The sequence below is a fragment of the Neorhizobium tunisiense genome (assembly GCF_039631515.1).
Classification (GTDB): domain Bacteria; phylum Pseudomonadota; class Alphaproteobacteria; order Rhizobiales; family Rhizobiaceae; genus Neorhizobium.
Genome location: NZ_JBDIUU010000004.1, coordinates 170,754 through 227,736 on the forward strand (window position 1 = coordinate 170,754; position 56,983 = coordinate 227,736).

The 56,983-nt window shown below is 61.9% G+C and carries 53 protein-coding genes (2 of these 53 only partly in view); 20 read left to right on the forward strand and 33 right to left on the reverse strand.

The features are described 5' to 3' along the window. From ABCW43_RS17115 to ABCW43_RS17135, 5 genes are all read right to left on the reverse strand, one after another. On the reverse strand, positions 1-723 hold the 5' portion of the coding sequence (locus ABCW43_RS17115; RefSeq protein WP_345926553.1) for an NAD-dependent succinate-semialdehyde dehydrogenase. 720 nt of this gene lie to the left of the window's left edge; 723 of the gene's 1,443 nt are visible here — the first part of the coding sequence; it begins with the start codon at positions 721-723; its stop codon lies beyond the left edge, outside the window. 180 nt (positions 724-903) lie between these two features. Then, positions 904-3,045 carry an acetate--CoA ligase family protein gene (locus tag ABCW43_RS17120; protein WP_345926555.1) on the reverse strand — a complete coding sequence of 714 codons (2,142 nt, stop codon included), beginning with the start codon at positions 3,043-3,045 and terminating at the stop codon, positions 904-906. Between the two features lie 12 nt (positions 3,046-3,057). Then, positions 3,058-3,921, reverse strand: a complete 864-nt coding sequence (locus ABCW43_RS17125; RefSeq protein WP_345926557.1) for a p-hydroxycinnamoyl CoA hydratase/lyase — start codon at positions 3,919-3,921, stop codon at positions 3,058-3,060. A 113-nt stretch (positions 3,922-4,034) separates the two neighbouring features. After that, the gene (locus ABCW43_RS17130; RefSeq protein ID WP_345926559.1) at positions 4,035-4,763 is read right to left on the reverse strand and encodes an SDR family oxidoreductase; all 729 of its coding nucleotides are present in this window, start codon (positions 4,761-4,763) and stop codon (positions 4,035-4,037) included. 26 nt (positions 4,764-4,789) lie between these two features. Continuing rightward, the gene (locus tag ABCW43_RS17135) at positions 4,790-5,581 is read right to left on the reverse strand and encodes a helix-turn-helix transcriptional regulator (RefSeq protein WP_345926561.1); all 792 of its coding nucleotides are present in this window, start codon (positions 5,579-5,581) and stop codon (positions 4,790-4,792) included. 124 nt (positions 5,582-5,705) lie between these two features. Between ABCW43_RS17135 and ABCW43_RS17140 the strand changes: the two genes are divergently transcribed. Next, positions 5,706-6,239, forward strand: coding sequence for a VOC family protein (locus ABCW43_RS17140; protein WP_345926563.1), 534 nt, complete (start codon positions 5,706-5,708; stop codon positions 6,237-6,239). Positions 6,240-6,410: 171 nt separating this feature from the next. On the opposite strand, the gene ABCW43_RS17145 is transcribed toward ABCW43_RS17140, so the two are convergent. Together ABCW43_RS17145 and ABCW43_RS17150 are read right to left on the reverse strand one after the other, a co-directional pair. Continuing rightward, a complete protein-coding gene (locus ABCW43_RS17145) occupies positions 6,411-7,589 on the reverse strand; it encodes an alpha/beta hydrolase family protein (RefSeq protein ID WP_345926565.1) in 1,179 nt (392 codons plus the stop codon). An 81-nt stretch (positions 7,590-7,670) separates the two neighbouring features. Then, the gene (locus tag ABCW43_RS17150; protein WP_345926567.1) at positions 7,671-8,891 is read right to left on the reverse strand and encodes an FAD-dependent monooxygenase; all 1,221 of its coding nucleotides are present in this window, start codon (positions 8,889-8,891) and stop codon (positions 7,671-7,673) included. Positions 8,892-9,360: 469 nt separating this feature from the next. Here ABCW43_RS17150 and ABCW43_RS17155 point away from each other — a divergent pair, with 469 nt between their 5' ends. The 5 genes from ABCW43_RS17155 to ABCW43_RS17175 all read left to right on the forward strand — a co-directional run bounded on the left by ABCW43_RS17155 (position 9,361) and on the right by ABCW43_RS17175 (position 14,450). Beyond that, positions 9,361-9,807, forward strand: coding sequence for a tripartite tricarboxylate transporter TctB family protein (locus ABCW43_RS17155; protein WP_345926569.1), 447 nt, complete (start codon positions 9,361-9,363; stop codon positions 9,805-9,807). 3 nt (positions 9,808-9,810) lie between these two features. After that, complete coding sequence (locus tag ABCW43_RS17160; RefSeq protein WP_345926570.1) at positions 9,811-11,316, forward strand: tripartite tricarboxylate transporter permease; 1,506 nt, start codon at positions 9,811-9,813, stop codon at positions 11,314-11,316. Between the two features lie 36 nt (positions 11,317-11,352). Continuing rightward, positions 11,353-12,336, forward strand: a complete 984-nt coding sequence (locus tag ABCW43_RS17165; RefSeq protein ID WP_345926572.1) for a Bug family tripartite tricarboxylate transporter substrate binding protein — start codon at positions 11,353-11,355, stop codon at positions 12,334-12,336. A gap of 72 nt (positions 12,337-12,408) precedes the next feature. Beyond that, the gene (locus ABCW43_RS17170; protein WP_345926574.1) at positions 12,409-13,383 is read left to right on the forward strand and encodes a Bug family tripartite tricarboxylate transporter substrate binding protein; all 975 of its coding nucleotides are present in this window, start codon (positions 12,409-12,411) and stop codon (positions 13,381-13,383) included. An 83-nt stretch (positions 13,384-13,466) separates the two neighbouring features. After that, entirely contained in the window at positions 13,467-14,450 is a 984-nt protein-coding gene (locus tag ABCW43_RS17175) for a Bug family tripartite tricarboxylate transporter substrate binding protein (protein WP_345926576.1), read from the forward strand. Positions 14,451-14,555: 105 nt separating this feature from the next. On the opposite strand, the gene ABCW43_RS17180 is transcribed toward ABCW43_RS17175, so the two are convergent. The 6 genes from ABCW43_RS17180 to ABCW43_RS17205 form a co-directional block, all read right to left on the reverse strand. Beyond that, positions 14,556-15,368, reverse strand: a complete 813-nt coding sequence (locus ABCW43_RS17180; protein ID WP_345926578.1) for a class II aldolase/adducin family protein — start codon at positions 15,366-15,368, stop codon at positions 14,556-14,558. Between the two features lie 12 nt (positions 15,369-15,380). Continuing rightward, positions 15,381-16,355: a 2-hydroxyacid dehydrogenase gene (locus ABCW43_RS17185; RefSeq protein ID WP_345926580.1), complete on the reverse strand. Its 975-nt coding sequence runs from the start codon at positions 16,353-16,355 to the stop codon at positions 15,381-15,383. A 108-nt stretch (positions 16,356-16,463) separates the two neighbouring features. Continuing rightward, the gene (locus ABCW43_RS17190; protein ID WP_345926582.1) at positions 16,464-18,062 is read right to left on the reverse strand and encodes a thiamine pyrophosphate-dependent enzyme; all 1,599 of its coding nucleotides are present in this window, start codon (positions 18,060-18,062) and stop codon (positions 16,464-16,466) included. 188 nt (positions 18,063-18,250) lie between these two features. Further along, positions 18,251-19,480 carry an amidohydrolase family protein gene (locus ABCW43_RS17195; RefSeq protein ID WP_345926584.1) on the reverse strand — a complete coding sequence of 410 codons (1,230 nt, stop codon included), beginning with the start codon at positions 19,478-19,480 and terminating at the stop codon, positions 18,251-18,253. Positions 19,481-19,522: 42 nt separating this feature from the next. Further along, a complete protein-coding gene (locus ABCW43_RS17200; protein ID WP_345926586.1) occupies positions 19,523-19,876 on the reverse strand; it encodes a hypothetical protein in 354 nt (117 codons plus the stop codon). Continuing rightward, a complete protein-coding gene (locus tag ABCW43_RS17205) occupies positions 19,863-20,228 on the reverse strand; it encodes a Rieske (2Fe-2S) protein (RefSeq protein WP_037084914.1) in 366 nt (121 codons plus the stop codon). Before ABCW43_RS17205 ends, ABCW43_RS17200 begins: the two co-directional genes overlap by 14 nt. A 94-nt stretch (positions 20,229-20,322) precedes the next feature. On the opposite strand from ABCW43_RS17205, the gene ABCW43_RS17210 reads away from it, so the two are divergent. Both ABCW43_RS17210 and ABCW43_RS17215 read left to right on the forward strand, forming a co-directional pair. After that, positions 20,323-21,129, forward strand: coding sequence for an IclR family transcriptional regulator (locus ABCW43_RS17210; protein ID WP_345926590.1), 807 nt, complete (start codon positions 20,323-20,325; stop codon positions 21,127-21,129). A 98-nt stretch (positions 21,130-21,227) separates the two neighbouring features. Next, positions 21,228-21,707 carry a MarR family winged helix-turn-helix transcriptional regulator gene (locus ABCW43_RS17215; protein WP_345926592.1) on the forward strand — a complete coding sequence of 160 codons (480 nt, stop codon included), beginning with the start codon at positions 21,228-21,230 and terminating at the stop codon, positions 21,705-21,707. Positions 21,708-21,894: 187 nt separating this feature from the next. Here the strand turns inward: ABCW43_RS17215 and ABCW43_RS17220 are convergent, their stop codons facing one another. The 6 genes from ABCW43_RS17220 to ABCW43_RS17245 form a co-directional block, all read right to left on the reverse strand. Next, positions 21,895-22,296 carry a response regulator gene (locus ABCW43_RS17220; RefSeq protein WP_040123958.1) on the reverse strand — a complete coding sequence of 134 codons (402 nt, stop codon included), beginning with the start codon at positions 22,294-22,296 and terminating at the stop codon, positions 21,895-21,897. An 11-nt stretch (positions 22,297-22,307) separates the two neighbouring features. Continuing rightward, a complete protein-coding gene (locus tag ABCW43_RS17225; protein WP_345926595.1) occupies positions 22,308-24,014 on the reverse strand; it encodes a sensor histidine kinase in 1,707 nt (568 codons plus the stop codon). Between the two features lie 180 nt (positions 24,015-24,194). Continuing rightward, complete coding sequence (locus ABCW43_RS17230) at positions 24,195-24,698, reverse strand: RES family NAD+ phosphorylase (protein WP_345926597.1); 504 nt, start codon at positions 24,696-24,698, stop codon at positions 24,195-24,197. Then, positions 24,691-25,059 carry an antitoxin Xre/MbcA/ParS toxin-binding domain-containing protein gene (locus ABCW43_RS17235; protein ID WP_345926599.1) on the reverse strand — a complete coding sequence of 123 codons (369 nt, stop codon included), beginning with the start codon at positions 25,057-25,059 and terminating at the stop codon, positions 24,691-24,693. Before ABCW43_RS17235 ends, ABCW43_RS17230 begins: the two co-directional genes overlap by 8 nt. Before the next feature lie 76 nt (positions 25,060-25,135). Beyond that, positions 25,136-25,780, reverse strand: a complete 645-nt coding sequence (scpB, locus tag ABCW43_RS17240; RefSeq protein ID WP_345926601.1) for an SMC-Scp complex subunit ScpB — start codon at positions 25,778-25,780, stop codon at positions 25,136-25,138. Positions 25,781-25,782: 2 nt separating this feature from the next. Further along, positions 25,783-26,691, reverse strand: a complete 909-nt coding sequence (locus ABCW43_RS17245) for a DUF1403 family protein (RefSeq protein WP_345926603.1) — start codon at positions 26,689-26,691, stop codon at positions 25,783-25,785. A 279-nt stretch (positions 26,692-26,970) separates the two neighbouring features. Here ABCW43_RS17245 and ABCW43_RS17250 point away from each other — a divergent pair, with 279 nt between their 5' ends. The 3 genes from ABCW43_RS17250 (at position 26,971) to recX (ending at position 29,989) form a co-directional block, all read left to right on the forward strand. After that, positions 26,971-28,485: a S10 family peptidase gene (locus ABCW43_RS17250; protein ID WP_345926929.1), complete on the forward strand. Its 1,515-nt coding sequence runs from the start codon at positions 26,971-26,973 to the stop codon at positions 28,483-28,485. 121 nt (positions 28,486-28,606) lie between these two features. Next, positions 28,607-29,329 carry a L,D-transpeptidase gene (locus ABCW43_RS17255; RefSeq protein WP_345926605.1) on the forward strand — a complete coding sequence of 241 codons (723 nt, stop codon included), beginning with the start codon at positions 28,607-28,609 and terminating at the stop codon, positions 29,327-29,329. A 105-nt stretch (positions 29,330-29,434) separates the two neighbouring features. Then, positions 29,435-29,989, forward strand: coding sequence for a recombination regulator RecX (gene recX, locus ABCW43_RS17260; RefSeq protein ID WP_345926606.1), 555 nt, complete (start codon positions 29,435-29,437; stop codon positions 29,987-29,989). A gap of 24 nt (positions 29,990-30,013) precedes the next feature. On the opposite strand, the gene ABCW43_RS17265 is transcribed toward recX, so the two are convergent. The 4 genes from ABCW43_RS17265 to ABCW43_RS17280 form a co-directional block, all read right to left on the reverse strand. Further along, positions 30,014-30,481 (reverse strand): group III truncated hemoglobin, encoded by a 468-nt coding sequence (locus ABCW43_RS17265; RefSeq protein WP_345926608.1) that lies wholly within the window; start codon positions 30,479-30,481, stop codon positions 30,014-30,016. 151 nt (positions 30,482-30,632) lie between these two features. After that, positions 30,633-31,838, reverse strand: coding sequence for a 3-oxoadipyl-CoA thiolase (gene pcaF, locus ABCW43_RS17270; protein WP_345926610.1), 1,206 nt, complete (start codon positions 31,836-31,838; stop codon positions 30,633-30,635). Between the two features lie 11 nt (positions 31,839-31,849). Next, positions 31,850-32,539 (reverse strand): CoA transferase subunit B, encoded by a 690-nt coding sequence (locus ABCW43_RS17275; RefSeq protein WP_345926612.1) that lies wholly within the window; start codon positions 32,537-32,539, stop codon positions 31,850-31,852. Then, positions 32,536-33,243, reverse strand: coding sequence for a 3-oxoacid CoA-transferase subunit A (locus tag ABCW43_RS17280; protein ID WP_345926614.1), 708 nt, complete (start codon positions 33,241-33,243; stop codon positions 32,536-32,538). Before ABCW43_RS17280 ends, ABCW43_RS17275 begins: the two co-directional genes overlap by 4 nt. A gap of 206 nt (positions 33,244-33,449) precedes the next feature. Between ABCW43_RS17280 and ABCW43_RS17285 the strand changes: the two genes are divergently transcribed. Together ABCW43_RS17285 and ABCW43_RS17290 are read left to right on the forward strand one after the other, a co-directional pair. After that, complete coding sequence (locus tag ABCW43_RS17285; RefSeq protein WP_345926616.1) at positions 33,450-34,205, forward strand: IclR family transcriptional regulator; 756 nt, start codon at positions 33,450-33,452, stop codon at positions 34,203-34,205. Between the two features lie 85 nt (positions 34,206-34,290). Beyond that, positions 34,291-34,539 (forward strand): WGR domain-containing protein, encoded by a 249-nt coding sequence (locus ABCW43_RS17290; RefSeq protein WP_345926618.1) that lies wholly within the window; start codon positions 34,291-34,293, stop codon positions 34,537-34,539. Positions 34,540-34,603: 64 nt separating this feature from the next. Here ABCW43_RS17290 and pobA read toward each other — a convergent pair whose 3' ends face one another. Continuing rightward, positions 34,604-35,776, reverse strand: coding sequence for a 4-hydroxybenzoate 3-monooxygenase (gene pobA / locus ABCW43_RS17295; RefSeq protein ID WP_345926620.1), 1,173 nt, complete (start codon positions 35,774-35,776; stop codon positions 34,604-34,606). Between the two features lie 115 nt (positions 35,777-35,891). On the opposite strand from pobA, the gene ABCW43_RS17300 reads away from it, so the two are divergent. Then, positions 35,892-36,788, forward strand: a complete 897-nt coding sequence (locus ABCW43_RS17300) for a helix-turn-helix domain-containing protein (protein ID WP_345926623.1) — start codon at positions 35,892-35,894, stop codon at positions 36,786-36,788. A gap of 131 nt (positions 36,789-36,919) precedes the next feature. On the opposite strand, the gene ABCW43_RS17305 is transcribed toward ABCW43_RS17300, so the two are convergent. Continuing rightward, entirely contained in the window at positions 36,920-37,462 is a 543-nt protein-coding gene (locus ABCW43_RS17305; protein ID WP_345926625.1) for a Pycsar system effector family protein, read from the reverse strand. Between the two features lie 113 nt (positions 37,463-37,575). Here ABCW43_RS17305 and ABCW43_RS17310 point away from each other — a divergent pair, with 113 nt between their 5' ends. The 6 genes from ABCW43_RS17310 to ABCW43_RS17335 all read left to right on the forward strand — a co-directional run bounded on the left by ABCW43_RS17310 (position 37,576) and on the right by ABCW43_RS17335 (position 47,529). Next, a complete protein-coding gene (locus ABCW43_RS17310; protein ID WP_445738959.1) occupies positions 37,576-41,277 on the forward strand; it encodes a FecR domain-containing protein in 3,702 nt (1,233 codons plus the stop codon). Further along, a complete protein-coding gene (locus tag ABCW43_RS17315) occupies positions 41,277-43,226 on the forward strand; it encodes a CHASE2 domain-containing protein (protein WP_345926629.1) in 1,950 nt (649 codons plus the stop codon). Before ABCW43_RS17310 ends, ABCW43_RS17315 begins: the two co-directional genes overlap by 1 nt. 187 nt (positions 43,227-43,413) lie before the next feature. Further along, complete coding sequence (locus tag ABCW43_RS17320) at positions 43,414-44,439, forward strand: ABC transporter substrate-binding protein (RefSeq protein ID WP_345926631.1); 1,026 nt, start codon at positions 43,414-43,416, stop codon at positions 44,437-44,439. A 33-nt stretch (positions 44,440-44,472) separates the two neighbouring features. Next, positions 44,473-45,354, forward strand: coding sequence for an ABC transporter permease (locus ABCW43_RS17325; protein ID WP_345926633.1), 882 nt, complete (start codon positions 44,473-44,475; stop codon positions 45,352-45,354). Then, positions 45,330-46,079, forward strand: a complete 750-nt coding sequence (locus ABCW43_RS17330) for an ABC transporter ATP-binding protein (protein WP_345926634.1) — start codon at positions 45,330-45,332, stop codon at positions 46,077-46,079. The genes ABCW43_RS17325 and ABCW43_RS17330 overlap by 25 nt, the downstream gene beginning before the upstream one ends. Positions 46,080-46,152: 73 nt before the next feature. Continuing rightward, complete coding sequence (locus tag ABCW43_RS17335) at positions 46,153-47,529, forward strand: LLM class flavin-dependent oxidoreductase (RefSeq protein ID WP_345926636.1); 1,377 nt, start codon at positions 46,153-46,155, stop codon at positions 47,527-47,529. Between the two features lie 96 nt (positions 47,530-47,625). On the opposite strand, the gene ABCW43_RS17340 is transcribed toward ABCW43_RS17335, so the two are convergent. The 8 genes from ABCW43_RS17340 to ABCW43_RS17375 form a co-directional block, all read right to left on the reverse strand. Then, positions 47,626-49,185, reverse strand: coding sequence for a putative bifunctional diguanylate cyclase/phosphodiesterase (locus tag ABCW43_RS17340; protein WP_345926638.1), 1,560 nt, complete (start codon positions 49,183-49,185; stop codon positions 47,626-47,628). Between the two features lie 116 nt (positions 49,186-49,301). After that, the gene (locus ABCW43_RS17345) at positions 49,302-50,990 is read right to left on the reverse strand and encodes an ATP-binding protein (RefSeq protein ID WP_345926640.1); all 1,689 of its coding nucleotides are present in this window, start codon (positions 50,988-50,990) and stop codon (positions 49,302-49,304) included. Continuing rightward, on the reverse strand, positions 50,977-52,497 hold the full coding sequence (locus ABCW43_RS17350; protein WP_345926642.1) for an ATPase domain-containing protein: 1,521 nt from the start codon (positions 52,495-52,497) through the stop codon (positions 50,977-50,979). Before ABCW43_RS17350 ends, ABCW43_RS17345 begins: the two co-directional genes overlap by 14 nt. Positions 52,498-52,618: 121 nt before the next feature. Beyond that, the gene (locus tag ABCW43_RS17355; RefSeq protein ID WP_345926644.1) at positions 52,619-53,683 is read right to left on the reverse strand and encodes a DUF2218 domain-containing protein; all 1,065 of its coding nucleotides are present in this window, start codon (positions 53,681-53,683) and stop codon (positions 52,619-52,621) included. Then, a complete protein-coding gene (locus tag ABCW43_RS17360) occupies positions 53,680-54,516 on the reverse strand; it encodes an ABC transporter ATP-binding protein (protein WP_345926646.1) in 837 nt (278 codons plus the stop codon). The genes ABCW43_RS17355 and ABCW43_RS17360 overlap by 4 nt, the downstream gene beginning before the upstream one ends. Then, positions 54,513-55,553 (reverse strand): FecCD family ABC transporter permease, encoded by a 1,041-nt coding sequence (locus tag ABCW43_RS17365; RefSeq protein ID WP_345926648.1) that lies wholly within the window; start codon positions 55,551-55,553, stop codon positions 54,513-54,515. Before ABCW43_RS17365 ends, ABCW43_RS17360 begins: the two co-directional genes overlap by 4 nt. Further along, a complete protein-coding gene (locus ABCW43_RS17370) occupies positions 55,550-56,593 on the reverse strand; it encodes a FecCD family ABC transporter permease (protein ID WP_345926650.1) in 1,044 nt (347 codons plus the stop codon). The genes ABCW43_RS17365 and ABCW43_RS17370 overlap by 4 nt, the downstream gene beginning before the upstream one ends. Further along, positions 56,590-56,983: the final stretch of an iron-siderophore ABC transporter substrate-binding protein gene (locus ABCW43_RS17375; protein ID WP_345926651.1), read on the reverse strand. 617 nt of this gene lie beyond the right edge of the window; 394 of the gene's 1,011 nt are visible here — the last part of the coding sequence; its start codon lies off the right edge, out of view; it ends in the stop codon at positions 56,590-56,592. The genes ABCW43_RS17370 and ABCW43_RS17375 overlap by 4 nt, the downstream gene beginning before the upstream one ends.

The following is a 56,983-nucleotide window of genomic DNA, read 5'->3' on the forward strand; positions in this document are numbered from 1 at the left end:
AACGGCCAGATGCTGGCCGACGGCGGTCGAGCCGGTGAAGGTGACCTTGCGGATGCCGTCCGAGGCGATCAGGTGTTCGGAGACGTCCGCCGGCTTGCCGTGGACTACGTTCAATACGCCGTTCGGCAGACCTGCATCCTGCAGCGCGCGGGCGATTTCGAGCACGGTCGAAGGCGTCTCTTCCGAGGGCTTGATGACCATGGTGCAGCCGGTCGCGAGTGCGGCCGAGATCTTGCGGGCCGGGATGACGCCGGGGAAATTCCAGGGCGTGAAGCCGGCGACGGGGCCGACCGGTTCCCGCGTGACCATCCAGCGGGCCCCGGGCACACGCGAAGGTACGATGCGGCCATAGGTGCGGCGGCCCTCGTCGGCAGTCCAATCGAGAATGTCCGCCGAGATATGGACTTCCGGGATCGCCTCGCCGAGCGGCTTGCCCTGATCGAGCACCATGCGCCGGCCGATCTCGTTCGCCCGTTCGCGCAGAATATCGGCAGCCTTGCGAATGATCTTGGCGCGGTCATAGGCGGTCGTCGCCTTCCACGCCTTGAATTCACGGGTGGCGGCCGCCACGGCCCGCTCGAGGTCTTCTGGGGCCGCATGCGGCAGGGCGCCGATCGGCTCGCCGGTCGCCGGATTGATGACGTCTTCCGTCACACGGCCTTCTGCGCCGAGCCACTCGCCATCCACAAAGAGCTTCAGTTCACCATAGGATTGGATCTGCATCACGGTTTCCTCCCTCGTGATAGACTGACAAAATAGTGGAGGCCCCCTCATCCGCTTGCCGGCACCTTCTCCCCGCTGGGGAGAAGAGGTATGCCGCGGCGTCTCAGTTCTTCCTCTCCCCAGCGGGGAGAAGGTGGCCGAGCAAAGCGGAGGCCGGGTGAGAGGGCCTCCTTCAGGTATTCATCGCACCACGAATAGCGCGTCGAGAGCCAGAACCCCGTCCCCCTCGCCATAGACAACGAGCGGGTTGATATCGACTTCGATGATCTCGGGCGTCGAGCGCATGAGCCCGCCGAGCTTCACGACCACGTCTGCAATCGCTTCGGCATCGCGTGCCGGCTGGCCACGGAAGGCCCCAAGCAGCTTCGATGCCTTCAGCTTGTGGATTTCGGTGATTGCCCGCTCGCGGCTGATATCGGCCGGCAGCAGGCGGGCGTCCGCCAGCGCCTCGATCCAGACGCCACCGAGACCGACGAGCACGATCGGACCCCATTGCGGATCGCGCTTGGCGCCCACCACCATTTCGAGGCCTGGGCGAGCCATGCCTTCGATCAGCACGCCATCGAGTTTCAGGCCCGGCTTGTGCGTGGCGATGCTGGCATACATCTTCTCATGAGCGGCGCGCAGCGCCGCCTCGTCGGCGATGTTGACGATCACGCCGCCGACATCGCTCTTGTGAGCCAGTTCGGCCGCCTGCGCCTTCATCACCACCGGATAACCGATCTCGGCAGCGATCTTTACCGCTTCATCGGCGGATTTCGCCAAAGCGCCCTTGGGGATCTGGATGCCGAGTTCGGAAAGAACCCGCTTGCCTTCGTATTCGACGACAAGGCCGGAGGCTGGTACCTGCTTCATCCGTTCGCCTTCCGGCGCCCGATCCCGAGTGGCAGCAAGCGCGGCGGCATAGTTCATAACCACCGCCATGGCGCGCAATGCGCGTTCCGGGGAGCGGAAGAACGGGATACCGCTGTCGCGTACCGCCTTCATGAAGGTCGGATCCAGCGGATAATCGTCGCCGATGATGTTGAGGATCACGGGCTTCTCGGCGGTCGCAGCGACCGGAATGATCGCGTCCGACTTCTTGATCTGCATCGGCGGCGAACCGCCGGCATGCGACAGGAAGACGATACCGACGCTCGGGTCCTTCAGCATGGAAGCCGTAGAGGTGCCGAAGATGCCGGGATTGGAAAAACCCGTGGTGCCGATGTCGAACGGGTTGTCGACATGGACGTAAGGCGGCACCTGCGTGGCGAGCTCAGCATGTACCTCTTCCGACAGCGTCGCAATCGGCAGGCCGACGCGTTCGCAGAAATCGAAGCAGAGGCCACGGATGGCGCCGGAATTGGTGACGATGCCCGCCTCGCCCGGTGGCGGCGACGGATAGCGCGCCAGGATCGTGGTGACGTCGAACAGTTCGTCGGTCGTCTCGACCAGCGCGACGGCCTCGTTACGCACGGCCGTTTGCATCAGCGCATGGTCGCCGGCGAGCGCGCCGGTATGCGACTGCGCCGCCTGCTTGCCGCGCTCGCTCGAGCCCGGATGCAGCATGACGATCGGCTTGCCGAGTTCGCGGGCGCGCCGTGCGACGGCGAGAAACTTTTGGGGGTTCTTGACCTGTTCGACATAGACCGCGACAACCGCGTTGTCCTTATCCTCGATCAGCCAGGCGATCAGGTCTTCAGCCGCGAGCACCGCTTCGTTACCGGTGGCGATGACATAGGAGACCGCAATTTCGCGGGAATGCATGGCGAAGCGGATGTTGGCGGCCGTCGCACCACTCTGGGCTACGATCGCGACGCGGGCGCGCTCGCCGACACCGCGCAGATCGACCGGCTCGAAGGTTAGCGGAATGCCGTCGACATAATTGGTATAGCCCATGCAGTTGGGGCCGAGCATGGCCATGCCCGCCTTGCGGCAGATCTCGGCAAGTTCGTCCTGCTGTCTGCGACCGTCTTCGCCGGCTTCGGCAAAGCCGGACGAGTAGACGACGACGCCCGCGACTTCGCGCTCGACGCAGGCAAGAACCGAGTCCTTGATCGCCACCTGAGGCACGATGAGGATCACCACGTCGACGCCCTTGGGCAGGTCGCCGATGGTCTTCACGCAGGGGCGGCCATTGATCTCGTCGCGCGAACGGCTGACGAGATGCAGGTCGCCGGCATATTTGAAGAGTTCGAGATTGGCGAGCACGCCGCCACCGATCGAAGCGGGGTCCGGCGACGCGCCCACGATCGCGATGGATCGTGGGCGCAGCAGACGGTCAAGATCGAACGGCTTGGCCGGATCGAGCGTCTTGGGAGCGGTGGTCATCGAATCAGCCATGGGAGCCACTTCTTAGTCGCGACGGTAGGCACCGAGGCCCGGGCGGAAGGATTTCTCGTCCAGGAACTGACTCATGCCGGTATTACGGCCGTTTTCCGGGTCGCGGAGTTCCGTCTGGTCGGACTTCGCCATCAGGTATTCGCCGGCTTGTTCCCAGGTGAGGTCGCGGGTGAAGCGGCAGGCGGTCTTGGCCTGGCGCAGCACGAAGGGGTTCTTGCCGATCAGCGTCATGGCGAGCTTGCGGGTCTCGGCCTTCAGCTCGTCCGGCGAAACGGCCTTGTTGACCAGCTTCATGTCGGCAGCCTGCTGCCCGGTGAAGGTTTCCCCGGTCATGATGTAATACATCGCGTCGCGGAAGCTCATCGTCTCCAGCACCGATTTGGTGACGATACCCGCCGGGATGATGCCCCAGTTGATTTCAGAAAGGCCGAAGATGGCGTCTTCCGAGGCGATGGCCAGGTCGCAGCCGACCAGGAACTGGAAGGCCCCGCCAAAACACCAGCCGTTGACCATGGAGATGGTCGGTTTCGGGAAATACATCATCCGGCGCCACTGCCATGCGGCGTTCGCCCGGAACAGTCGTTCGCGCTGGATCGGCGGCACCTTGTCGGTGGCGCGGAAATATTCCTTCAAATCCATGCCGGCAGAGAAGGATTCGCCGGCGCCGGTGACGACCATCACCTTGCAGCGGTCGTCTTCTTCCAGCGCGTCCATGATCGCGTTCATTTCCCAGACGATGCCGGGGTTGATGGCGTTGCGCTGCTTCGGACGATTGAGCGTCACCCAGGCGATGCCCTCGTCGAAATCCACGGTAACATATTCGCCCCACTTGCCATTGTTCTGGCTGGGGGCAGCCGATTCGGTCTGGTTTTCCATAGCAATTCTCCCTACTGGGAAAATGGATATCAGGGACCCGAATATACGTCAAGCGGCTTTCAATCTCGGGCCTTGGGAAAAGAAAGCAGTTTGACGTCGTGCTGAACCGATGCTTAACCGCGACCAAGGAATGGCATTTCGACCGGCAGGATGATGCTCTCGTAAAGGTTCACGTCATCCGGCAGCGTTGCCATCAGCACGACGATCCGCGCCACGTCCAGAGGCATCATCGTTGCGGGGCGGACCTTGTCGGTGACGCCGGGAACCAGCGAGCTGACCGTCGAGCCCGGATGCACCATGGAGACCGCGATGCCGTGCTCGCGGCCATCGACGGCGAGCGAACGGGTGAGGCCCTCGAGCGCGAACTTGCTCGCCGTATAGGCGGCGGTGTGACCGCGCGGCACCTTGGACGACAGGCTGCCCATGTTGATGATCCGGCCGCGCTTCTGTTCCTGCATGATGACGAAGGCGGCGCGGCTGCAATAGAAGACCGAGTGCAGATTCGCCCCGATCACCTCGTGCCAGCGCTCGTTGGTAAGCTTTTCGACCGGCGTATGGTCGGCGATGCCGGCATTGTTGATCAGGATGTCGAGCCGGCCGTATTTCTGCTTCACGGTGGCGAACAGCTTTTCGACCTGTGCATCGTCGGTGACATCGGTCGGCACGACGAACGCCTGGCCGCCTTTGGCCGCGATCTCGGCCGCCAGCTTTTCAAGCTTGTCGGCGCTGCGGGCGGCAAGCACGGTGACGGCGCCCTCGGCGGCAATCGCCTTGGCGATGCCCCAGCCGATGCCCGAGCTGGCGCCGGTGACGATGGCAATACGGTCCTTGATCGAAATCATCTGAAATCCCTCCTCGAATTGATAGGTTAGACGCGCGAAATTCCCTCATAAAGCGCTTCGAGCCCACGCCGGTCGCTGACGCCGAGCTTGCGATAGGCGCGCTGCCGGTAGGTGACGATGCTCGAAAGCGCGAGCCCGACCTTTTCGGAAATCTCCCGATGGGTGCGGCCGAGGAGCAGGCCCGCGGACACTTCCGCCTCACGGCCCGAAAGCGCAAATCCCGCCTGCAGCAGCCGTCCGGCGATCTCCTGCTGTGGTGGATGCAATGGCGCCGTCTGCTGCCGGCCCTGCAGGCGCACATGCTTGACGACCATGGCCATCAGGAGCGGCGCGAAGGCTTCCAGCCGTTCGACCGCCGAGAGCGGAAACGGGCCGCTTTCGCGGGTGCGATAGAGGCTGGCGAAGATCCGAGGCTCCTCCGAGTGATAGATGGTCAGGCGTTCGAGCACATGGGCGCGCTCGTAACAGTCACGGCGGTATTCGGGGTCGCGGATACCGTTCCAGGCCTGGCGAATGACCTGCACCTTGGCAAGTCCAAGTCCGCCGTTCAGCATCTGGCGGGTCACCCGATCGCGTAACCAGTAACGGCGGGCGTAATCGAGCGAGGCGCGCTCGGCAAAACCCGGAATGGTCGAGTGATAACCGCAGGCGAAGAGATAGGTGAGCGACCCGTCTTCCTCGGCCTGGAAGGCGGAACAGAAATCGGTGCCGGCAATGCCGCGCAGGGTTTGCAGGAATGTTTCGGGGAAGCCGGGCTCGCCGACCTCGTCCATGAGGGCAGCCATGACGGTCACGTTGTCTCCATCAAGCGCAGGCATTGACGCCTCCAGGGTTGAGAACGAATCTGTGGCGGGCATGTCCACCTGCAAGGTGGACATGGGAGGGTCGGCAAAGGCCTACCATCACGGCCAATGCAACAAGCCTGGATATGGAGGAACCACCATGGTTGACGCACCGAAGCTTCGTAAGCTCTATCACTTTTCCTACCCCTGCCGCGATGGCGAAGAGACCCGCAAGTTCTACGAGGACCTGCTTGGCCTGCCGCTGGTCAACTGCATGACCGCCGACAAGGTGCCGTCGACGGGCGAAGAAAAGCCCTACGCGCATTTCTTTTTCGAGATGGGCGACGGCTCCTACATGGCCTTCTTCGATCTCGGCGAAAACGTGATGCCGCTCCCCTCGCCGAATACGCCGGACTGGGTCCAGCACTTCGCCATGGAAGTCGATTCCGTCGAGGAGGTCCTGAAGTTCAAGAAGCGGCTGCAGGACGCGGGCGTGAAGACGACCGACGTCATCGACCACGAGTTCATCAACTCGATCTACTTCTTCGACCCGAACGGCCTGCGGCTGGAAATCACTGCGCGCACCGAAGAGCCGGGTTATCTGGAACAGGCGGCTTCGGAGGCCCATGACGCCATGAAAGCGTGGATTCAGAAGAAGGCCGGCATGATCGCGAGGAAATCGGCTGCGGCTTGAGGTAGCCAATTGGGGACCGGACGAATGGCCGGTCCCTGATCCCACCATGAAGGCGGAAGATGAAATTGGAGCACCACCGTTCCGGAATGGACGGTGGTGCTTTTCATTGAAGCTCACGGTCAAACCTCCCGATGGTCCGGCGCTCGCTCCCGACGAGCTCCAGCTTGTCTTTCAAGCCAGCAACCCCTGCCGCCTGCTCCAGTCGATCACCCGGTCGATGCAGGCTTTTAAGAGCTCCGGCTGGCCGAGGTAATAGTGGGTCGCATGGGGGATCGTCATGTATTCCTTGTTTTCGGTCGCGAGTGCCGCCCGGATCGTCGGATTGTGCGTCGCCGGAACCGCCTCGTCGGCATTGTTCTCGATCTGCAGCACCGGCGAGCGCTTGATCAGCGCCGCGTTCATCGGGCCCTTGGCATTCGACAGGTCGTAGCTCCACTGCGAAAGCCAGGAGCGCAGGGTCGTGAAGCGGGCAAGCCCGACTGGACCGACGTTCACCGTGCGCGGATCGCCCATATAGCTCTTGCCGATCGGCCGGTCGTTCGGGTCGATCGTGCCGTCGAACCAGCGAACGTCACACATGGTGCGGTGGACGACGAAGGCACGTTCCTGTTCGAACGATCCGCGACGCTTGAGTTCCGCCAGCATGTCGAGCGCCCAATACGTGATCTTGCGGTTGCGGGCGATCTGGGCGGAGCGGAACCGCTGGATGAATTCCGCCGAATAGGGAGGCTGATGCGGGCAGTCCGGCGAATAGATGTCGAATTCCGGATCGCGGAGATCCGGGTTCAGCTCGTCGAGGACCGACGGGTCCAGCCATTCGGTCAGCGTTTCGGCCCGCGAAAGATGGGCGGCGATGAAGATCACGCCGTCGGCGGGCTTCAGTCTCGCTTCAACGAGATTGACCTCGTCGCCGGCCGGTGTGTGGGTGATCGTCGGGTTCTCCGCCTGCGCCTGGTAAAACAGCGACAGCGAGCCGCCGCCGGACCAGCCGACCAGCACCACCTTCTCGTAGCCCAGTTCGCCACGGGCATAGTCGAGCCATTTGCCAAGGTCGATCGCCACCTTTTCCATGATGAGGGCGGTGTCGTTCTTCGGGTAGCGGCTGGCGGCGCACAGCACGTGCAGACCGGCATCGGCAAGCGCGGTGGGCATCGGCAGGAGCTGCAGCGTCGAGGTCGGGTGCATGAAGACGTAGACCGTTTTCGACGGCGCGTGGCCGCCGCGCAGAAGCTGGCCCTCCAGGTTAACCTTGCCGGAATTGCCGGCAAAGCCGTAGGTCTCGGTATATTTCGCGGTCTCCGGAAAGGAGACGATCAGCGGGATCCGCTGCCATTCCGCCTTGGTGGTCATGCTGTCCTACCCATTATGCTTCGCCCGCTCGGCCGGCAGAACCGGCGAACGGGTTTTCGGGATTGAGCTGCGAATGTGTCCTTAGGCAACCGCTTCCGGCGACCTGGTTCCCGCCACGACCGGCACCGAGGTGGCGTCGTAGGTGAACAGCCATTCGTAGCGCTGGTTGACCTTGTCTTCCTGCCATTCGGCATTGACGTAATCCTCGGCGAGCTTCGGATCCTTCAATGCGGCGTTGTGGAAGCGGCTGAGATTACCTTCTGCACCGCGAACGATCTTGCCGGTGCGCTCGACGCGGGCCGCCTCGTAACCGGCAAAAGCCGCTTCGTAATTGCCGTTGTTCTCGGCAAGCGCGCGGGCGAGCACGAACCCGTCCTCGATCGCCATGACCGCGCCCTGGGCGAGGAAGGGCAATGTCGGATGGCAGGCGTCTCCGAGCAGCGTCACGCGGCCACGGGTCCAGTCGTCCATCGGCGGCCGCAGCATCAGCGCCCATTTGTAAGGAACGTCGATCGCCTTGATCAGCGTATGAATGTCCTCGTGCCAGCCTTCGTAGTCGGCAAGGCATTCTTCCGTCGTGCCGGCGACCGACCAGGATTCCACCTGCCAGTTCGAGCGCTCGACCACCGAGACGTAATTCATCAGCTTGCCGCCGCGCAGCAGATACTGGATGACATGGCCGCCGGGGCCGATCCAGTTGGTACCGACGGGCCGCAGCATGCGTTCCGGCAGCCGCTCGACCGGGATAACGCCGCGCCAGGCGACGATACCGGTAAATTTCGGATCGTCGCGGCCGAACAGCGTTTCGCGGATCTTCGAATGCACGCCGTCGGCGCCGACCACGATGTCGGACGTTGCGGTGGTGCCGTCGGCGAAAGTGATCGTCGCCCCCTTGTCGTCCTGGGCTATCCCGACGCATTTCTTGGACAGCTTGATCGCATCGGGCTTGATGCGGCGCACGCCGGCTGCCAGCGTCTGGTGCAGGTCGTTGCGGTGGATGGTGATGTAGGGAAAGCCGTAGCGCTCGATGGAAAGCGGACCGAGGTCGAACAGTTTCCATGTCTGTCCAGTGCTCCAGAGACGAATCTCCTTGCCCTGCGCCTGGGAGGCGATCGACATGATGTCTTCTTCGAGCCCGAGCGAAAACAGGATTCGCGTTCCGTTGGCGCTGACCTGAACGCCGGCGCCGACTTCTTTCAGCTCCACCGCCTGTTCGTACACGTCGACGTCAAACCCCTGGCGGAGCAGCGACAATGCCGCCGTAAGCCCGCCAATCCCTCCTCCCACAACAGAAATCTTCATTTTGTTATCCTTTGAAATCCTGACGACAATCTCTCCCGACGCGCATGCGCCTGTCAACTATTTTTGATAAAGTATAATTGACTTTGTTCAAAACCAATTTCATATCTGCCCGTACGAGCTTTCGGACAAGCCCTTGGGAGACGGCTGCTGCAATTGCGAGTCCCAATCCACACATCAAAAACAGGAAAGGATGTCACCAAATTACACCTGTGATATCTGGTTTCCTGATATAAATGCGATAGGATCGAAAACACCGGGCGGCTGTGGTATCTGATCGACACGGGAGACTGCGGAATTCGATTGACTGACAAGAAGAATACTCTTGTATATAGTCAAATCTGGTTGCCTATAGACGAATTCAGGGCTGCGAATTCGAGGCGCGGCCCGAGGAGCATGCATAATGACGGCCTGGCCGGCGCCCAAGGGGAGTCAGACCGTTTCACACAGTCGGGTTTTCAGGGAGGAAACCATGGTAATCAAAAGTCCGCAGGATTTCGGCGCGGGCATCTTGTTCATCCTTTTCGGTGCGATCGGCCTCTATGTCGGTTCGGACCTCACCTTCGGTTCCGCCCGCAATATGGGCCCTGGCTATTTCCCGATGATCATTTGCGGCCTGATCGCACTGATCGGGCTGATCGTCACGGTAAAGTCGCTGGCGATCGAAGGTCCCGCCATCGAACGCATCCAGCTCCGCCCGATCGTCTTCATCCTGCTGGCGATTGCCGCCTTCGGCATCCTGATCGCTGAAATCGGCGCGGTGATCTCCTCGATCCTGTTGATCATGTTCGCTGCCTATGCACGGCGCGACGTCAAACCTGTCGAGACCGTCGTCTTCGCGGTCACCACGGCGGCGTTCGTCGTTATCATCTTCGTATACGCGCTTGGGCAGCCAATGCCCGTCTGGTGGGGCAGGTAATCCATGGAAGTCTTTGAACACCTCGCAACCGGCTTCATGGCTGCAGGCTCGCTCGAGAACCTGATGTTCTGTCTGATCGGCGTCGTGCTCGGCACGCTGATCGGCGTTCTTCCCGGCATCGGACCCATTCCCGCGCTGGCGATCCTGCTGCCGATCACGTTCGGGCTCGATCCGCTTTCGTCGCTGATCATGCTGGCCGGCATCTATTACGGGGCACAATATGGCGGCTCCACCACCTCGATCCTGGTCAACATGCCGGGTGAAGCCTCCTCGGTCGTAACCTGTATCGAGGGACATCAGATGGCCCGGAAGGGCCGCGCGGGTGCGGCACTCGCGATCGCCGCTCTCGGCTCGTTCTTCGCCGGCACGATCGGCACCGTCTTCATCGCCGCCTTCGGTCCACCGCTCGCCTCGATCGCCCAGCAGTTCAATTCGCCGGATTATTTCGCGTTGATGCTGCTCGGTCTCACCATGGCGATCGTTCTGGCGCACGGTTCGGTCCTGAAGGCCGTTGCCATGGTCTTGATCGGCCTGCTGCTCGGCCTCGTCGGCACCGACATCAACACGGGTCTTACCCGCTATACCTTCGGCCTTTCGGGTCTGTGGGAAGGCATCGACTTCCTGCCGCTGGTTCTCGGCCTCTTCGGCATCGTGGAAATCATCCGCAACCTCGAGAATCCGCCGCCGCCACGCGAAGCGATCAGCACCCGCATGCACGACATGTGGCCGACCAAGAAGGAATTCAAGGAAGCCTATCCGGCCGCCCTTCGCGGCACGGGCCTCGGCTCGCTCCTTGGCATCCTGCCGGGCGGCGGCGCGGTTCTTGCCTCCTTCGCCAGCTATACGCTCGAAAAGAAGATCTCGAAGAACCCGCGCAAGTTCGGCACCGGCGCGGTCGAAGGCGTCGCGGGTCCGGAAGCGGCCAACAACGCTGCCGCCCAGACCTCGTTCATCCCGCTCCTGACGCTCGGCATTCCTTCGAACCCGATCATGGCGATCATGATGGGCGCGATGATCATCCAGGGCATCCAGCCGGGTGCGGCCGTCATGACCACCCGGCCGGACCTCTTCTGGGGCATGGTCGCCTCGATGTGGATCGGCAACCTCATGCTCGTCGTCATCAACCTGCCGATGATCGGCATCTGGGTGAAACTGCTGTCGGTCCCCTACCGCCTGCTCTATCCGGCGATCCTGCTGTTTTGCGCGATCGGTGTCTACTCGACGAGCACCGAGCCGTTCATGATGGTTCTGATGATCGTCTTTACGCTCTTCGGCTACGTCCTCTTCAAGCTCGGCTGCGAGCCTGCGCCGATGGTGCTCGGCTTCATTCTCGGTCCGCTGATGGAGGAAAACCTGCGCCGTTCGTTGGTCATCTCGCGCGGCGATCCGATGATCTTCATCAATCGGCCGATCTCGGCCACGCTTCTGGTGGCGACGCTCCTGATGCTTTGCCTGATCATCTTCCCGCAGTTCCGCAAGACCCGCGAGGAGGCGTTCCAGGAGGAATAACAGACAATTCCCAACAGTTTTTTGGAGGAGGAGCCAATGACTGAACAACATCCGAAACTGACGAGACGCACCCTGATTGCGGCGGCCACCATGGCCGCCGTTCTCCCGGGTGTCTCGTTCGCACAATCCAGCTATCCCAACACGACGATCACCTTCGTATGTGCCTTTCCGGCCGGCAGCGGCGCCGACGTTCTGGTCCGCTTCTTTTCCGAAAAGGTGGCGACTGTTTCCAAGCAGACGGTGATCGTTGAGAACAAGCCGGGTGCCAACGGCAATATCGCTGCCGAATATGTCAGTCGCGCCAAGCCGGACGGCTACACGGTCTATGTCCATTCCGGCACCTCCACCGCCGCCAACATGTCACTGTTCAAGAAACCGTCGATCGACGTCACCAAGGCGCTGCGCGGCGTTCAGTTCATCAACAAGCAGCCCTTCATGATCGCGGTCGCGGCGGACAGCCCGATCAAGGACATGAAGCAGCTCACCGAGCATCTGAAGGCAAAGGCCGGCGATGCCACCTACGGCTCGACCGCGACCTCGGGCAAGGTTCTCGCCGAAGTCTACCTACAGCTGGCGGGCGTCTCGGCGACCGAGGTCTCCTACAAGACCGGTCCTGATTCACTGAACGACATCACCAGCGGCCAGCTCGATTTCGCGGCGCTCGATCCGGTCTTCGCGCTCAGCCAGCAACGCGAGGGTCGCCTGCGGCTGCTTGCGGTCGGCTCGCCGCAGCGGATGAAATCGACGCCCGAGATTCCGGCCATCAAGGAATATGGCCTCAATGTCGACCAGCTTGGATGGTGGGGTGTGTTCGTGCCGGCCAAGACGGCGGACGAGGTCGTTCTGAAGCTGAACTCGCTGTTCCAGGAAGTGCTCGACAAGCCGGAAACGGAAGCCTTCCTGAACAAGTTCGGTGGGGACGTCTACAAGGGTACGCCGAAGGAGGTCGACGAGCTTCTTGCAAAGACCGTCGAGGAGTGGCGTGCCTACGTGGCGCTGGCGAAGATCCCGCAAAACTGAGGCTTGTTCAACGGGCTTCACGGGAACCTTTTATGGGAATGACTGGGGCGTTCAAGGGAGGAACTTGTGCCGATGACCACTGAAATCTCACGCAGAAAACTGATGATGGCGACCGCCGCGGCCGCGCTGGCACCCTATGGTGCGTTCGCGCAGGGTGCTTATCCGAACGGCCAGATCACATTCGTCTGCGCCTTCCCGGCCGGCTCCGGCGCCGACGTTCTGGTCCGTTTCTTTGCCGACAAGTTCGCCAAGGTCTCCGGCCAGACGGTGATCGTCGAAAACAAGCCGGGCGCCGCCGGTAACATCGCCGCCATGTACACCGCCCGCGCCAAGCCGGACGGATACACGATCTACGTTCATTCCGGCACCTCGACGGCGGCCAACATGTCGCTGTTCAAGGCGCCGCCGATCGATGTCGTCAAGGAACTGCAGACGACCTCCTTCATCAACAAGCAGGCCTTCATGTTCGTCGTGGCTTACGACAGCCCGATCAAGGACATGAAGGAACTGACCAAGGTGCTGAAGGAAAAGGGCAACAACGCCAGCTACGCAACGGCTGCCACGTCCGGCAAGGTTCTCGGTGAAATCTATAAGCAGGTCGCTGGCGTCGATCCGGTCGAAGTCTCGTTCAAGGATGCCAAGGATTCGCTCAACGACATGCTGAGCGGCTCTCTCGACTACGGCGTCCACGACCCGGTCTTCTCCCTGTCGCAGGCCAACGAGAAGCGTGTCCGGATCCTCGCGACCGGTTCGCCGATCCGGCTGAAGTCGCTGCCGAACATCCCGACCGCCAAGGAGCAGGGCTACGACATCGACCAGCTCGGCTGGTGGGGTTCCTTCGTTCCGAAGGCGACGCCGAAGCCGGTGGTCGACAAGATCAACGCGCTGTTCAACGAAGTCCTGGCTCAGCCTGATACCGTCGCCTTCCTCGCGAAATTCGGCGGCGACGTCTATGTCGGCACGCCGGACGAGGGTCAGGCGCTGCTCGCCAAGACCGTCGAGGAGTGGAAGACGTATGTGGCCATGGCCAAGATTCCGCAAAATTAATCAACCGATTCGAAAGACCCTCTCGCCATAGTGCGGCAGGTTCTTTCGCAGGGACCCTTACGAACCGCCATAGGAGATGAAAAGTGACAAAATGGCTTAAGAAGATCGCGCAAGCCACCGCCGCCATGGCGATGCTGGCGGTCGCACAGATTGCAACCGTTACGCCCGCCCAGGCCGCTTATCCGGACCAGACGATCACCTTCGTCTGCGCCTTCCCGGCAGGCTCCGGCGCCGACGTTCTCGTGCGCTATTTCGCAGACAAGGTGTCCAAGGTCGCCGGCGCCACGATCATTGTCGAAAACAAGCCCGGCGCACTCAGCAACATCGCCGCTGAATACACGTCGCGCTCCAAGCCGGACGGCTACACGATCTTCGTCCATTCCGGCAACTCCATCGCCGGCAACATGTGGATCATGAAGAAGCCGCCGATCGACGTCGGCAAGGACCTGATGACCATCGCGACCATCAACAAGCAGGCCTTCATGATCGCCGTCGCCAAGGACGCGCCCTACAAGGACCTGAAGGAACTGACGGCTGCCATGAAGACAAAGGGCGACGGTGGCTCCTACGCCGTCAACGCCACTTCGGGCAAGGTCATGGCCGAAGTCTACAAGCAGAAAGCCGGCCTCGAGACCGTTTCGGTCCAGTACAAGACCGCCGCCGACTCGCTTAACGACATTACCAGCGGCGCAATGGACTTCGGCTCCTACGATCCGGTCTTCGCCCTTGCCCAGCAACGCGAAGGCCGCTTCCGTCTTCTCGGCGTCGGCTCGCCGGAACGCATGAAGGGCGCTCCGAACATTCCGACCCTGAAGGAACAGGGCTTTGACGTCGACCAGCTCGGTTGGTGGGGTGCCATGGTTGCCAAGGGCACGCCGGAAGACATCACCACCAAGATCAACGGCTGGTTCAACACTGTTCTGCAGCAGCCGGAAACCCAGAAGTTCCTGGCCGACCAGGGCGGCGACCCCTACATCTCCACTCCGGCCGAAGCCCAGGCTCTGATGATCAAGACGATCGCGGAGTGGAAGGACTACGTGGCGATCGCCCAGATCCCGCAGCAGTAAGACCTGCTGAAGCAGATAAAAAAAGCCGGTGGAAACGCCGGCTTTTTTCGTTGCGGAGAACGGGAGAAAGACCTGCCAGTTTCCGGCAAACGGGCATTTCAGATGTCAATCGCGATAGCTCGGATCGATCCGGTCCAGCTTCCTCAGCATCGCCGGCCATTCCTTGAGCCCCGGCTTTGCCGGCGACATCTCGTACATGTGCGCGGTCAGTTCGGCGATCTTCTCTTCCGGGATCGAAAGGCCTTGCGGCTGGGCGGCCATGGCGGCGAGCTGGGCGCGGGCGGCCTTTTCCAGCCAGAAGGTCCACACGAACGCCTCGCCGACACTTTCGCCCGATGTCAGCGTGCCGTGGTTCTTGAGGATCATGTTCTTGTGCGGGCCGAGATCGTGGATCAGCCGTTCCTGCTCTTCCATGTTGAGGGCCAGGCCCTCGTAGCCGTGATAGCCGATGCGGTTGTAGAAGAACATCGAATGCTGGGAGAGCGGCAGCAGGCCGCAATCGAGCATGGAAAGCGCCATGCCTGCCTCGGTGTGCAGGTGCATGACGCAGCTGAGCTCGTGGCGGGCCTTGTGGACGGCGTGGTGAATGACGAAACCGGCGCCGTTCACCGGATAGTCCGACTTGCCGATGATCTTCGCCTCGTGGTCGATCTTGACGAGGTTGCTCGCCTTGATCTCGTCGAAGGCGAGCCCGAACGGGTTGATCAGGAAGTGGTTTTCCGTGCCCGGCACGCGGGCCGAGATATGCGTATAGATGAGGTCGTCCCAACCGTAGAGTGCTGCGAGACGATAGGCGGCGGCGAGATCTACGCGGACGGCCCATTCCTCGTCGGTGACCGAGGCCCGGTCGAATTCGGTGATGACTTCCTGCTCGTCGTCCTGTCCTGCCAGTCCGATGACGTGACGTTGAAATGCCATGTGACTTCCTCCCTAGAGTTCAAAGGCCCAGATCGGGATCGGGACCACCGGCGTCGGAAGCGGCGTTCCCTTGAAAAACGCCTCTACATTTTCGACCAGCAAAAGGGCCATGGCGAGGCGCGTTTCCGTGGTGGCGCTGCCCTGGTGCGGCGTCATGATGACATTCGGCATCCACAGCAGCTTTTCGGAAACCCTCGGTTCGTTGGCAAATACGTCCAGTGCCGCAAAGCCGAGCTTGCCGGTTTTCAGTGCCTCCACCAGCGCCGCCTCGTCGACGATCGAGCCGCGCGAGACATTGATCAGCGTGCCCTGAGGCCCCAGCGCCTCCAGCACTTCGCGGTTGACGATCTTCCTGGTGTCGTCGCCGCCGCGGCTGGCGACGACGAGGAAATCGCTCTCCTTCGCCATCGCGACGAGATCCGGCATATAGGTATAGGGGACAGGTTTCTGCCGCGGACCATGATAGGAAACGCGCATGCGGAAAGCAGCGGCCCGTTCTGCAATCGCCGCGCCGATATTGCCGAGCCCGACAATGCCGATCGCCTTGTTCTTGAGCGATCGGCCGAGCGGCACTTTTGCAGCGATCGACGTCCATCGGCCGTCGCGGATATATTGGGTCTGGGACACGATATTGCGGGCGGAAGCCAGCATCAGCGCCATGGCGAGATCAGCGACGTCATCCGTCAGCAGGCCCGGGGTATTGGAAACGCCGATGCCGCGTGCCTTGACGGTCGGCATGTGGATCGAGTCGATGCCGATGCCATAACAGGCGACCAGCTTCAGGTCCGGGAATTTTGCAAGGACATCCGCATTGGCGCCGACACCGGGATCGGTGACCAGTACCTGCACGCCCTGCATTTCACTGCCGGCAACCACGTCCGCGACCGACATCCGCCGCCCGCCCATGCCTTCGAGCGTCGATACCACCGAAGCCGGCAGGACCGCCGTCAGCACGACGATACGCAGGGTTTTCTGATCTGACGTCACGGAATCGATGCCCTCCCCGGATCGAAATCTTGGAGCCGACTTTATACGGCTCCCTGCCATGACGATAGGTCTTTTCGTTGATGTCGAACGGAATTCATCATCGACGGATTACCCGTAAATAAACTTCCAGGGGCTCACTTCGCTTTCGAGCGACAGCGGGACCTCGATCAGCCACGGGCCGCCGCGGACGATGGCTGCCTCAATTGCGGTGCGGAGATCCTCCGGCGCACTGACCTGAGCGAAATCCACATGGAAGGCGGCGGCGAGCTTGTCGAAATTCGGGTTTTTCAGCTCCGAACCGATCAGCCTTCCGCCAAATGCCTGCTGCTGGTCGCGCTTCACGTTGCCGAAGGCGGAATTGTTGAAGACGACGGTGATCACGTCGATGCCGTATTGGGCGGCGGTCGCCAGTTCCTGGGCGGCGAACATGAAGCCGCCATCGCCCGATATCGAAACGACCGGCACGTCCGGCCGGGCAATCTTGACGCCGAGCGCGGTCGGAAACCCGAAGCCGAGCGTGCCCTGAAAGCCGGTCGAAATGAACGTACGCGGCTCGTAGACCGGATAGCAGTACCAGGAAGCGAAGCCGGACTGGCAGACCTCCTCGATAAGGATGCCGTCATCCGGAAGAGCTGCACGGATCGCCTGCAGGTATCCGTAATGCGGCGAGATTTCCTGGATGGCTTGCGCCGTTTCCGCCCGCGCCTTTCGGATCGCTTCCCGCCAGTCGTTCGAAGGCGTCCGCGGCTTGATCTCGTTGAGTAGGGCAATAAGCGAGGTCTTTGCCCGGCCAAGCACGCCGAGTGCCTCCGGCGTGCGGGTCAGTTCCTCCGCGTCGATCTCCAGCCGGATCACCGGCACGTCCGGCCTCGGTTTCCAACGCCAGCTCGGAACTTCGAGCCGGCTGCCGATGCCGATGACGCAATCGACCGTCGTCCAGAGCTTTTGTGCTTCAGCGATGGTGAGGCCGAGTTCATGGCGATTGGAGACGACGCCGCGTCCGGAGCGGAAGGCGACGACCGGAGCGTGCAGCAGTTCGGCAAGCCGCAACACTTCGTCACCCGCCTCGAACGCGCCGGGGCCGACGAAGATCATCGGCCGCTCCGCCCTGCCGATCGCCGCTGCCGCCTCGCCGATCGCCACGTCCACCACCGGATCCGGATGAGCGTCCAGCGGCCGGGCAATCTCGAATTCACCCTCCGCCACGAACTGTTCCCAGGGCATTTCAACCGTCGCCGGGCCGGGCTTCAGCGAGCGCATCTCGCGAAACGCGTGGGCGATTGCGGTGGAAACATCCCCAGCCTTGTCGGCGCGTTCGGCGGATTTGGCGATGCCGGCGAGAACGGCGCGCTGGTCGCGCATCTCGTGCAGATGACCGCGGCCCTTGCCGAGAAAAGCGGTCGGTACCTGCCCGGTCAGGCACAGAACCGGCTCGTTGCAGCCCCAGGCAGTCAGAAGCGCCGCACCGGTATTGAGCACGCCCGGCCCCGGCACGACGGAATAGACGCCGGGCTTGCCCGAGGCGCGGGCATAACCGAACGCCATATAGGCGCAGGTCTGCTCGTGCCGCGGCGTGATCACCCGCATGTCGTCACGCTGAAATGCGTCGAACAGGCCGTAGAGCTGCGCACCCGGTATGCCGAAGACGGTATCCACATCGTGGGCGCGCAATGAAGCGACGATGGAATCGCCTCCGGTCATGGTCATGTCAGATTGCCTCTCTTGATTGATTGCGCGCCAATGGCCCCCTCACCCGGCCTCCGCTTCGCTCGGCCCCCCTCTCCCCGAGGGGAGAGGGGGAATAGCGACACTGCGGCATATCTCTTCTCCCCAACGGGGAGAAGGTGCCGGCAGGTGGATGAGGGGGCGGTACCCGCCTGACGCGGAATCTTAGATCACAAAGTCTTGCGCGGCGTCGGGTCCAGATTGAACAACTTTGCCGCATTCAGCCCCAGGATATTCCGCTTCGCCTGCTCGCTCAGGAACGGCAGGTCGTAGATTTCCTGCGGCAGGTCGAAATCGAAATGCGGCCAGTCGGACGCAAACAGGAGCTGGCTCTCGGCGTTGATCATCTCCAGTGTTAATTGCAGCGCCTTCATGTTCACCGTCTCCATCGGCTGGGTGGTGTACCAGCAGTTTTCCCGCATGTAGTCGCTCGGCAGCTTTTTCAGCTGCGGCGCCTCGGAAGGCCGCATCAGGTACTGGTCGTCGAGCCGCTGCATCAAAAAGGGGATCCAGGCAAGCCCGCTTTCCACCCAGATGCTCTTCAACTTCGGAAACCGTTCCGGAATGCCGTTCAATATCCAGTTGGTCATGTGCACCATGTTGCACCAGACGAAGCCGAGCGCATGCATGCCGAGGAAGCGGTTGATGGTCGAGAGCGACTGGTCCTGCCAGTGATAGGCGGCATGGAAGGCGATCGGCAGGTTGCGCTCCTCAAGCATCGCATAGACGCGCATGTAGTCGTTGTGGTGCACCGGCTTGTGGCGGGTTGAGGGCACGCAGAAGCCGATGACACCCGGCTGGTCGGCGAACTCTTCGATGGTACGTTCCGCTTCCTTGGGCACGTTGAACGGCAGATAGGCGAGCGTCTTCAGCCGGTCGTCCTTGGAGAGCACCTTGTCGATCAGCCAGCGGTTATAGGCGCGGCCGAGATAGACCTCCATTTCCGGCTGCGGATGCAGGCCGAGCGTCAGCATCGGCGTCGGGAAGAGCACCATATAGTCGACCCCGAGCGCGCTCATGGCCCGGCGCGAGAGGGTGACATCGCGATGCACGCCGTCATCGACCTTTTCGCGAATGCCGGCCTGGTGCGGAATACGACCGCCGACGTCCTGGTATTTGAGGCCCATGTCGCCGTTGAGGCCATAGGAAGCGGTGCCCATCTTCTCGTCGTGGAAGAGCATTGCCTGGTGGCGGATGACCGGATCCTCGATATATTGCACCAGCTCGTGCCAGGAAATCGTCTCGGTGTGGTGGGCGTCGACATCGCAGATCAACCAGTCCTCGAAACCGCGCTTCCTGGCTGCCTTGTTAGCATGCGCGAGGATGTCGCGCGTATCGGTAAAGACATCGATCTGTTGCACCGGCAATTCGCGGGCGCGATCCTTGTTGGAAATATCCATGTTCGCTCTCCTCAGGCGAAAGAGTGGATCTTTTATGCGCGGCTACAGTTCGTCCGGCCGGCGTCGGTACCAGAGCGCCAGTTCCATCGGCCCGAGATGCAGGGCGCGCAGGATTTCCGAGACCGCGGAGAGTGCCTCGGTGGCGGTCACCGTTTCGTCGCGGGTGCCGGTCAGCGGCCGGAACGTGCGTTCCTCACCGTCACTTTTGGCGACGTACAGTCGGATCGCCGCAGTCATCATCCGGGCGACTGCTTCATCCGAGACGCGCGACGCTTCGCCGTTCTCCAGCAATTCGGCCGTCGCCTTCTCGATCTCGGCGGTGGCGTCCTCGATCCAGCCATAGGGGTCGTTGCGCCCAAGGGGACTGCTGCGAAAAGTGGGTTCAGAGGACGACATAAATCTGCCCCTCCCGGATCGCCAGTTCGGCACGGTGCAGGCGGTATTTGGCCGGCCCGGCGTTGCGGCCGGTTTCCAGGTTGAATTCCCAGCCGTGCCACGGACAGGCGACGTGCATGTTCTCTTCATTATATTGAAGCGTCCGCACCTCCTGCCTTTCATCGACAGGCTCGATGACTTGCGGATAGATGCGACCCTGACAGATCGGCCCCTGCCGATGCGGACACATGTTGTGCCAGGCATGCAGCGCACCCTTCACCCGAAAAATGCCGATCTCCCGCTCCCCGCAGGCGACGACCTTGCGGCCGCCGTCGGCGATCTCATCCTCCGAACAAACCAGATATTCCGCCAAGGTCTCCTCCTTATCCTTCGCACCAATTTCAATATTCTTGAAATTATTCAGTTATATTGTATAAAGATGGATGAGGACGTCAAGCGGAGAGGTCATGGACGCGTCGGTCAAACGGAAAGCGGCGGGCAAGGGCCCGGAGATCAAGGGCGCCGGTATCCAGTCGCTTGAAAAAGGCCTCAAGGTGCTGACGGCGATCCAGCACACCGGCCGCGCCATGCGGCTGAATGATATCGCGGTTGCCGCCGGCATGACGCCGAGCATGACTCATGGTTACCTCGTCAGCCTGGTGCGCACCGGTTTCGTCGCTCAGGACCGGCTTTCCGGCCTTTACGATCTCGGCGATTCTGCGCTGCAGCTCGGCCTAGCCTCGCTCTCGCGTACCGATTTTCTCAGCCTTGCCCGCGCGGCGATCTCGCAGCTTGCCGCCGAGCTCGGCGAGACGGTGACGCTGGCGGTGTGGAACGGCGATGCGCCTGTCGTGGTCGACAAGATTGAAGGCCGGTCCGACAGTGTCTACGAAATCAAGGTCGGGTCGCTGGTGCGCCTGTGGCCGACTGCGACCGGCCGGGTCTTCATGGCCAACCTGCCGAATACCGAGTGGGAACATCACCTGCGCGCCATGATGTACAAGGATGGCGAAGGGGAAGCCGCGGCCGCGCGTTTCATAACCGAACTCGCGGATGTCCGCCGCGAAGGTTATGCCGCAACGCTTCCAGCCACGGTGCCTGACTTCTCCGCCGTTGCCGCTCCCGTCTTCGATCACCGCGCGCACCTGAAAGCGGTCATTACCGTGCTCGGCCGCCAGGATGGCTTCGATATTGCACCTTCCGGCGCGCCGCTGACCGCCACGCTACGCGCCGCCAGATCCCTGTCGATGCGGCTCGGTGCTTCAGGAAGTTGAGGGTTTCGTGCAACGCGACTTGTGCGGCTGCATTTTCTCCGCTACCCCGCTCATATAACCGTTTTGAAGAAGGTCGCCGCATCGTAATGGCTGAAGACATGAAGCCCGAAGAAGCAAGCACCAGCGACTGGGTGATGCAGCAACCCCGGGCAATCTACTTCCTGAACCAGGCGAATCACGCCGTGCGCAGCCGGCTGGAGGCGGCGCTGTCGGCACTGCAGATGACCGGTATTCAGTATACGGTCCTGAGCGTGATCGGCAGCCGCGACGGCCTTTCCTCGGCCGAACTCTCGCGTCGTTTCTTCGTGACGCCGCAGACGATGAACGAGCTGATCGGCGGGCTGCAACGCCGCAATCTCATCACTAGGAAGGAAGACCCGGCCAACCGCCGCATCCTGCGCATGAGCCTGACGACCGAAGGCAAGCGGATGATCAAGGCCTGCGATGCGGCCGCCGACGCTGTCGAACGGGAAGTGTTTTCGTTCCTGCCCCAGGAATGCTACCAGCAGCTGCGCGACCTTTGTCGGCTCGTCGCCCGCAATCTTCGCGAGCGCGACGAACCCTCCAAGGGCGATTGAGAAGGATCACCGCTGATCCTGGAAGCAGGCGGCCGGCGGGGTATCGATGCCGGCGTTCAAGACCAGTGCACCAAGCCGGCCGAACGTTGGCGGGGGCGATGTGGAACGTAACATCCATAGCTGACAATACATTGCCAACGATTGGCCCGACATAACCGGAAAGGGGGGCCGACGCCCTGCCCTGAGATCAAAGTGCCCGGCCGACGGCCCGGTCGTTTTCGAGGCGGGCGATGCAGCCGGCGAGCTTTGCCAGCAGAAGATCGAAATCGATCGGCTTTGTCAGATAGTCCGCCGCACCTGCCCGCAGACCCGTCAACACATTGTCCTTGTCGGTCAAGGCCGATAGCAGGATGAAGGGAATGTTGAAGAGCTCGGCGTGGTTCATCTGGATTTCTGCCAGGAGCTGATGACCGTCCATGACGGGCATCGAAATGTCGCAGATGACGATGTCCGGCCAGTACGACAGAATTGCCTCCAGCCCCTCCTGCCCGTTGGCGGCCTCCAGAGTTGCGAACCCGGCGTCCGTCAGTTCCTCAACGATGAGCTGACGGATATCCGCTTCGTCGTCGATGCATAATACGGTAATCATCCTGCTATTCCCTAAGCTGCACGTTTGATGAGATTTGCGAGCGGCCCCTTGTTCGGGAGCGCCACCGTGAATGTTGTTCCCCGGCCGAGCACGCTCTCGACCGAAATCGAACCGCCATGCAGGTCGACGATCTGCTTGACAAGGTTGAGGCCGATGCCGGTGCCGGCAATCCCGGTCGCGCTGCGGGCCCGGTAATAGGGCTGAAAAAGCTTCGGCAGGTCCTCGGCATCCATGCCGATGCCGGCATCCTGGATCGACACATAGGACATGCCGTTTTTCGTCGAGGTCCGGATATGGATGTCCGGCGCCTGGGGGGCATATTTGACGGCATTCGAAAGCAGGTTGGTGAAGACCTGTTCGATCGTGGTGCGATCGGCAAGGATCGTCTGCGGCAGATGCGAAAGGTCCCGGTGAATCCTGTGGGATTTGCGAACGTCCATCTGCCGAGCGCAGCAGGATTCGATGATTTCCGCCAGCGAGAGACGTTCCGGCTTCAGCGTCGTCTTGCCGGTCTCCAGCCGGCCCGCCGACAGGATGCTCTCCATCAGATCGACCATGCGCAGCACGGCGGCGCGGATCTGGGCCGACTTCTCCTCTACATACTCGGGCGTCTGGTTGGTTTTCGTGCGCGACAGGCGCTGCGCTGCGGCGTCGATGATGGCAAGCGGGGTGCGGAATTCATGAGAAGCCATCGTGACGAACTGACGCTGCAGGGCGTTCACATGCCGCTCCTGCGCCAAAAGCCTGTCCAGTTCCTCCCGCTGGCGCTCGATTTCCGCCGTCCGCAGCCTGACGCTCTCTTCGAGCTGGTCGCGATGACGCATCAGTGCCAGACGGCTCTCGGACAGGTCGAGGGTTGTTTTGCGCAAGCCGCGGCCCAGGAAGATCACCACGCCCATCGCCACGATGATGCCCGCAAAGCCGACCGGAGCGATCTGCTCGATGAGCATCAGGCCCGGCCGGATCGGCTGCCAAGCCATATATCCAAGCGTCGATCCGTCTGTGGCGATGACCGGAATGGCCGCAGTCGATTCGGCCGCGTCGGCGGTAAAATGCAGCGTCTCGATCCGCGCGTAACGAGCGATTTTCTCGACCGCGCTGGCGTCCAGAAATCTTACGGCGACCACGATGAATTCCTTGCCCGCATCCAGCGAGACCTGGTCGCTGCTCGGGACGACCGGCCTTGCGCTGACGACAGCCGGCCGGCCGGCTATCGAAAGGATCTTCTCCGCGAAAATCTCGGCAAGCACCGGGGAGTTGGAATCGCCGACTGCGATCCGTTTGTGAAGCATCGCGCGGATGTCTTCCCGCAAGGCAGCCGCAGCCCTTTCATCGTCGAGAAAGGTCAGGGCCGTAATATCCTCGCCGTCCCGCATGGCGAAGACCAGCTCGTCCCGCTCGTTGAACAGATAGGTGCGGTCATGGCTGAAATATTTGTGCATCCATGTACCGATATTGTCGGCAATCCATGGGTGATCATCTTTGGCAACAAGCAGGACCGCGTCGTTCCACACCGTGACGCTTTCCAGTTCATGCTGCACGGCTTTCACCTGCTCATCGAGGCCCTGTTCGACATAGCCCTTCTGGCGGATCAAGGCGAGATCGTCCACCTTCGCCGAGGCAAGCCACATGAAGCCGGCGAGAAGCATCACTGTCAGGGCCGTCAGCAATGTCAGCACGATCGTGACGTGCGATGTGATACGGATGTTCTGCTGCATATGCACCGCCTTCTCTCGGCGCATCATGCATCCAAAACATTACATTCCGCTAAATTTTGAATGCCAAGGTTGAACGGAGTACTTTCCATACAGCCAAGGGTGTGACATTGCGCGGCGGTGGTTTTCCTGCTGCGATCGGATCGATTTCATTCGGAGAAAGAGACTACGCCGCTTTCCCAGCTATAGCCAGGAAGCCGGGTTTTTCGGCAATCGGCCGTCGGGATCCGTGATCGTGAGCTTCGGTTGGTCTTTGCCGTTCCAGCGCCAGAGGGCGATACAGGTTCCGCCCGGCGACATGAAGGATGGATAGATAACCCCGTCGCGGCCCTCCTGGAGCAGCTTCTCCCTGAGGAGATGCGTTGACGGCAACCGCCCGGTGTCGAGATCAGCGCGCCATTCACAGCGATGGATCGCCTCGTCAACACCAAGGCGGGCCAGAGCCTCCACGCTAGTCAAATCCGCCAGCCGGGCGCCGTCCAGCCGAAGCTGTGCGATCAGGGCCGGGTGCTGGACGAAACCCTGATTGTACTCTGCCCAGGCGGTGGAAAGCTCGCGCGCGGCATAGATCGTCGCCGCGCCGACCGGGTTCCAGCGCCCGCCGAAACGGGCAGCGCCGTCGCCGGAAAGCGGCGCATGCGCCCAGCGCGGCACGTAAGCACGCCAGAGGATTATCGGTTCAGGCATAAACGCCGGAGCGCACCGCCTCCAGATAGGCGAGCACCTTGTCGGCCTTGCCTTCGCCGACAAGGTCGTAAGCCGTCTTGCCGGCCCAGCCCGGGATCGGCTGGTGCTTGAACCAGATCGCCGCGCGGTTTTCGTCGCCGGCCATCTCGCTCGCCATCGCCAGGATGCGAACGACGGGGGAGAGCGCCAGATCAACCTTGCGGGCGCCGCTCTTGGCCGTCAGCGTGTTGCGGGCGACGCCGATAAGCTTCGCCAGTTCCGCCTGCGTCAAGCCCAGCAGATCGGACACCCGCCGCGCCGATAGAAGCGCGGACTGGGGTTCACGGAAAGCGGCGGCGCCGATTTCAAAAGCATGAGCCATGAGAACAGTCCTGATCCAGTTTTGATCATCTATTGCTCAATATGAGCTCAATTCCCGCGCATTTCAAGCACTGCCGTTAATCTTCGTCGTCTTCCAGTTCCGGCTCGACGAAATCGTCGACGGGCAGCGTGCGGCTCAGCAGCCCGGCATCCTCCAGCATTTCCGTATCCGGCAGGTCGCGCAACGTGTCGAAGCCGAAGGCGGTGAGGAAGGCCGGCGTGGTGATATAGGTATAGGGCGCACCGGGCGTCGGACTGCGCGGGCCTGAGGCAAGGAAGCCGAGCTGCCGGAGCGTGGCGATCGTATCACGGCTCACCTCGCGCCCGAAAATCTTCGAGATCTCGGCGCGCGTCACCGGCTGGAAATAACCGATCGTCATCAGCACCAGCGCCTGGTGATCGGTCAGCTCCGCCGGCGGCGCGTTGGCGGCGCCGGAGGCATGGATGACATCGGCAAACTCCGGCCGGGTGCGATGCTGCCAGCCGCCGGCGACCTCGACGAGTTCATAAGGCCGGCCGCCGAGTGCCTCGCGGATCTCCTCGATGATCGCGTCGATATCGCAGTCCTCTCCGACGACGCGCTCCAGCACTTTCCGGGTGACGGGCTCGGAAGAGGCAAAGATCACCGCCTCCACCCGTGCCGCCCACCGGCGATGCCGCTCCTCCTGCGTCAGGTGGAGAAGCTCCTTGTCGATGACGATTTGCCGCGCCCGCTTCGCCATGTTCAGAGCCCGTAGATACGGAAGGTGGGGCGGCCGGAAAGCTCGCGCACCGCTTCCAGCTGCTGCAGCCGCTCGAACAGCCGGCGCGATGCGAAACGAGAAAGGTTCGGCGTTTGCAGCGAGCCTGAAACGGCGTCTTCGGTGAGCAGCAGGCGCAGCCCGTCCTCCGCCCCTTTCGCACGCAGCTTCGGCGTGACGAAGGTAAGCCGCTCGGCGCGCCGGGCAATCTCCGCCGCCAGCCGGCCGGCTTCGGTCGCGGCATGCACGAGAGCCAGGCAGATCGCCCGATCGAACCCTTCTTCTCCGGGCCGGATGCGGCCGCGCCCGCCGTCTGCGCGGAACACCGAAGAAAAGCGCTGGCTCATCAACAGCGGCACCGGCACGGGCCACCGCAGCTTCTGCGCCAGGAGGAGATCGGCGAGCCACCAGCCAAGCGCTTCGGCATCCGGACGGATCGTGTGTGTCTCGCGGATGATCGCCGCGGCCGCGAAAGGTGCGGCTGATCCGCTGAGGCCGAGGTCGTCAAACGTCTGCGCGAGCGTTGCCAGCGGCTCATCCCATTTGATGCCGAGCATGCCGGCCGTCACCTGCAGCGCCTCCGCATCGAGCGCGGTTGAACGAGAGCCAAGCCGCTTCCAGGCGGAAAGGATCTGCCCGGCAGGGCCGGGATCGTCCCCCGGCTTGCGCAACAGCCACGCGTCGCGCAGCCCTGCCTCGTCCTCCGAACGCCCCGCAAGCCGCACCGCTGCCGACGCGCATTTCAGCGCCAGCCGCTGGCGCCAAGCGCCGGCCCAGTCAGGTTCGGCCCGCACGATCTGATCGAGCGGATAAAGCGCGCCCCCCGCCATGAATGCCGCATCCGCGGTGTCCGCGGCAAAGGTCTGGGGACCTGCCCAGCGAGCTGCCGGCATGGGCTGAAACGGCGTTTTCTGTATTACGGCCTTGGGAATCATGGCGGTGAGCGTAAATGCTATGTGCGCTTATGGCCATCGATCACCCAGCAATCCGCACCGTCGATCGGCGGATTTACACGATTATTTGCGGTTTGCGGGCACCGCCTCGAAAACGCTGAAATCGGCAAACGTGCCCCTACCGCTGTCGATCAATAGGAGTTGAGTTTTGCGGATCGCCGCGCCGCCCTACATAGGGTGCAGCTGGCCAAGGAGGATTTCAGTTTGTCGTTTCACCGGATGATTGCATCTCTCGCCGTAGTCCTTGCCCTTTCAGCGCCAGTTCTGGCACAGCAACAGCGCGGTGGTGACGAGAACCGCGAGCGTGGCCGCCAAGTGGAGCAGAGCGCCGGTGGTGGCATATTCAGCCTGATCCCGGCGGATTCCACCACCGAACATGTCTTCAAGGGACCTTCCGGCGATCTACCCTACATCGCCACGGCCGGCACGCTCGATCTGTTCGGCCAGGACGGCAACCGCTCCGCAAAGATCTTCTATACCGCCTATATCGCCAAGAACCGGGCACCCGGCAGGCCGCTCACCTTCGCCTTCAACGGCGGCCCGGGAGCCGCCTCCGCCTATCTGCATCTCGGCCTGGTCGGCCCGAAAATCCTGGAATTCGGCGCGACCGGCGACAACGGCACGACGCCCCGGCTGAGGGACAACCCCGAAAGCTGGCTCGCTTTCACCGATCTCGTACTGGTCGATCCCGTCGGTACCGGCTGGAGCCGCGCCGCCAGCAATGATGCGGCCGGCACCTATTACAGCGTGCGGCAGGATGCCGACAGCCTGTCCAAGGCGATCGCGCTCTACGTCCAGAAGAACAACCGGCTCGATGCGCCGAAATACCTGCTCGGCGAGAGTTATGGCGGTTTTCGCGCCGCCAAGGTCGCCGTGTCCCTGAAGAACAGTCAGGGGATGCTGGCTTCCGGTATCATCATGCTGTCGCCGCTGGTCGAAGGCCGGTTCCTCGCCAATTCGGACGACCCCTTGAGTGCGGCGCTGCAGCTTCCCTCGCTCGCAGCGGCAGAGCTGGAGCGCCGCAACCAGTTCACGCCGGAGAAGCTTGCCGATGTCGAACGTTTCGCGATCGGCGATTATCTCGTCGGGCTCGCCGGCCCCTCCCCGACCGGTCCGACGGCCGATGGGTTCTATGGCCGGCTTTCTGAACTCACCGGCATTCCGAAGGACGTCGTCGCCCGCACCCGCGGTTTCGTCGGCGACGTCTATGCCAAGCAGATGGGAGGACCGGGAAAGATCGTCAGCCCCTACGACGCTGCCTATGCGGTACCAGATGCCTATCCGGAAGATGCCTCTACCCGCAACGACGACCCGATCCTCGAAGGTTACACGCGCGCCTACGGCGCCGCCTTTGCCGCCTATGCCCGCAACGAACTCGGGTTTGCGACCGAAATGTCCTATTCGCTGCTGAACGAGGAGGTGAACCGCCGCTGGGAATGGAACGGCAGCCGCGGCGGCGACTCGCGCTCGCTCGCCAGCGCCAGCACCGATATCCGCGACCTGCTCTCGGTCATCCCGTCCTTCAAGCTGATGATCGCCCACGGCTACAGTGACGCGCTGACGCCTTACGGCGCCAGCCGCTACGTCATCGACCACCTGCCGCCCGACCTCGCCGCCGGCCGCGCCGAGCTCAAGGTCTATCGCGGCGGACACATGTTCTACACCAGGCCGGATTCGCGCAGGAATTTTGCGGGGGACGTCAGGGCGTTCTACGAGGCCAAGGCAACGGATTGAAATCGCCAGCTGATTGATGACGGCAAGGTCACCGTGATGTGATGCGCCGCCGCCTTGCTGGTCTGGGCCCGAAACCGCTACTAGCTCATATACGTTGATTTTCAGAAAGTTTTTTCGGTCCATGACCAGCGAATACCAGATGTCGCGGCGCGCCTTCGTTATCGGCTCCGTCTCGATGACCGCGACGCTTGCCGGCTGCGCCACCACCGCCGAACGGGCGCCGGTCCCGGAAATGGCCCGCCGCCCGATCGAGCCCCCGAGCGAAGCGGAATTGCAGGCCCGATACGCCGCCGTCGAGGACAGCGGCCACCTCCTGCCGGCGATCCCCTACAAGCAGATCGACCCGAAATATTATCGCCAGCGCGTGGTCGATCCGACCGGCGAACTGCCGGGCACGGTGGTCGTCGATACACCCGGCCGTTTCCTCTACGTGGTCGAACCCGGCGGCACCGCGATGCGCTACGGCGTCGGCATCGGCAAGGACGGCTTTGCCTGGCAGGGCGAAGGCGTCATCCACTGGCGGCAGCCCTGGCCCCGCTGGAAGCCGCCGAACGAGATGGTCGCGCGCCAGCCGAGCCTCAAGAAGTTTTCCATCGAGAACGGCGGCATGGATCCGGGTATCAAGAACCCGCTCGGAGCCCGCGCTCTCTACATCTTCCAGAACGGCCAGGACACGCTCTACCGCCTGCACGGCTCGCCGGAATGGGCCTCGATCGGCAAGGCGACGTCGTCGGGTTGCGTGCGCCTCGTCAATCAGGATGTCATGGATCTCTATACGCGCGTCCCCTATCACGCCCGGATCGTCGTGCATCAGGATGTGCTGAAGGCCGTTCCTGCGGTATGACACGGCAACTGCGACGATGTTGTTTCGTCGCCGCTGCATGATGTAAACAGTTCGGCGCCGCATCGCCGGAAGTGCGGGAAAAGAGGTTGGAGGCCCGAACTGGATTTGGACGAGGAGACGCCGCAATCCGATGCGCCGACGCCGCGCATGCTGTCCTGGGCGCGCAATTCGACGATCTATCGCATCGAGCGGCGGATGCACACGGAAAAGCAGCTCTTCGACGCCATAGCGCGCAAGGCACGCCAGAAATTCGAGGATATCGGCGAGGTTCAGGTCAGGGCGCTCGCCGAGTTCGCCGTGAAATTCGCCTATGACAACAAGGCACTGGATGATGAGGCCTTTGCCGCAATCAGCACCCGCTCGGGCATGCGCGGCGGCAGGTCGAGGCGGGCCATTGCCCAGAAATTGTCGCAGAAGGGCATAGCGAGCGTCACCGTCGCGGCCGCCATAGCCGAGGCGGATGATCTCCATGCGGCTCTCATCCTGGCCCGCAAGCGCGCCTTCGGGCCGTTTCGCAAGAGCGAACTCGACGAAAAACGCAAGGCGAAGGAACTTTCCGCCTTCGCCAGAGCCGGGTTCAGCTTCGATATCGGCAAGAAAATCTTCGAAATGTCGCTGGATGAGGCCGAGGAAGCGCTGGATGCAGGCCGCCACCTCTAGGTTCGATCGACCTGTGGCCTGCCGTCAGGCCTGTTTGAGGGCAGGATCGTCAAGCGCCGGATTGTAGAAGAGCGAGAGCGTCAGGCTCCGCGCGATGCGCTCCGCAGTCGCCATGAACCAGGCTTTCGCCTCCTGGGTCGGAGCAATGTCTTCCAGCGTCGCGGCAAACAGGTCCAGCCATTTCGGGAAAAGCTCCGGCGTCATGTTGGCTACGCCGGCATGCGCCTGCACCGGCTTTCCGCCATAGGCGCCGTTGCGGAAGGCGACGGAGGACCAGAAGCTTTTCATCTTCGCCATATGTTCCGGCCAGCGTCCGGAAAGCCGTGCGTCGAAGACAGGTCCCAGTTCCGGATGCGCCAGAATACGGCCATAAAACGTATCGACCAGCTTGCCGATGAAGGCATCGTCGATGCCGATCGCCTTCATTTCCGCTTCCGCGCGTTCCCGGATCGCCGCGATATGCGCCGCGCGCCCCTGCAATTCGTCGCTCATCTCAAGACCTTGGGTTCCGCTGAATTTGCGCTCGTCCTATATAGGCTTTGCGGATACCGGGACCAAGGTCCAACAGCCAGTTGCGACGATCTGACAAGTGTCTGTTCAACGGGAAGATCCCCCTCTCATGTTGGAGAGGAGGATTTCCAGATCAAACCCGCTCCAACGCGACCGCGATGCCCTGCCCGACGCCGATGCACATCGTGGCAAGCGCGTATCTGCCCTTGCGCAGCGACAGTTCGAGCGCCGCCGTGCCGGAAATGCGGGCGCCGGACATGCCGAGCGGGTGGCCGAGCGCGATCGCGCCACCATTCGGGTTGATATATTCGGCGTCTTCCTGGAGGCCGAGTTCACGCAAAACGGCGATGCCCTGGCTAGCGAAGGCTTCGTTGAGCTCGACCACGTCGAAATCCTTCGGCGAGATGCCGAGACGGGCGCAGAGCTTCTGGGTGGCCGGAGCCGGACCGATGCCCATGATGCGCGGCGGAACGCCGGCCGTGGCGCCGCCCATGATGCGGGCGATCGGGGTCAGGCCATATTTTTTCGCAGCCGCCTCCGAAGCAATGATCAGGGCCGCGGCGCCGTCGTTGACACCCGAAGCGTTGCCTGCGGTGACCGTGGCGCCCTCGATCTTGTTGAGCACCTTGAGCTTGGCGAGCGCTTCCATGTTGGTCGCGCGCGGATGTTCGTCTTTCGAAACGACCACCGGGTCGCCTTTGCGCTGCGGAATGGTCACCGAGGTGATTTCCTTGGCGAGACGACCGTTCTCCTGAGCCGCCGAGGCCTTCGCCTGGCTGCGCACGGCAAATGCGTCCTGGTCCTCGCGGGAGACCTTGTAGTCGATCGCCACGTTGTCGCCGGTTTCCGGCATGGAATCGACGCCGTATTGCTTCTTCATCAGCGGGTTGATGAAACGCCAGCCGATCGTCGTGTCGTAGATCTCGGCATTGCGCGAGAATGCGGTTTCGGCCTTCGGCATCACGAAGGGCGCTCTGGACATGCTTTCGACACCGCCGGCGATCATCAGTTCGGCCTCGCCGGCCTTGATGGCGCGGGCGGCGGTGATGACCGCATCCATGCCCGAACCGCAGAGGCGGTTCATCGTGGTGCCTCCGAGCGAGACCGGCAGGCCGGCAAGCAGAGCCGACATGCGGGCGACGTTGCGGTTGTCTTCGCCGGCCTGGTTGGCGCAGCCGTAGATGACGTCGGCGACGGCTTCCCAATCGACGGAAGCATTACGCTCCATCAGCGCTTTCAACGGGATGGCGCCGAGGTCGTCGGCACGAACGGAGGAGAGCGAGCCGCCGAAACGGCCGATCGGGGTGCGGACATAATCGCAGATATAGGCTTCGGTCATGATCTTCTCTCTTACAGTTTCGGCACGACAAGATCGGCAACAGGGCCATCGATATGGAGGCGCGCGCCGGTCATGGCCTGCAGTTCTTCGACTGTCATATCGGCCAGCTTTTCGCGCAGGACGAAATGCTTCTCGACGATGTCGATGACGGCATGGCTCGTATAGACCCGAGTGATACAGGCAACGCCGGTCAGCGGAAAGGTACAAGCTTCAACTAATTTCGGGTCGCCGTTCTTGGTGACGTGCTCGGTGATGACGCAGACCTGCTTGGCGCCGTGCACGAGGTCCATGGCGCCACCGACCGCCGGCACACCCTTGGAGCCGACACGCCAGTTGGCGAGGTCGCCGTTCTGGGCCACCTGCAGCGCGCCCAATATGGCGACGTCGAGATGGCCGCCGCGCACCATGGCAAAGCTGTCGGCATGGTGGAAGAACGCGGCGCCCGGTTTCAGCGTCACGGCCTTCTTGCCGGCATTGATCAGATCCCAGTCCTCTTCGCCTTCGGCCGGGGCTTCGCCGAAATTCAGGATGCCGTTTTCAGTGTGGAAGATCGCTTCGCGGCCCGGCGGCTGGTAGCGCGCCACCATTTCCGGAAAGCCGATGCCGAGGTTCACATAGGCGCCGTCCTGAATATCCTGCGCGGCGCGCCAGGCGATCTGGGCGTTGGAAAGCTTGATGTCTTCTCGGGTGTTGAGGGTCATACGTAAGCCACTCCAGCGCGAATAAGTACTTCTTCCTGTTGCGGGTTCGGAACCTCGACGACGCGGTCGATGAAGATGCCGGGCGTGACGACATGCTCGGGATCGATGCCACCTGGGGGCACGATCTTCGACACCTGCACGATCGTCTTGGCGGCAGCCATGCACATCAGCGGGTTAAAGTTGCGGCCGGCCTTGTTGTAGGTGAGGTTGCCCAATGGATCGCCGAGTTGCGCCTTGACGATGGCGAAATCCGCCTTCAGCCAGCGCTCCTGCACATAATGGCGACCGTCGAACTCGGCGATCACCTTGCCATTGGCAAGTTCGGTGCCGTAAGCGGTCGGCGTGTAGAAGGCGGGGATGCCGGCACCGCCGGCGCGGATGCGCTCGGCAAGCGTGCCTTGCGGCACCAGTTCGAGCTCGATCTGACCCGCGAGATAGCGGTCGGTAAAGGCACGGGGGTCCGACGATTTCGGGAACGAGCAGATCATCTTCCTGACCATGCCTGCGTCGATCATCGCCGCAATGCCGATGCGACCGTTGCCGGCATTGTTGTTGATGACCGTCAAGTCCCTGATTCCCTTGTCGATCAGGGCATGAATCAGCTCGATCGGCGCCCCCGACCCGCCAAAACCGCCGATCATGATGGTCGCGCCATCACCGATCTCGGAGACGGCTTCCGCCGTGCTCCCGATTGTCTTGTCCATACGGGATATCTCCTTCGCTATAGTCGGCGGAGGTAACCGCCGTGCCTCAGGGGAAGAGATAGATCAGCACGGGATAGACAGCAAGCCATATGTGCGATAATTGACATTTGTTCACATATCGCACATATTGTGCGAACCAATGATGCGGAGATGGGCACATCCTCGCCGTCACACATTGCCTCGAAGGGGCCGGTTCGGGAGAGACCATGCAGGAAACGGATTTTGTCAGCGGTTTCGCTCGAGGACTGAAGGTAATCGAGGCTTTCGGCGAGACGACGCCGCGGCTGGCGATCGCCGATGTGGCGAAGGCGACCGGGCTCGACCGGGCGACGGCCCGCCGCTGCCTGCTCACCTTGGCCGAACTCGGTTATGCCGATTATGACGGAAAATTCTTCGTGCTGACGCCGAAGATCCTGCGGCTCGGCCATGCCTATCTCTCCGCCACCCCCCTGCCCCATATCGTCCAGCCTTTCCTCGACAAGCTCGCCGAGGAGGTTCACCAGAGTGCATCCGCAAGCGTGCTCGACGGCACCGAGGTCGTTTATATCGCCCGCGCTTCGCAGAAGCGGGTGATGTCGATCAACCTGATGCCCGGCAGCCGCCTCCCCGCCTATTGCGCCTCGATGGGCCGCGTGCTGCTGGCGGCCATGCCCGAGGATGAGGCCCGTGCGCTTCTCAAGCAGACCAACCTCAGATCCTTCACGCCGCGCACCCTCACCGACCCTGCCCGGCTGATGGAAGAGCTTGCCCGCGTCCGCGAAAAGGGCTTTGCCGTCATCGACCAGGAGCTGGAACTCGGCCTCTGTTCGATTGCCGTGCCGCTGGAAAATGATCGCGGCCGGGTGGTGGCCGCGATCAATATCGGCGCACCGGCGGCAAGCGTGCCCGCGGCCGAGATGGCCGAGCGTTATCTGGAACCGCTGAAGGGCGTCGCGAGGCTCCTGAAATCCCTGCTGCGCTGAACCCATCAGCGCCGTGAATCGATCCGGCCGGATCGATTCAATCATGTCGTTGGACGGCAGAATCCAGACTTGCGATTCTGCCGGCATGACCAGCGAACCGCTTCTCCTCACCCGCCGCGACCCCGCCCGCAACATGGCCCGATTCTATGTGCTCACCGTCGAACCGGACCTTTTCGACGGCGCGGCGCTCACCCGCAATTGGGGCCGTATCGGTACCAAGGGCCGTTTCCGCATAGATCTGTTTGGCTCGCGGCTGGAGGCGGAGCACCGGCTTGTAGCGCTTGCCCGCAGCAAGGTGAGGCGCGGTTATCGGCAGGGGGCGGAGGCCGGCTGACAGTTCTCGACTTAGGGCAGCACCCGCTTGTTGCATTGCCCTTCTGCGCTCGGTCGAAGCGGCGTCAGAGGGGCAGGCCCACATAGTTTTCCGCAAGCGCCGTCGACGCTGCCCGCGAATGCGTCAGATAGCCCAGCTCGGCTTCCTGGATCCTCTGGTCGAATTCGCCCGTGTCGGGAAAGCGATGCATCATCGTCGTCATCCACCAGGAGAAGCGCACCGCCTTCCACACCCGGGCAAGCGCCTTTTCGGAATAGGCGTCGAGGCCGGCGTCGGAACGCTCCTGGTAGTGCTCCCGCAGCCCGCGGAAGAGGTAGTGCACGTCACTCGCGGCAAGGTTCAGCCCCTTGGCCCCGGTTGGCGGCACGATATGAGCTGCATCGCCGACGAGGAACATTCTGCCGAACCGCATCGGCTCGGCAACAAACGAGCGCAGCGGTGCGATCGACTTCTCGAAGGACGGCGCGGTGACCAGCGCTTCCGCATGATGCGCAGGCAGGCGGCGGCGAAGTTCGTCCCAGAACCGGTCATCGCTCCAGTCCTCGATCTTCTCGTCGAGGGCGCACTGGATGTAATAGCGGCTGCGGGTCGCCGATCGCATCGAGCAAAGCGCAAAACCGCGAGGATGATTGGCATAGATCAGCTCATGACTGACCGGCGCGACCTCCGCCAGGATGCCGAGCCAGCCGAACGGATAGATTTTCTCGAAAATGCGGATTGCGCTTTTCGGCACGGCGTTGCGGCTCGGGCCATGAAAACCGTCGCAACCGGCAATGAAATCGCAGTCGATGCGATGCGTGTTGCCGTCCTTTTCGTAGATGACGAAGGGCCGGCGGGTGTCGAAATCGTGGGGCGCGACATTGGCGGCTTCGTAGATCGTCCGGGCTTCGCTTGCCTCGCGACGTTCCATCAGGTCGCGGGTCACTTCCGTCTGACCATAGACCATGACGCGCTTGCCACCGGTCAGCCCGTGGAGATCGATCCGATGATCGCGACCGTCGAAGGCGAGCGAGAAACCCTCGTGCGGCAGGCCTTCAGCGTGCAGCCGCGCTCCGGCCCCGGCCTGGTCGATCAGCCCGACCGTACCCTCCTCCAACACGCCGGCACGGACCCGGCCGAGAATGTAATCCTTGCCGACACGATCAAGGATGATGTTGTCGATGCCTGCTTCCGTCAGAAGCTGGCCAAGCAAGAGACCTGACGGTCCGGAGCCGATAATGGCGACCTGCGTTCTCATTGATCTCCTCCCAAGTGTTTTCGTTTGGCAAATTGTGCTCGGCTTCCGCATAGGCGACAATGGACATTCGAGCCAAAAAATTGGACAAACCGAACATCGCGGCCGGAGACATCAGATGAACAGGCACATACCGACCTATCAGCTATACGGAGAGGATCCGGGCCAGCGGCATGATTTCTGGCTGCATTGCGAAACCATCAGGTCGAGAAGCAGCCGCCACCAGTGGGAGATCCGCCTGCATCGGCACGAGTCATTCTTTCAGATACTGTACATCGAGGCGGGGTCAGGCGACGCGTCTTTCGACAGTGAAACGCATCCCATCCGACCACCGTCGGTAATCACCGTGCCTCCCGGCCTCAGTCACGGCTTCCGGTTCTCCCGCGATATCGAGGGTTCGGTCATCACCATCCTGAGTGCCCATCTCGACCACCAGCCGGGAGAGCGCAGCCGCTTCAGCGAATGGCTTGCGACACCGCACCTAACCCCGCTCGACCGGCTGAATACCGATGCAGCCTACCTGACGCAAACGCTGAAACGAATTGGCGAGGAATTCGATCACCGCAACAACGGGCGCAACGAGCTTCTCACTTCCTATGTAAAGCTCGCCCTGAGGCTGACAGCGCGCATCTCTTACGCCGACAACCTCAATCAGTTCCCGGCGCACGAAGGCGAACGGCGGATGGAGATGCTGAACGGACTCATTCAGCAGCATTTCCGCGCGCACAAGCCGATATGCTTTTATGCGGCCGAGCTCGGCATCTCGCTGACCCATCTCAATCGCGTTGTCCGGTCGATGGCGGGCTGCACGGTGCACGACCTGATCACCGCCAAGCTGATCGAGGAGTCCAAGCGTGAACTCGTCTTCTCGCTCGCCTCCGTGCAGGAGGTCGGTCATCGCCTCGGCTTTGCCGATCCTGCCTATTTCTCGCGGTTTTTCGTGAAGCAGACGGGCGAAACACCGCGGGCCTGGCGCCTTCGGGAAATCCGGTCGCTACACGGGACTTCTTCCTGAAGAGCGCGAACTGCCCGGCGGCACAATGCCTGGCCGCATCGACCCCGCCACGGCGTCGGGTTCACCGTGGTCGCCCCATTCAAGGATCGGAACATCAGGCTTGCGATCGGGGCGAGCTTGGAGATTATCCTTCAGGTGATCAGAAGAAGCAGGACGTATGCAACGACCGTGAAGAGCATTCCGCGGAACGCATAGGAGACGCAGCGGTATTTCTGCCGGGCGATCACGGAGAGAACATCGGCGTTGTCCAGGTATTCCTTGAAGAGATAGCCAACATCGCTGCGCTGCGCCGCGTGCTCGAATATTGCTCTGTGCTGCGGCCATGCTCCCCAAAAAAGCGAGGTGGACTTCTCCACTCGCCGCGGCAGCACGACAAGGATGGCCGAAAGAATTGACGAAACTGAAGCAATGGCAAGCAAAGCGGAAACAATCACCGCTGCCCACGCGCCATCGGTATAACGCGCCAAGGTGAATACGCCTCGCCCCTCGCTCGACGAGATCAGAAAGGCGAGCATGAAGGTAAAGATATAGGCGGCCTTCTGATCGGATATCTTGATCTGATCATAGAATACGTCGTTGATCTTTCGAACATGGTTGAAGTATTCCTCGGTGATCTCGCCGGACGCCATTGGCATTTCGAGCATCTCGGTCGGCGCGCTTTCGAAGTCGCTCAACTTGCTTTTCCCCTGTTCCGAACTGTTTCCCTGTTAATACAGTTCAGCCGAAAAGCAATGCCATTGCTAAAGCTCGTCTTGACTCCTGCCGCATTTCTACGCAGTTGTGAGGCATGTCGGGGGCGTTCAATCGGTTTTATGTTGCAGCAGTTGCGCTGCCTATACTTGCTGGCGGACTGATGTCCCCGGCAGTGGCAGAGCCTGTCCAACGGGCGGGGCCGGCTGCCGGCGCAGTCATTGCCCGCAAGGTGGGTGAGGAAGTCCGCTTTATCGACGTATCCAGCTGGCAGTTCGTCGACCTCAAGCAGGACCTCCTCACCGGTGACGTGCTGCGCACCAATGCGACCGGCCAGCTGGCGATCCTGTTTTCCGACCGGACGCAGGTCCGGCTCGGCCGCAATTCCTCGTTGGTCGTCAAGCAGATCACCGACAGCACCAGTGCCGACACCGTGCTGGAACTTCAGTCCGGTACTATCTGGGCACGCGCGGAACGCGGCGGGCCTGGCGTACGGGTCGAGACGCCTGCGGCGGCGGCAGCGATCCGCGGCACCGACTGGACGATGACGGTCAAGGGCGACCAGACTTCGCTCAACGTTCTCGAAGGCGTCGTGCAGTTCAGCAATCCTCAGGGCAGTGTCGAGGTGCGCCAAGGCGAAGGGGCCGTCGCCTCGATCGGCCAGGCACCTCGCAAGATCGTCATTGTCGATTCCGACGACCGCGAGCAGATGCTGTTCTTCCTGCCACCGCGTGAGGCTTTCGAGCGGATGCCGCCCTCGGCTCAACCCGTCGCCGAGATGCGCCGCAATGCTGATCGCATCGCAGCCATTCCCCTCGAGCGCCGTAGCGCAGAGGATTGGGTCGCACTTGCCGAAGCCCAGCTTTCGCTCGAAGGCCGCCAACGGGCGCGGCAGACGCTTGCGACGCTCAAGGGGCAGAGGCTTTCCGCCTCCCAGCAGGCTCGCGTGACCTTGATCGAGGCGGTCCTTGCCGCAAGCGAGACCCGCTACGCGGAAGCTGCCAAGCTGTTCGAAAAGGCGCAGCGCGGACTCGATCCCAAACGGCGGGGCATCGCGCTTTACGGCGGCTACTATGCCCGCGCTCTTGCCGACCCGAACCGGGTGGAGGCACTGCCGCCGCAGGTGGGCGGATCCGACGGAGCATTTCTGCGCGCCTATGCGCTGGGCTTCCTGCAGGACTTGAAGGCTGCCATCAAGGTGCTGCAGGAAGCCGAACGGCAATATCCGGACGACCCCGAACTGCCGGCCTATCGCGGTTGGCTTGCTGTTCTACTGAACGATCGCGCCCAGGCGGAAGAGGCGCTCAACCGGTCGCTGTCGATCGATCCCGCCGAACCGACAGCGCTCGAGGCCCGGTCACATTTTCGCGCAGGCTTCAAGGGTGACTATCAAGGCGCGCTCGCCGACCTCGAAGCAGCCGTCAAGGTCGCGCCCGGGAGTTCGACAACCTGGAACGCGATCGGCAACATCCACTCGGTGCGGAACGCCAACCGCGAGGCCGAAGCGGCCTTCAAGAAGTCGATCGAACTCGATCCCCAGGACCCTCTCACCCATTCCAACCTGGCGCTCTTCTATCTCGATATCGGCCGCATCGAGGATGCCAAGCGGGAGATCGACACGGCCTTCGCCATCGATCCGGGCTTCGATATCGCACTTGTCGCCCGCGGCCGTTACTATCTGCAGACCGGAGAACTGGACAAGGCGGTCGACGACCTGCTCGCGGCGAGCGTTGCCAATCCCGGATATTCGCAAGCGCAATTGCTGCTTGCGGCCGCGAATTACGAAAAGGGCGACCGAGTACCGGCCGAGCAGGCGACGGAAAATGCCGAAAGGCTCGACGATAACGATCCGGTGATATCCGCCCTGCGCACGGCAGTCGCGATCGACAATTACGATTCGGAAGGCGCCATCCGCAACGCGCAGGAATATCTCAAGCGCTCGAAAGCCCGCGGCGGCGATTTCACCTCGCTCGGCGCCAACCAGCAGGCCGGATCGACGCTGAACGATGCATTCCGACTACAGGGCATGAATGCCTGGGGCGAATATTACAGCGACGCGGCCTTCGATCCGTTCGCCGGTACCGCCTATATCGACCAGAGCATCCGCGGCAGCGCCAATCCGTTCGTGAACAACTACTTCTACGGCGACAACGTCATCACCAACGCACCGAACGGGCAGGCGTTCTCGTCCTTCCTGCAGGGCCTGATGCTCGAACCGCATGTGATTTCCGGCCGCTCACGCTCCGCCAATATCATCCGGCGCCCATTCTTCGAGGGCTCGATCGGCGGCGGGATCAATACGGCGGGGGGTGAGTTCGATTATATCGGCGAAGGGGAGGTCCAAGGGTATAGCAATCTGCCATTCCCGATCAGCTTCTATGGGAATTTGCAATGGCAGAGGTTACCGGACAGCCGGGATATCGGTGCGCTGACGGATCTTGATACGGAGAACAAGGTCATCGGAGGCAATGGTTATCTGACCGCCAGTCCCACTCCGTACGACCGATTTGTTCTCTACTACAACGACGCCAAGAGCGAACTGAGCCGCGATCTTGTATTCGACGGGGATCCGTCAACGATTTTTGGTCTGCCGCCACTTACATTCACCGCCCCCCTGGCCAGTCAGCAGAGTGCTTCGGCACGAGTAACCAACGGCGGTCTCGGTTGGAGCCACACGTTTGGCTACCAAAATGTGCTCAATGCCGCTTTGCTCTACAGCGGCATCAAGACAAAAGACCAGCGGTATCTGGAGTTCGATATCCTTGGCTTCCCTCTTCCGGTGGCAAACGAAACCGACACATTCAGCCAGGACGCTTATATCGCGGCAATCAATCATACCGTCGGATCCGGCAATCTGACGTGGCGGTATGGGATCGAAGGCGGCTGGATCGATGCCCGCCAATCTCAAGTCTACGAAAATCTCGTTCCAATCGGTTTGATCCCGCCGGCGCTGGATTCAGCCTTCAGCGCTTCGGATCGCAGCGCCATTGGCAGGATCTATGTGGATCTGCTGCATGAAATCACCCCCGATCTCAAGGCGGAATATGCACTCTTCGGCACTTATGCGGAAAGTGCCATGACGAACACCAGGATCGAACCCCGCTTGGGGATAGCTTGGTCGCCAGCGGAAAAGCAGTGGCTACGTGCCGGCTTCATGCGAAGCAGCCTGGATATCTCGACGCCCACTCTTTCTCCCATCGGTGTTGTTGGTCTTCAGCCTAATCCCGTTTCCGTGGGAACTGATGGCTATATCGACACCTACGCTTTCCGTTGGGATGCCGAATGGACACCGGACTTTTTCACGGCGGTCGAATTCCAGCATCAGGATCTCGACGATCTGCGTATTGCTGTCCCCTTGTCGTCTATACCTTTCACCACCTCCGAAGGCCGTATCGATCGCGGTAGCCTTAGCGCCAACCTTCTTCTCGGCCACGGCTTTGGCCTCTCATCGACCGTTGCATATACCGACTCCGAAGACCGCGACCCCGCATCCGCTACATTCGGCGGCCCCTTGCCTTTCGTGCCGGAATGGGGAGGACAGGTGGCGCTCACCTGGGTCAACGAAGCGAATGTGAAGGCAACGCTTGCCGCCAACTATGTGGGCGATCGTGTCGACGAAGTCGGTATCGAACTTGACGATTACTGGACCTTGGACGCCAGCCTGACCTGGGAGCCCCTCGACAAGCGCTTTGAATTGGATCTCACCGCCTACAACCTCCTGGACGAGGACATCGAGGTAAGCGCCGGGACGCCCGGTTGGGGCCGGTCCTTCAGGGGCACGCTCAAAGTTCGGTTCTGATGGCCGGCCGGCGCGGTTTCTCCTTTTCGACGCCGCGCTTCTTCTCCTCGCGCGGCGTGCAGATCGTCATTCTGGCGGCATTCTTCTTCGCGGCGGTGGCGCTCGTCATGCGCCTGCCCGGCTGGCCGCTGGTCGACTATCGCGCATTCGACTATCTTTCGACCATCGGGGCCGCGCCGCTTGCCAAAGACGGACCGATCATTGTTGCGATAGACGAACCTTCGCTGGCGGAGATCAATGTCCAGTGGCCCTGGCCGCGCAGCCTGCATGCCAAGCTGATCTCGCAGCTTCGCGCAGCCGGCGCCAAAGTGATCGGCGTCGACATCATCTTTTCAGAACCCTCGGCGCCGGTCGAAGACGAGGCGCTTGCTGCTGTTCTCGGGCCGGATGTGGTGCTTGCCGGCGACGAGACGCTGGTGACCTCCGACCAGGCCGACCAGTTCATCCGCGTCATGCCGCTGCAGATGTTTTCCGACAGACTGGCGCTGACCGGCATAGCATCCGTCGGCCTGCATCGCGACGGCGTGCTGCGTGAGATGCCGGAATATGTGGACAGCTTTGCCTCGATGATTGCGACAGCTGCAGGCATCGAGGCGGAATTGCCGGAGCCGGGAAGCCTCATCCAGGTGTTCGGCGGCCCGCGCACCTATCCGACGGTTTCTTACTACCAGGCACTCGATCCCGAAAACTTCCTGCCGCCCGGTATTTTCAAGGACCGTATCGTGATCGTGGGTCTCAGCCTGCAGAACGCGCCTTCCATCGAAAAGGGTGGTGCCGATGCCTTTTCCGTGTCCTATACGGTGCATACCAGCAAGCTGATTGCCGGCGCCGAGGTTCAGGCGACCATTTTTGACAACCTGCGGCTCAAGAACTCCATCGCGGAAGCCAGCGGCCCGATGAAGCAATTGCTGCTGCTGATCGCCGTCGTGGCGGCGGCGATGCTTGTCTGGAAGGGTACCGGCTGGCGCACGGTGGCGGTAGGCGCAGCGACGATTTCCGTTCTGTTCGTCGGCAGCTATATAACCTTGCGTTTCGGTCGCGTCTTCGTGTCACCGATGGCGCCGGCGCTCGCCTTTGCCGGCATCGCCGCAGCGCAGGCGACGCTTGACTATGCCCAGGAGCGAAAGAACCGCCGGCAGGTCACCAGGGCATTCTCCCAGTATCTGGCTCCGGCGCTGGTCGATCAGCTTGCGCGCGATCCCTCCAAGCTGAAACTTGGTGGCGAGAAGCGCGAGCTTTCCATCCTTTTCTGCGACGTGCGCGGCTTCACGACCATTGCCGAGCAGCTCAAGGATGATCCGCAGCAGCTGACCATGCTGATCAACCGGCTGCTGACACCGTTGTCCGATATCGTGCTGTCGCATGGTGGCACGATCGACAAATATATCGGCGACTGCCTGATGGCCTTCTGGAATGCACCGCTCGACGACCCGGCGCACGCGGCTCATGCGGTAGCCGCCGCCCTGGATATGCTCGATTCGATGCAGACCCTGAACGACGACCTGAAGGCCGAAGCGGAGGCGACGGGACGGACTTTTTATCCGCTGGCGATCGGAATCGGCATCAATACTGGCGAATGCGTGGTCGGGAACATGGGCTCGACGAGCCGTTTCGACTATTCGGCGCTCGGAGACGCCGTCAATCTGGCAGCTCGACTTGAATCCGCATCAAAAGCTTACGGCGTGCCGCTGCTACTAGGTGAGCGGACAGCACGGGCAGTGGACGATGTTTTCGCGGTCTTCGAACTCGACCGCATCACGGTTAAAGGCAAGACAGAAGAGGTTCCTGTCTGCACGGCGCTCCGTGAAACTTCCGAGGCGGCACGGAAGGTCCATCGTGAATTTCTTCAGGCGCGTTATCGCGGCGATATCGCCACCCAGCAGATGCTGGCGCAGAGGCTTGGACATGATGTGCCGGCGCTTTCGGCGTATTATGGGCAAGCCCTGTAGCGTCTGAGCAGGAAAACGAAATGCCACATCGGGTCGCCAGTTCTCGTGTCAATGATCGACATGTTGGGACAATATTTCACTATCCGGCGCACTCTTAAATTAAATAGTCTATTTCTTTTATAGAAAATATCTCACCCTTCCGTGCATCGACTTTCGTGTCCTGCAACCGATGAGGGGAAGATCAACGATGACATTGGTAAAAACTGTGAGAACGGCTCTGTTCGGCCTGCTTGCCTTCGGCACCATGAGCGGAGTGGTCGCGGCCCAGACAAATGCGCCCCTTCTTGCGAAGGTGCCACCTGGAACTGTCCTGACGGTCGGCGATCCGGTGACGCAAAAGGCGCTGGAAATCTCCGGCCTGATCAAGGAACTGTCGTTTGAAGTCCGATGGGCAAACATCAGTGGCGGCCCGCAAACGTCGGAAGCCTTCCGCGCCAAGGCGCTCGACGTTGGGTCGGTCGCGGAAATCCCCTCGATCTTCGCCAACTGGAACAACCTGCCGGTTCGCAACATCGCCTACCGTGAACGCCGCGACCCGATTGCCAATCCCATCTACCGTTTCGGAGTAGCGCCCGGCGCCGGCGTCAGGACGCTGGCCGATTTCCGCGGCAAACGCATCGCATTCAGCCCGGGCCAGGCCCAGGGAGCCCTCGTCCTTCGTGCACTCCATGCCGCAGGCCTCAAGAAAAGCGACGTCACGCTGGTAGAATTGCCGAGCACCGGCGACGTCTATCCGAAGGCGCTGGCCAGCAAACAGGTCGATGTGGCGCCGCTTGGGGGCGTCTATATAAGGCGCTATGTCGCCCAATACGGCTCCGATGGCGCCACGCTCGTGGAGCACGGGCTGCGTGATGATCCAGCTCATCTCTACGCACCGCAATGGGTGCTGGACGATCCGGCAAAGGCAGCTGCTCTCGCCGAATATGTCGGGCTCTGGGCACGCGCCACCGAGTGGGTGAACAAGAACCCGGAGATCTGGATCAAGGAATATTACGTCGACCAGCAGGGCTTGAGCCAGGATGACGGCGAATATCTCGTCAAGCTGACGGGGGAACAGGTCGTTTCCGGAGATTGGAGCGAAGTCAAGAAGCGCCACCAGGAGACGATCAACCTGCTGGCGGCGGAGCTCGGCTACAAGCCCTTCGACGTGGAAAAGATCTTCGACAACCGGTTCGAAAAGACCGCCTCCGCCGCCCTGGCGAAGAGCCAGTAATCCCCCTGCATCATCCAAGAGGAGATCTGAAGCATGGCAACCATTTGGGATGCGGACGAGGCGAAATCATCCCGGTCTTCCAGCCGCGAAAGTGCATATACCGTTCCAGCCGTGGCGAGACCCGTCACCTCCCGGAACCGCCGTAAACTGGGACCGGGACCGGCAATACCATTCGGGCTTCAGATGGGGCCGGCACTGCTGGTGCTGTTCTGGGTGGCCGGCTCGGCGTTCGGGTGGATCGATCCGCGCATACTCTCTGCGCCCTGGACGGTCATCGAGGCCTTTGGAAGGCTGATCGAACAGGGCCGGTTGCAGGACAACTTCGTGACCTCGGCGACGCGTGCCCTGCTTGGGCTCAGCATCGGTCTGGTCATCGGCACGATCCTTGCCGTCACCGCCGGTCTTTCCCGGATCGGCGAAGCACTGATCGACGGTCCCGTTCAGATCAAGCGTGCCATCCCGACGCTGGCTCTGATCCCTCTGCTGATCCTGTGGTTCGGCATCGGCGAAGGCATGAAGGTCACGACGATCGCCCTTGCCGTCATCATACCCATCTACATCCACACCCATAACGCCCTGCGCAGCATCGACAGCCGCTATGTCGAACTGGCCGAGACCCTGCGCATGAGCCAGAAGGATTTCATCGTCCAGGTGGTGTTGCCCGGCGCGTTGCCCGGTTTTCTCCTGGGCCTGCGGTTTGCCGTCACCCTGTGCTGGGTTTCCCTCGTCGTGGTCGAGCAGATCAACGCCACCAGCGGGCTAGGCTACATGATCGAACTTGCCCGCAACTATGGGCAAACCGATGTCATTCTCGTCGGCCTGGTCGTCTACGTGCTGCTCGGCCTCGTCTCGGACGGTCTCGTCCGCCTGCTTGAACGGAGGGTCCTCTCATGGCGCCGCACTCTAGCCAGCTGAAATCCGCATCCAGAACCGTGCATGTCCGCAACCTGATCCGCCGGTTCGCCACCAAGACGATCCTCGATCGCGTGGATCTCGACATCGCCGAAGGGGAATTCGTCGCCCTGCTCGGCCGGAGCGGCTCCGGTAAAAGCACTTTCCTCAAGGCGCTTGCCGGCCTCGACTACGATGTCGAGGGAACCGGGACGCTGGAAATACCGGACAATCTCTCGGTGGTTTTCCAGGATGCCCGTCTCCTGCCCTGGCGCACCGTCATCCAGAACGTCACGCTCGGCCTGCCGGGGGCTGTCGGGCAGGAAGCAGGCAGAAAGGCATTGGCCGAGGTAGGCCTCGAGGGACGCGAAGCAGCCTGGCCAAACCAGCTCTCGGGCGGCGAGCAGCAGAGGGTCGCCCTTGCACGTTCGCTGGTCCGCCAGCCGTCCCTGCTTCTGGCCGACGAGCCGTTCGGCGCCCTCGACGCGCTGACCCGCCTGAAGATGCACGACCTGCTGCGGGAATTGTGTGCAAGGCACCGCCCGGCCGTGTTGCTCGTCACCCATGACGTCGACGAGGCAATCTCACTCGCCGACAGGATACTGGTTCTTGATGAGGGCCATCTGATCGAGGATCTCCAGATCGATCTGCCGACGCCGCGCGATCACGGCGATCCACGCTTTGCAAAGATCCGCACCCAGCTTCTAGGCCGGCTCGGAGTGGATACTCCCAGGCGGCGCGCCGCCTGAAATCCAACGGGAACTGTCATCATGACCAGCAGGGATCAGTTCAATCTCAACGCCTCGAACGGGAGACACGCCAATGAGTAATAAGAAGAGACAAATGCGGCTTGGGGCCTTCATCATGGCGACGGGCCATCATGTGGCAGCCTGGCGCCATCCGGCCTCGCAGGCCGACGCAGGGCTGAATATCGATCACTACCGCGAGCTGGCGCAGACGGCGGAACGGGGCAAGTTCGATCTGGTCTTCGTCGCCGACAGTCCGGCCGGCTGGGAACGCGCCAAGGACCCGGAAGCGCTTCGGCGTTCCTCGCAGGGTGCCCATTTCGAACCGGTGACCCTATGGGCCGCGCTTTCGCAGACGACGAGCCACATCGGCTTCGTCGCCACCGCCTCCACTACCTACGAGGATCCTTATCTTCTGGCCCGTAAGTTCGCCTCGCTCGACTATCTCTCCAAGGGCCGGGCAGCCTGGAATGTGGTGACGACGGGCGCGGACGTTTCCAAGAACTTCTCCATCCCCGGCCATCCTGCCCATGCCGACCGCTACGCGCGCGCCGAGGAATTCGTCGATCTGGTGAAAGGGCTGTGGGATAGCTACGAGGACGACGCCTTTATCCGCGACAAGGAAAGCGGCGTCTATCTCGACCCGGACAAGGTGCATCTCGTCGATCACAAGGGCCAGTTCTTCTCGGTCACCGGTCCGCTCAATGTCGGCCGTCCCGTGCAGGGCTATCCGGTGATCGTCCAGGCCGGGGCCTCGGAGCCCGGCCGGGAGCTTGCGGCCCGAACCGCCGAGATGATCTTCACCGCCAACCAGGCGCTCGAGGACGCCCAGGAATTTTATTCCGACGTCAAGGGACGGCTTGCCCGCTATGGACGCAGCCAGGACGACCTCTTGATCAGTCCCGGGATATTCCCCGTTCTCGGCGGGACCGAAAGGCAAGCACAGGAGAATTACGACTATATCCAGTCGCTCGTTCATCCCTCCGTCGCCTGGAACATCCTCGCCCGCCACTACAACGGTGTCGACCTGTCCGGCTATTCGCTGGACGATCCCGCTCCACCCCTGCCGCAGGATACGGAACTCAACAAGAGCCGCCTCAAGCTGGTCACCGATCTGGTATCGCGAAACAATCTGACGCTGCGCCAGCTCTATCTGGCCGTTGCGACCGCCCGCGGCCATCGCACGGTGATCGGCACGCCGGAACAGATCGCCGACGCGATGCAGGAATGGTTCGAGAATGGCGCCGCCGATGCCTTCAATATCATGCCGCCGATCCTGCCCGCTGGATTGACGGATTTCGTCGATCAGGTCGTGCCGATCCTGCGCAAGCGTGGCCTTTTCCGGCATGAATATGAAGGAACGACCCTGCGGGAGAACCTCGGCCTCAAGCGCCCGCAGAACGGCTTCGTGCTTCGGTCACAGCTTGAGCCGGAGGTACGGGCGGCGGTATAGTTCCCGCGCGCCATTTAGATTTCCTGGCCGCGGCGATGGCACCGCCCATACTTCTCGGCCAGGACCTTGTGTTTGTACCTCCCGGGCAGACTTCGTTCAGGCGCTCAATGCCCGCTTGCGGTCCTCGACGAAGCCCACCACTTCCGCTTGTGGCATGGCCTTGCCGAAGATATAGCCCTGCCCGACATCGCAGCCCTGGCCCATGAAATAGGCGAGCTGGGCGTTCTCCTCGATCCCTTCGACGGTGGTCTTGAGATTGAGGCTGCGGCTCAGGCCAAGCACGGCATCGATGATTTTGGCGTTCTTGTCGTTATGGGTGAAACTAGACACAAAGCTCTTGTCGATCTTGATCTTGTCGAACTTGAAGCGCGCCAACTGCGCCAGACTGGAATATCCGGTTCCGAAGTCGTCGAGCGCCACCTGGATGCCGGCGGCATGGAATTGCTCGATCGTCGCGGCAGCAAGGTCCGGGTCATCGACCAGAGCGTTTTCGGTGATCTCGATTTCCAGCCTGGAGGACGGCAGGCCGGTCTGCTGCAGGATGTGGAGAACACGGCTCGCGAGTAGCCTGTCTTCCATCTGGACAGGCGAGACGTTGAAGGAAAGCGACAATGTTCCCGGCCAAAGCTGCGCATCGCGGCAAGCCTTTGACAGTAGCTGCTCGAAGAGCGTGGTAATAAGGCCGGTTTCTTCGGCCACGGCAATGAAGTGTTGCGGTGGGACGAATATGCCGTCCTTGTTCCACCGGGCAAGCGCTTCGAAACCGCAAAGTTCACCGGTCCTGAGATTGATCAGCGGTTGGTAGAACGGCTCGATCCTGCCCTCGTCGATGGCGCGGCGAAGGTCGCCTTCGAGCTTGGCCCGCTCAGAGACCTTCTCCTGCATTTCAGGCTGGAACAGGGAGTATTGGTTGTGGCCCCGGCTCTTCGCCTCGTACAGCGCGACGTCCGACCGGTGGCAGACTTCCTCAAGCGAGCTACCGTGGTCCGGCAGGCGCGCATAACCGACGCTGGCCCCCACTTCCGTCAGCAGGGTGCCGATCCGGACCGGCCGGGAAACCGAATGGATGAGCAGCTGCGCGAAGAGCTCCTCCTTTTCCGGCACCAGGTTGCGGGCCACGGCGACGAACTCGTCGCCGCCGAAACGGAAGACGCATTCGTATTCCGCCAATGCGCAGATGCGCCGCGACACTTCCTTCAACAGGATATCGCCCCCCTGGTGGCCAAGGAGGTCATTGACCTTCTTGAAGCCGTCGAGATCTATCGAAAACACCGTTGCGGTCTGCGGCCCGATATCCTCACCCGTCTCCCGTAGCTTCTCATCCGGGTGCGAAAAGATGAACCTGTCGAAGGCATAGCGGTTGGGAAGCTTCGTCAGATGATCGTGCGTGGCGATATGATCAGCTTCATCGAAGGCCTTCCGGCGGTTCATCATTTCATTGCGCATATCGAGAATGCGCAGCACCGAATAGGCAAAGCTCGCAAGACCGGCAACGATGAGTATGATGATGATGAGGTGGGCTTTTCCCGCACTGATCGACTGAACCAGCCTCAGCAGCAGATCGTCATAGGCTATACAACCGACGAGCAATAGCATCGCGACTGCCGCCACCTCCGCCAGCTGTCTGCCAGCCTTGCTTTCCAGAAAATCCTTCATCTACTCCTCCAACCCCGCGATCCTAGGATAAATGATTAAAGGATTTGTTATTCAGAGTTGTAGAAGAGCGCCTTACAGCTGCAACGCCCGCCGAAGAAATTACCGGGTCTGGCGGATCAATTGAGGTCGTGCCGGGCTATTGCGCCTCTGAGCGCCTCCGACAGCTCGGCCAGTTGATAGGGTTTGCGCAGGATCTTGATGCCTTGCGCCTCTGCCGCCTGCTTGGTCACCTCGGAATATCCGCTCGTCAACAGGATTGGCAGATCCAAGCGGCGCGCTCGAATTTCCTTTGCCAATTCCACGCCGTTCATTCCTCCAGGCATCATGATATCCGAGAATACCAGGTCGACCCGCCGCCCGTTCGCAAGAGCGCCCAGAGCAGCGGCGGCTGTCGCAGCCCGCACGACCTGAAAACCGAGATCTTCCAGCATCTCGCTGACAAGAGCTGCGACTTCGTCGTCGTCTTCAACCAGCAGAACGCTGCCTGCCGACGCCGGACGGCGGCGCGCGACGTGCAGATCCACCAGGTGGTGCTGATCCGGTCCGGGCTCCTTCGAGGAACGGGGTAACATCAGGATTATTTTCGTCCCTCGACCGACTTCGCTTTCGATCTCTATCCTGCCGCCGGACTGCTGGGCGAAACCATGAACCTGCGCAAGGCCAAGGCCGGACCCCTTGCCGATGTCCTTCGTGGTAAAGAACGGTTCGAACACGCGTGCCTGCACCTCGCGGGTCATTCCGGAGCCGTTGTCACTGACGGAAAGGCGGACGAAGTCTTTCGTGGAGCCGCCTTGATCCGGGAGCGGAACGTTTTCCGCGCGGATTTCGATCGTGCCGCCTCTCGGCATCGCGTCGCGGGCGTTGACCGCAAGATTGAGAACAACGAGTTCCAGCTCGCTTGCGTCGACCTCGACCGGCCACAGGTCGGGTGAGAATTCGAGCGTGACATGCACATCGCCCCTCAGGCTGCGGTCGAGCAGTTCGCGCATCCCGCCGATCTGGCGGGCCAGATCGATCGTCTGCGGCTGCAGTTCTTGACGCCGGGAAAAAGCCAGAAGCTGGCGTGTCAGGCCCGATCCGCGTTCGGCGGCTTGACGCATTCCGTCCATCAACCGTTTGCGCCGGGCGGGGTCCGTCTGGCGGTCGAGCATTTCCAGCCCTCCGGAAATGACCATCAGCAGATTGTTGAAATCGTGAGCGACGCCCCCGGTCAACTGACCGATCGCTTCGATCTTCTGAGCCTGCCGAAGCTTCTCCTCAACATGCGCACGCACCGTCATCTGGTCGCGCAGGGCCTCATTGGCGGCCTTGAGCTCCTGAGTACGCAAGATGACCTGCTTCTCCAGTTCCTGGGCGGCCTGCTCGCGCTCCACCAGCAGCCCACGCAATTCCAACTGCCGGGCTCTGGCGCGAAGCGCCGATTGTATCGTGCTGACAAGGGTCTGGGCCTGGACCGGTCGCTCCAGGAGCGCCACGTTGCGCAAAGAGTTGATCAGCCTCTGCCGCCACGCCTCGATGCCGGTCTGCTCCTGACGGCTGGTCAGCAGGATGAAGGGAAGATCCGACCATGGCGGCTGGTCCGCAACCCATTTGAACAGGAGGCTTGCGTCTTTTCCAAAAAGAGCTTCTTCGGCAATAAACGCGGCTGCAGCACCGGCCTGCAGCGCTGCCACAAGGCTTTGAAGATCGCCGCAGGTCTTTGCCGCGATGCCGCTCCGGCTGAGCAAGCCGACTGAGGCGGCCGCGTCTCTGCCGACCGGTGCAAAGACAATAACCGGTTCCAGTTGGTCTTCACCTTGCGCCATTATTTCCGTCTGCTGAACTCGTTACAGGAGCGGCTGAAAAATACGGCGAGCCGGCCAGCACGCCGGTGAACTCGAGGGTTGGCGGCCCGAGCTTGATGCCATTGTTGGAAAGGCTGAACTCGCGCACGCTGTGCTCGTGCCTGCCGCTTCGCTTCTTCACGACGGATATCGCTCGGCGCACGGTGCCCTGCACTTCGAAATACCGCAGCATGACGACGGAATCGCTGAGATAGCTCAAGTCGAGCGGAGCCTCGAGCGGGCCTACGAGCCCATGCTGGGCAAGGACAAGAATGGTCAACACGCCACGCTGGCCAAGGTAGGTGAGCAGTTCGTGCATCTGCAAGACCAGAAAACGCTCGTCCGGCATCGCATTCATGTAGCCGTTCAAACTGTCGATGACGACGACGCGTGCGCCGTCGACCTCCACGCTTTTCTGAACGTTGGCGGTAAACTCCCCCGGGGATAATTCCGCAGGATCGATCTGCTGCAACCGGATCAACCCGCTGTTCAGGTGGGTTTGGAGATCGAAACCCAAATTCCTGGCCCGTGCCTGCAGCGTTCCACGCCCCTCGTCGAAGGCATAAATGACGGCATGTTCGCCGCGGTTCGCCGCCGCCAAGGCATAGGTCAGGGCAAGTGACGACTTTCCCACCCCGGCAGCACCCAGGAACAGTACGTTGGTACCCCGCTCGAGCCCGCCGCCCAGCATGTCGTCGACCTCCTTGTTCCCGCTGGACGTGAACTCGTCGTCGAAAGCCTGATGATGCTCCGCGGCGATGAGGCGCGGGAAAATGTGGAGACCGCCCTTCTCGATCGTGAAATCATGGTAGCCGCCGCGAAACTTGATGCCACGCATCTTGACGACCCGCATGCGTCGCCGCTCGGCGCCGAAGTCGATGGCAAGCTGCTCCAGCAGCACAACCCCGTGGGAAATCGAATGGAGCTGCAGGTCGTTCTGTTGAGACGACAGATCGTCAAGAAGAATGACGGTGCATTGCCGGCTGGCGAAGAAGTGCTTCAGCGCCAGGACCTGGCGCCGGTAACGCAGCGGACTGTGAGCGAGGAGGCGCAATTCGGAAAGGCTGTCGATGACCACGCGCCTCGGGTTGAGTTCGGAGACGCGATCGAGAATGAGCTTCGTTGTCTCGTTGAGCTCCATTTCCGCCGGATGAAAGACCGTCAGCTCGCGATCGGGATCGAGCGTGGTTTCCGGAGGGACGAGTTCGAATACCTCAATACCCTTGAGTGACCAGCCGTGACGGGAGGCGACGAGCTGCAGCTCGCGTTCCGTCTCGGAAAGAGTGATGTAAAGCACCTGCTCTCCCTGCTGGACACCTTCGAGCAGAAATTGCAGGGCGATCGTGGTCTTGCCCGTCCCAGGCCGGCCCTCGTAAAGATAAAGCCGGTTTTCATCGAGACCGCCGTCGAGGATGGTGTCGAGGCCGGGCACGCCGCTCGAGATACGCGGAGGGTCGATAAACTCCGCCTCTTCGAACCATTCTGTCATGTTCAACCTTTGCAGTGGAAACCCTTGAACAAGATCATATAGATTGCGGCGGACAAGCCTCAAGAGGGCCAACGACGGTATGCCGGACGGCTTTCGAAAGGCTCGCCCGCCCCACAAAGCATCAGGCGGAATGTTGTTCCCAGTACCAGGCCACATACATCATCTTTTTGTCGTGCCCACGGCTTTTCAGGAAGGCGCGGATGGAGCGCACATCCTCCCTTTCGCAGGCGACCCAGACGAAGGTATCGTCCTCGACAGAAGCGACCGCTTTCTTGGCTTCCTCGGCAAGAATGCCTTTCGCTCCAGCCGGATAGCTCCGCCGATGCAGCCAGCGGACATCCAGTGAACCCGCTGACGGAAGCGGCTGTTCCTCCGCCTCATCCAGCACTTCGATGATAGCCTGCATCCGCGTGCCCGGCGCCACCTCGGCCGCGATCCGGGCGATGGCGGGAAGAGCGCTTTCGTCGCCGACCAGAAGAATGGACTGTGCCGCCGGAAGGCCGCCGCCTCCCGGCCCGAGCAGCGCCACTTTTTCTCCGGGCTGCACGTCACGGGCGAAGTCGGCCCCTGGCGTCGCAACGTGCGGAACTGGATGCTGCAGGAAGTCGATCCACAATTCCCGGCGCTCGATATCCACCGTGCGGATCGTGTAGATGCGAACCAGAATCTCATCTTCTCCCTCGGGCCAGGCGACACGACCGTCTTGCCGGATGCCCGGCCATACCGGCGGCCTGCCCTTCGGGGGGACAAGAAGGCGAACATGCATGTCGCCGCCGACGAACGGCGAAACGTCAGTGCAGGCAAACTTCACGCGCCGCATGTGAGGGGTTACATCCTCCGCCGAGACGACTGTCACCTCGTGGAGGTTCGGCAGTGCCGCGAGGGGAGAATGCTGCGACCACGTCAATTCAAACGGTTCCTCGCCTGCAAAGTAGAACAGGTGCTCCGCGAGCATCGTTCGATTCAGTTGCAGCGCCGCTTCCGATTCGCATGCCAGTTCGATCAGGAGCTTGCTGTCTGCCAGCCGGATGCTTGTCGTGCTGTTCTTGCTCTTCAGCAGGGCGTGGTTCTTGCTCCGCTGCACGTCGGCATGCTCGACGAAGTGCTCGCAGATTTCGTCGAGCATGCGTTCGGCATCTCTTGGTAGCGCTACGCCGGACAATTTCAGCGGCTGAACTGCATTCATGACCGGTTCTCCTTTAAATCCTGCCCCTGCGCCATCCGATGCCGGCCGATCGGCAGCATGATCGGCCGGCCCGACGTCGGGTCTGTAATGACGCGGCTTTCGAGGCCAAAGACTTGCCGCACGTTCCCTTCCGTCAGCACGTCCTCGGGCTTGCCCGCGACATGCACGCGCCCTCCAGCTATCGCGACGAGGTAATCCGCGTAGCGCGCCGCGAGATTGAGGTCGTGCAGGACCATGACGACGGTGGTTCCCCGCGCGTGGTTAAGATCGGTCAGCAGATCGAGAACTTCGACCTGGTGATTGATGTCGAGAAACGTCGTCGGTTCGTCCAGCAGCAGAACGTCCGTCTGTTGCGCCAGAGCCATGGCGATCCAGACGCGCTGGCGCTGCCCGCCCGAAAGTTCGTCCACCGGCCGTTCGGCAAGCTCGACGGTTCTGGTCGCCGTAAGCGCGCTCTCCACGGCTTCATCGTCCCTGCGCGTCCAGCGTGAAAACAGGCTTTGATGCGGGTGCCGCCCGCGGCTGACCAGGTCTGCGACGGTAATTCCCTCCGGTGCGATCGGCGACTGAGGGAGCAGGCCCAATGTTCGAGCCAATTCCCGGGACGGGATACGGTGGATCGATTTGCCGTCCAGCAGGACATGCCCCTGGCTGGGCGAGATGAGCCGCGACATGGTGCGCAAAAGCGTGGACTTGCCGCAGGCATTGGCGCCGACGACTGCGGTAATCCTGCCGGGTGGCACGGCAAGATCGAGCGCGTGCAGGATTTCGGCATGGTCATATCCGGCCGAAAGCCCGCTGGCGGTAAGAGAGTGAGCGGAGCGAACGGTCATAACGAGCCTCCCATCCGGTTGGCCCGCACGATCTGATAAATCAGAAAGGGAGCGCCCAGTGCTCCGGTCACCACGCCCACCGGATAACGGCCTGGCAGAAGGAATTGACCGACATAGTCCCCACCCAGGACGAGTATCGCCCCGATCAACGCCGCCGGTATCAGCAACGATCCGTTGCGTCCGACGACCCGGGAGGCGATCGGTCCCGACAGGAAGGCCACAAAGGCGATCGGCCCCGTCACCGCCGTGGCGGATGCAATCATGCCGACGGCCGCAACGATAACCAGCATGCGGGTCCTTGCCACCTTGACCCCCAGGGCCGCGGCCATGTCGTCGCCCAGGCGAAGCGCCTCCAGGTCACGTGCCCGGCCGAGCAACAGCCCGCCGAACGTCGCCAGCGCCAGAAGAAGCGGAAGCGCCTGGCCGAGCTGCGCTCCGTTGACGCTGCCGGTCAGCCAGCGCATGGCCTCCTGCAGGTTCCAGGCCGGAGCGCTGGAGAGGATATAGGCGACGACGCTTTCCAGCATGGCCGAGATACCGATGCCGACGAGGATGAGCCGCGTCCCCGCCACTCCGCTGCGGAACGACAGGGCGTAGACCAGCAGCGCCACGCCGAGGCCTGCGCCAACCGCGAGGACCGAAACGATCGGCCCGCCCAACGACAGGACGACGATGGCGAACACGGCCGCAGCACTTGCACCCGACGTGATCCCGATAATATCCGGGCTGGCAAGGGGATTGCGCAGCATGAGCTGGAACGTGACGCCGCCGAGCCCGAAGGCCAGTCCGGCGAGAACTGAAAGGACCGAGCGCGGCAGCCGCAGCTTTCCAACGGTAAAGGCGGCGCCCGCGACATCATCACCGAGCAGGACGCGCAGGACGTCACCGGGCTGCGTGAAGGACTGGCCGAGCGACAAGGTCACGGCAAAGAGGGCGACCATGATAGCCAGCAGAATGGCGGTCACGAGACCGTGCCGGCGCGCCCGGCGGCGGCGATTTTCAACGATGAGGTCAATGGTTGGGGAAAGCACTGTCACAGTTCTCGAACCCGCTGACGCCTGACGATCCAGATGAAGAACGGCGCCCCCACGAGGGCCGTGATGATTCCTACCTCGATTTCCGCTGGCCTGGTGACGATACGCCCCACGACATCCGCCGCCAGCAACAGGCAGGCGCCGCCAAGCGCGGAAAACGGCAGCAACCACCTGTGATCGAGCCCGACCAGAAGACGGCAGACATGCGGCACGACCAGTCCAAGAAAGCCAATTGGGCCGCAAACTGCTGTTGTTGCCCCGCACAGGAGGATAGCACCGAACGAGGCGACGGCGCGGGCCACCGCGACGCGTTCCCCCAGTCCCGCCGCTACGTCGTCGCCCAGGGCCAGTGAGTTCAGTTTTCGCGCCGACAGAAGGCTGACCGCAAAACCGACCGCAAGAAACGGCAGCACCGGGACAATCCGCTCAAAGGTCGCTCCGCTCACGCCGCCGATCTGCCAGGAACGGATGCCCCCCGCTATGTCCGCCCGCGGCAGCACCATGGCAATCACCATGGAGGAGAAGGCAACCGACGTTGCGGCGCCAGCAAGCGCCAGCTTCAATGGGGTTGCCCCGCCACGCCCCAGCGATCCGATCGCATAGACGAAAACTGCCGAACACCCGGCTCCGAGGATTGCAGCCCAGATATAGGCCTCCGCAGAGGACATGTCGAACAAGGCGACGCCGGTCACGACGGCCAGCGATGCACCCATGTTGACGCCGAGAATACCCGGATCGGCGAGAGGATTGCGGGTCACGCCCTGCATGATTGCCCCGGCAAGCCCGAGCGCGGCTCCGGCAAGTACGGCAAGTACCGTGCGCGGGATGCGCACGCTCACCGCCGCCTGACCGATGCTATCTACCTGTCCCGCGAGCGCCGCCACGATATCGCTCCAGGCCACTTCGCGGGTGCCGACCGTTACCGAGAGCGCACAGAGGGCGGAAAGGGCCACGACCGATCCGGCCAGCCAGAGGCCGCGGGTCCGGTTCGAACGTCGAGAGACGGCCGACCGAGCGAATGATCGAATGCTGCCGGCCGTCATTTGGACTTTCTGGCCGCGTCCGACAGCAGATCCACATAGTCCTTCAGGACCCATGAGATCGAAAGCGGTGTCGGATTTGCCGCCGTGCCGATCGGGTTGCGACCCAGCATGACGAGAGCCCCCTTGTCCACGGCCGGCATTCTGGACATCAAGGGGTTGGCCGCCAGCGCATCGAGCAGTTTCTGGTTTCCATAGGTGACGACGATATCGACGTCGTCGAAGACATCGATGCGCTCGGCGCTGACGGAGCCTGCGAATTTCCCGGACTTGGAGGTCTCGACGACACTCCTGGGGGATTTCAGACCAAGATCCTCGAAGAACCTCACCCGGGTATCGTTCGTCGTATAGAAATTGACGGTGCTCAGGTCAGTCGCATCGAGATGGGTAATG

Coding starts and splice junctions, on each gene's coding strand:
- ABCW43_RS17245 (WP_345926603.1), bottom strand. CDS start 26,691: ATGCCGGCAGCTCGCTGGGCAGGTCCCCAGACCTTTGCCGCGGACACC.
- ABCW43_RS17210 (WP_345926590.1), top strand. CDS start 20,323: ATGGACGCGTCGGTCAAACGGAAAGCGGCGGGCAAGGGCCCGGAGATC.
- ABCW43_RS17145 (WP_345926565.1), bottom strand. CDS start 7,589: ATGACCACCAAGGCGGAATGGCAGCGGATCCCGCTGATCGTCTCCTTT.
- ABCW43_RS17320 (WP_345926631.1), top strand. CDS start 43,414: ATGACATTGGTAAAAACTGTGAGAACGGCTCTGTTCGGCCTGCTTGCC.
- ABCW43_RS17280 (WP_345926614.1), bottom strand. CDS start 33,243: ATGGACAAGACAATCGGGAGCACGGCGGAAGCCGTCTCCGAGATCGGT.
- pcaF (WP_345926610.1), bottom strand. CDS start 31,838: ATGACCGAAGCCTATATCTGCGATTATGTCCGCACCCCGATCGGCCGT.
- ABCW43_RS17200 (WP_345926586.1), bottom strand. CDS start 19,876: ATGTCGTCCTCTGAACCCACTTTTCGCAGCAGTCCCCTTGGGCGCAAC.
- ABCW43_RS17350 (WP_345926642.1), bottom strand. CDS start 52,497: ATGACAGAATGGTTCGAAGAGGCGGAGTTTATCGACCCTCCGCGTATC.
- ABCW43_RS17265 (WP_345926608.1), bottom strand. CDS start 30,481: ATGAGCGACGAATTGCAGGGGCGCGCGGCGCATATCGCGGCGATCCGG.
- ABCW43_RS17165 (WP_345926572.1), top strand. CDS start 11,353: ATGACTGAACAACATCCGAAACTGACGAGACGCACCCTGATTGCGGCG.
- ABCW43_RS17370 (WP_345926650.1), bottom strand. CDS start 56,593: ATGACGGCCGGCAGCATTCGATCATTCGCTCGGTCGGCCGTCTCTCGA.
- ABCW43_RS17170 (WP_345926574.1), top strand. CDS start 12,409: ATGACCACTGAAATCTCACGCAGAAAACTGATGATGGCGACCGCCGCG.
- ABCW43_RS17190 (WP_345926582.1), bottom strand. CDS start 18,062: ATGACCATGACCGGAGGCGATTCCATCGTCGCTTCATTGCGCGCCCAC.
- ABCW43_RS17275 (WP_345926612.1), bottom strand. CDS start 32,539: ATGACCCTCAACACCCGAGAAGACATCAAGCTTTCCAACGCCCAGATC.
- ABCW43_RS17250 (WP_345926929.1), top strand. CDS start 26,971: ATGATTGCATCTCTCGCCGTAGTCCTTGCCCTTTCAGCGCCAGTTCTG.
- ABCW43_RS17335 (WP_345926636.1), top strand. CDS start 46,153: ATGAGTAATAAGAAGAGACAAATGCGGCTTGGGGCCTTCATCATGGCG.
- ABCW43_RS17215 (WP_345926592.1), top strand. CDS start 21,228: ATGAAGCCCGAAGAAGCAAGCACCAGCGACTGGGTGATGCAGCAACCC.
- ABCW43_RS17355 (WP_345926644.1), bottom strand. CDS start 53,683: ATGAATGCAGTTCAGCCGCTGAAATTGTCCGGCGTAGCGCTACCAAGA.
- ABCW43_RS17285 (WP_345926616.1), top strand. CDS start 33,450: ATGCAGGAAACGGATTTTGTCAGCGGTTTCGCTCGAGGACTGAAGGTA.
- ABCW43_RS17140 (WP_345926563.1), top strand. CDS start 5,706: ATGGTTGACGCACCGAAGCTTCGTAAGCTCTATCACTTTTCCTACCCC.
- ABCW43_RS17315 (WP_345926629.1), top strand. CDS start 41,277: ATGGCCGGCCGGCGCGGTTTCTCCTTTTCGACGCCGCGCTTCTTCTCC.
- ABCW43_RS17330 (WP_345926634.1), top strand. CDS start 45,330: ATGGCGCCGCACTCTAGCCAGCTGAAATCCGCATCCAGAACCGTGCAT.
- ABCW43_RS17135 (WP_345926561.1), bottom strand. CDS start 5,581: ATGCCTGCGCTTGATGGAGACAACGTGACCGTCATGGCTGCCCTCATG.
- ABCW43_RS17180 (WP_345926578.1), bottom strand. CDS start 15,368: ATGGCATTTCAACGTCACGTCATCGGACTGGCAGGACAGGACGACGAG.
- ABCW43_RS17235 (WP_345926599.1), bottom strand. CDS start 25,059: ATGGCTCATGCTTTTGAAATCGGCGCCGCCGCTTTCCGTGAACCCCAG.
- ABCW43_RS17360 (WP_345926646.1), bottom strand. CDS start 54,516: ATGACCGTTCGCTCCGCTCACTCTCTTACCGCCAGCGGGCTTTCGGCC.
- pobA (WP_345926620.1), bottom strand. CDS start 35,776: ATGAGAACGCAGGTCGCCATTATCGGCTCCGGACCGTCAGGTCTCTTG.
- ABCW43_RS17340 (WP_345926638.1), bottom strand. CDS start 49,185: ATGAAGGATTTTCTGGAAAGCAAGGCTGGCAGACAGCTGGCGGAGGTG.
- ABCW43_RS17120 (WP_345926555.1), bottom strand. CDS start 3,045: ATGGCTGATTCGATGACCACCGCTCCCAAGACGCTCGATCCGGCCAAG.
- ABCW43_RS17290 (WP_345926618.1), top strand. CDS start 34,291: ATGACCAGCGAACCGCTTCTCCTCACCCGCCGCGACCCCGCCCGCAAC.
- ABCW43_RS17225 (WP_345926595.1), bottom strand. CDS start 24,014: ATGCAGCAGAACATCCGTATCACATCGCACGTCACGATCGTGCTGACA.
- ABCW43_RS17325 (WP_345926633.1), top strand. CDS start 44,473: ATGGCAACCATTTGGGATGCGGACGAGGCGAAATCATCCCGGTCTTCC.
- ABCW43_RS17130 (WP_345926559.1), bottom strand. CDS start 4,763: ATGATTTCGATCAAGGACCGTATTGCCATCGTCACCGGCGCCAGCTCG.
- ABCW43_RS17155 (WP_345926569.1), top strand. CDS start 9,361: ATGGTAATCAAAAGTCCGCAGGATTTCGGCGCGGGCATCTTGTTCATC.
- ABCW43_RS17310 (WP_445738959.1), top strand. CDS start 37,576: ATGTCGGGGGCGTTCAATCGGTTTTATGTTGCAGCAGTTGCGCTGCCT.
- ABCW43_RS17230 (WP_345926597.1), bottom strand. CDS start 24,698: ATGCCTGAACCGATAATCCTCTGGCGTGCTTACGTGCCGCGCTGGGCG.
- ABCW43_RS17160 (WP_345926570.1), top strand. CDS start 9,811: ATGGAAGTCTTTGAACACCTCGCAACCGGCTTCATGGCTGCAGGCTCG.
- ABCW43_RS17255 (WP_345926605.1), top strand. CDS start 28,607: ATGACCAGCGAATACCAGATGTCGCGGCGCGCCTTCGTTATCGGCTCC.
- ABCW43_RS17195 (WP_345926584.1), bottom strand. CDS start 19,480: ATGGATATTTCCAACAAGGATCGCGCCCGCGAATTGCCGGTGCAACAG.
- ABCW43_RS17300 (WP_345926623.1), top strand. CDS start 35,892: ATGAACAGGCACATACCGACCTATCAGCTATACGGAGAGGATCCGGGC.
- ABCW43_RS17150 (WP_345926567.1), bottom strand. CDS start 8,891: ATGAAGATTTCTGTTGTGGGAGGAGGGATTGGCGGGCTTACGGCGGCA.
- ABCW43_RS17345 (WP_345926640.1), bottom strand. CDS start 50,990: ATGGCGCAAGGTGAAGACCAACTGGAACCGGTTATTGTCTTTGCACCG.
- ABCW43_RS17220 (WP_040123958.1), bottom strand. CDS start 22,296: ATGATTACCGTATTATGCATCGACGACGAAGCGGATATCCGTCAGCTC.
- ABCW43_RS17125 (WP_345926557.1), bottom strand. CDS start 3,921: ATGGAAAACCAGACCGAATCGGCTGCCCCCAGCCAGAACAATGGCAAG.
- scpB (WP_345926601.1), bottom strand. CDS start 25,780: ATGGCGAAGCGGGCGCGGCAAATCGTCATCGACAAGGAGCTTCTCCAC.